General features: G+C 26.9%; 40 protein-coding genes and 1 pseudogene (1 of these 41 running past the window's edge). 33 read left to right on the plus strand and 8 right to left on the minus strand.

Features of this window, described 5'->3' with window-relative positions; genetic code table 4:
- A partial coding sequence (locus JN03_RS09655; protein WP_134076670.1) for a hypothetical protein occupies positions 1–3,078 on the minus strand: 3,078 nt, incomplete at its 3' end.
- A 366-nt stretch (positions 3,079–3,444) separates the two neighbouring features.
- Here JN03_RS09655 and mnmE point away from each other — a divergent pair.
- The 19 genes from mnmE (at position 3,445) to JN03_RS09685 (ending at position 27,673) form a co-directional block, all read left to right on the plus strand.
- Positions 3,445–4,803, plus strand: a complete 1,359-nt coding sequence (mnmE, locus tag JN03_RS02585; RefSeq protein WP_036458024.1) for a tRNA uridine-5-carboxymethylaminomethyl(34) synthesis GTPase MnmE — start codon at positions 3,445–3,447, stop codon at positions 4,801–4,803.
- Between the two features lies 1 nt (position 4,804).
- Complete coding sequence (rlmD, locus tag JN03_RS02590) at positions 4,805–6,169, plus strand: 23S rRNA (uracil(1939)-C(5))-methyltransferase RlmD (RefSeq protein ID WP_036458027.1); 1,365 nt, start codon at positions 4,805–4,807, stop codon at positions 6,167–6,169.
- 42 nt (positions 6,170–6,211) lie between these two features.
- Positions 6,212–7,282 (plus strand): signal recognition particle-docking protein FtsY, encoded by a 1,071-nt coding sequence (ftsY, locus tag JN03_RS02595; RefSeq protein WP_134076671.1) that lies wholly within the window; start codon positions 6,212–6,214, stop codon positions 7,280–7,282.
- Positions 7,272–7,514 carry a sigma-70 RNA polymerase sigma factor region 4 domain-containing protein gene (locus JN03_RS02600; RefSeq protein ID WP_036458032.1) on the plus strand — a complete coding sequence of 81 codons (243 nt, stop codon included), beginning with the start codon at positions 7,272–7,274 and terminating at the stop codon, positions 7,512–7,514. Before ftsY ends, JN03_RS02600 begins: the two co-directional genes overlap by 11 nt.
- Positions 7,515–7,648: 134 nt before the next feature.
- Positions 7,649–8,380: a UMP kinase gene (pyrH, locus tag JN03_RS02605; RefSeq protein WP_036440243.1), complete on the plus strand. Its 732-nt coding sequence runs from the start codon at positions 7,649–7,651 to the stop codon at positions 8,378–8,380.
- Positions 8,381–8,404: 24 nt separating this feature from the next.
- On the plus strand, positions 8,405–8,956 hold the full coding sequence (locus JN03_RS02610; protein ID WP_036440246.1) for a ribosome-recycling factor: 552 nt from the start codon (positions 8,405–8,407) through the stop codon (positions 8,954–8,956).
- 68 nt (positions 8,957–9,024) lie between these two features.
- The gene (locus JN03_RS09660; RefSeq protein WP_036445527.1) at positions 9,025–9,969 is read left to right on the plus strand and encodes a phosphatidate cytidylyltransferase; all 945 of its coding nucleotides are present in this window, start codon (positions 9,025–9,027) and stop codon (positions 9,967–9,969) included.
- A gap of 13 nt (positions 9,970–9,982) precedes the next feature.
- Positions 9,983–14,326: a PolC-type DNA polymerase III gene (locus tag JN03_RS09665; RefSeq protein WP_134076672.1), complete on the plus strand. Its 4,344-nt coding sequence runs from the start codon at positions 9,983–9,985 to the stop codon at positions 14,324–14,326.
- Between the two features lie 183 nt (positions 14,327–14,509).
- A complete protein-coding gene (locus JN03_RS09670) occupies positions 14,510–15,055 on the plus strand; it encodes a hypothetical protein (RefSeq protein WP_134076673.1) in 546 nt (181 codons plus the stop codon).
- A gap of 19 nt (positions 15,056–15,074) precedes the next feature.
- Positions 15,075–16,328 carry a serine hydroxymethyltransferase gene (glyA, locus tag JN03_RS02630; protein ID WP_134076674.1) on the plus strand — a complete coding sequence of 418 codons (1,254 nt, stop codon included), beginning with the start codon at positions 15,075–15,077 and terminating at the stop codon, positions 16,326–16,328.
- Between the two features lie 6 nt (positions 16,329–16,334).
- Positions 16,335–16,607, plus strand: a complete 273-nt coding sequence (locus JN03_RS02635) for a hypothetical protein (protein WP_051599086.1) — start codon at positions 16,335–16,337, stop codon at positions 16,605–16,607.
- Entirely contained in the window at positions 16,607–18,250 is a 1,644-nt protein-coding gene (locus JN03_RS02640) for a DAK2 domain-containing protein (protein ID WP_036445534.1), read from the plus strand. The genes JN03_RS02635 and JN03_RS02640 overlap by 1 nt, the downstream gene beginning before the upstream one ends.
- A 13-nt stretch (positions 18,251–18,263) precedes the next feature.
- Positions 18,264–19,280 carry a phosphate acyltransferase PlsX gene (gene plsX, locus JN03_RS02645; protein ID WP_134076675.1) on the plus strand — a complete coding sequence of 339 codons (1,017 nt, stop codon included), beginning with the start codon at positions 18,264–18,266 and terminating at the stop codon, positions 19,278–19,280.
- Between the two features lie 2 nt (positions 19,281–19,282).
- Entirely contained in the window at positions 19,283–19,963 is a 681-nt protein-coding gene (gene rnc, locus JN03_RS02650; protein ID WP_134076676.1) for a ribonuclease III, read from the plus strand.
- A gap of 35 nt (positions 19,964–19,998) precedes the next feature.
- Positions 19,999–21,360, plus strand: a complete 1,362-nt coding sequence (locus JN03_RS09675) for an AEC family transporter (protein WP_134076677.1) — start codon at positions 19,999–20,001, stop codon at positions 21,358–21,360.
- A 138-nt stretch (positions 21,361–21,498) separates the two neighbouring features.
- The gene (locus JN03_RS02660; protein ID WP_036440268.1) at positions 21,499–24,423 is read left to right on the plus strand and encodes an AAA family ATPase; all 2,925 of its coding nucleotides are present in this window, start codon (positions 21,499–21,501) and stop codon (positions 24,421–24,423) included.
- 16 nt (positions 24,424–24,439) lie between these two features.
- The gene (locus JN03_RS02665; RefSeq protein WP_036443997.1) at positions 24,440–24,769 is read left to right on the plus strand and encodes a hypothetical protein; all 330 of its coding nucleotides are present in this window, start codon (positions 24,440–24,442) and stop codon (positions 24,767–24,769) included.
- Between the two features lie 281 nt (positions 24,770–25,050).
- Positions 25,051–27,261: an SGNH/GDSL hydrolase family protein gene (locus JN03_RS09680; RefSeq protein ID WP_166666766.1), complete on the plus strand. Its 2,211-nt coding sequence runs from the start codon at positions 25,051–25,053 to the stop codon at positions 27,259–27,261.
- A 52-nt stretch (positions 27,262–27,313) separates the two neighbouring features.
- Positions 27,314–27,673, plus strand: coding sequence for a Virulence-associated protein D (locus JN03_RS09685; protein WP_036440278.1), 360 nt, complete (start codon positions 27,314–27,316; stop codon positions 27,671–27,673).
- 105 nt (positions 27,674–27,778) lie between these two features.
- Here JN03_RS09685 and JN03_RS02680 read toward each other — a convergent pair whose 3' ends face one another.
- Positions 27,779–28,612, minus strand: a complete 834-nt coding sequence (locus JN03_RS02680) for a leucine-rich repeat domain-containing protein (RefSeq protein WP_134076678.1) — start codon at positions 28,610–28,612, stop codon at positions 27,779–27,781.
- 61 nt (positions 28,613–28,673) lie between these two features.
- Here JN03_RS02680 and uvrB point away from each other — a divergent pair, with 61 nt between their 5' ends.
- Positions 28,674–30,677: an excinuclease ABC subunit UvrB gene (gene uvrB, locus JN03_RS02685; protein ID WP_134076679.1), complete on the plus strand. Its 2,004-nt coding sequence runs from the start codon at positions 28,674–28,676 to the stop codon at positions 30,675–30,677.
- 63 nt (positions 30,678–30,740) lie between these two features.
- On the opposite strand, the gene JN03_RS09690 is transcribed toward uvrB, so the two are convergent.
- Genes JN03_RS09690 through trpS form a run of 3 tightly spaced genes read right to left on the minus strand, consistent with a single transcriptional unit; the run spans position 30,741 to position 34,350 of the window.
- Complete coding sequence (locus JN03_RS09690; protein ID WP_051599088.1) at positions 30,741–31,592, minus strand: MAGa3780 family membrane protein; 852 nt, start codon at positions 31,590–31,592, stop codon at positions 30,741–30,743.
- 18 nt (positions 31,593–31,610) lie between these two features.
- On the minus strand, positions 31,611–33,353 hold the full coding sequence (gene thrS / locus JN03_RS09695) for a threonine--tRNA ligase (RefSeq protein WP_036440287.1): 1,743 nt from the start codon (positions 33,351–33,353) through the stop codon (positions 31,611–31,613).
- Position 33,354: 1 nt separating this feature from the next.
- A complete protein-coding gene (gene trpS, locus JN03_RS02700) occupies positions 33,355–34,350 on the minus strand; it encodes a tryptophan--tRNA ligase (RefSeq protein ID WP_134076680.1) in 996 nt (331 codons plus the stop codon).
- Between the two features lie 95 nt (positions 34,351–34,445).
- Here trpS and JN03_RS09700 point away from each other — a divergent pair, with 95 nt between their 5' ends.
- The 3 genes from JN03_RS09700 to JN03_RS09710 are packed head-to-tail and all read left to right on the plus strand — an operon-like array spanning position 34,446 to position 38,815.
- Positions 34,446–34,814, plus strand: coding sequence for a PTS glucose transporter subunit IIB (locus tag JN03_RS09700; RefSeq protein WP_036440293.1), 369 nt, complete (start codon positions 34,446–34,448; stop codon positions 34,812–34,814).
- The gene (locus tag JN03_RS09705; protein WP_134076681.1) at positions 34,807–37,917 is read left to right on the plus strand and encodes an AAA domain-containing protein; all 3,111 of its coding nucleotides are present in this window, start codon (positions 34,807–34,809) and stop codon (positions 37,915–37,917) included. Before JN03_RS09700 ends, JN03_RS09705 begins: the two co-directional genes overlap by 8 nt.
- A complete protein-coding gene (locus JN03_RS09710) occupies positions 37,907–38,815 on the plus strand; it encodes a hypothetical protein (protein WP_134076682.1) in 909 nt (302 codons plus the stop codon). The genes JN03_RS09705 and JN03_RS09710 overlap by 11 nt, the downstream gene beginning before the upstream one ends.
- Here the strand turns inward: JN03_RS09710 and def are convergent, their stop codons facing one another.
- Positions 38,816–39,382 carry a peptide deformylase gene (gene def / locus JN03_RS02720; protein ID WP_036440302.1) on the minus strand — a complete coding sequence of 189 codons (567 nt, stop codon included), beginning with the start codon at positions 39,380–39,382 and terminating at the stop codon, positions 38,816–38,818.
- A 62-nt stretch (positions 39,383–39,444) separates the two neighbouring features.
- Between def and JN03_RS09715 the strand changes: the two genes are divergently transcribed.
- The 9 genes and pseudogenes from JN03_RS09715 to JN03_RS09730 all read left to right on the plus strand — a co-directional run bounded on the left by JN03_RS09715 (position 39,445) and on the right by JN03_RS09730 (position 47,991).
- Positions 39,445–40,701 (plus strand): hemolysin family protein, encoded by a 1,257-nt coding sequence (locus JN03_RS09715; protein WP_036440305.1) that lies wholly within the window; start codon positions 39,445–39,447, stop codon positions 40,699–40,701.
- A gap of 196 nt (positions 40,702–40,897) precedes the next feature.
- On the plus strand, positions 40,898–41,440 hold the full coding sequence (gene rpsF / locus JN03_RS02730) for a 30S ribosomal protein S6 (RefSeq protein WP_119863707.1): 543 nt from the start codon (positions 40,898–40,900) through the stop codon (positions 41,438–41,440).
- Between the two features lie 9 nt (positions 41,441–41,449).
- A complete protein-coding gene (locus tag JN03_RS02735; protein ID WP_036440308.1) occupies positions 41,450–41,896 on the plus strand; it encodes a single-stranded DNA-binding protein in 447 nt (148 codons plus the stop codon).
- A gap of 15 nt (positions 41,897–41,911) precedes the next feature.
- Positions 41,912–42,151, plus strand: a pseudogene (gene rpsR / locus JN03_RS10035) (30S ribosomal protein S18); the annotation flags it as partial.
- 191 nt (positions 42,152–42,342) lie between these two features.
- Positions 42,343–42,945, plus strand: coding sequence for a ribosome biogenesis GTP-binding protein YihA/YsxC (gene yihA, locus JN03_RS02745; protein ID WP_241033041.1), 603 nt, complete (start codon positions 42,343–42,345; stop codon positions 42,943–42,945).
- Between the two features lie 66 nt (positions 42,946–43,011).
- Complete coding sequence (locus JN03_RS09720; RefSeq protein ID WP_134076683.1) at positions 43,012–44,967, plus strand: GGDEF domain-containing protein; 1,956 nt, start codon at positions 43,012–43,014, stop codon at positions 44,965–44,967.
- The gene (gene rplI, locus JN03_RS02755) at positions 44,948–45,382 is read left to right on the plus strand and encodes a 50S ribosomal protein L9 (RefSeq protein ID WP_036445549.1); all 435 of its coding nucleotides are present in this window, start codon (positions 44,948–44,950) and stop codon (positions 45,380–45,382) included. Before JN03_RS09720 ends, rplI begins: the two co-directional genes overlap by 20 nt.
- Before the next feature lie 19 nt (positions 45,383–45,401).
- A complete protein-coding gene (gene dnaB / locus JN03_RS09725) occupies positions 45,402–46,859 on the plus strand; it encodes a replicative DNA helicase (RefSeq protein ID WP_036445552.1) in 1,458 nt (485 codons plus the stop codon).
- On the plus strand, positions 46,843–47,991 hold the full coding sequence (locus tag JN03_RS09730; protein WP_036458043.1) for a YitT family protein: 1,149 nt from the start codon (positions 46,843–46,845) through the stop codon (positions 47,989–47,991). The genes dnaB and JN03_RS09730 overlap by 17 nt, the downstream gene beginning before the upstream one ends.
- A gap of 97 nt (positions 47,992–48,088) precedes the next feature.
- On the opposite strand, the gene JN03_RS02770 is transcribed toward JN03_RS09730, so the two are convergent.
- Entirely contained in the window at positions 48,089–49,396 is a 1,308-nt protein-coding gene (locus JN03_RS02770) for an amidohydrolase (protein ID WP_134076684.1), read from the minus strand.
- Between the two features lie 96 nt (positions 49,397–49,492).
- Complete coding sequence (locus JN03_RS02775) at positions 49,493–53,473, minus strand: lipoprotein 17-related variable surface protein (protein ID WP_134076685.1); 3,981 nt, start codon at positions 53,471–53,473, stop codon at positions 49,493–49,495.
- Positions 53,474–53,895: 422 nt separating this feature from the next.
- Between JN03_RS02775 and JN03_RS09735 the strand changes: the two genes are divergently transcribed.
- Positions 53,896–57,671: the 5' end (the start) of a PDxFFG protein gene (locus JN03_RS09735; RefSeq protein ID WP_134076686.1), read on the plus strand. Its footprint extends 5,608 nt past the window's final position; only the first 3,776 of its 9,384 coding nucleotides appear in the window; it begins with the start codon at positions 53,896–53,898; its stop codon lies beyond the right edge, outside the window.

Here is a 57,671-nt window from a genome sequence, read left to right on the forward strand (position 1 = left end):
AACTGGTTCTACTTCATTTTCAGAAACTAATTGTTCAGTTTCAAGATCTTGAATTTCTTGTGGTTCATCAAATTTGAATTCTCCTTCTAAAGATTCGCCAGTAAATTCATCAAGTAGTTCAAACTCTTCGTTAGAAACTTGTGTTTCTTCTGAAACTTCTTCTGATTCAACTTGAGTTTCAGTTTCGGTTAATTCCTCAATTTGTTCTTCTGATTCTAAATTTTCGCTTTCAGGTTGAAGGTTTTCTAAATCTTCAAGAGTTGAAAGATCAATATCTGAATCAAATTGGTTTTCAGTTTCTTGGTTAATTTCACTTACTTCTTCAATTTGTTTTTGTTCAGAAGTTTGGATTTGTTCTATAGATTCTTGAGCTTCTTCTACTTGTTCGGTTAATTGTTCTTCTTGAAGTTCAATTGATTCTTCTGGGAATTCTTCAGAAGCAGGTTCTTCAATAACTTGTTGTTGTTCTTGAGATTTTTCAAGTTGTTCTTGAAGTTGTTTAATTTTTTCTTCAAGTTCATTTATCTTGTCTGCATTTTGAGAATCATCGGTTATATATTCACCAACAGTTTCAGATTCAATATTAATCATTGTTTGCTCTGTAGGTTCAATATATTCTTCTCTTTGGTCTTCACCAAAATTAACATGTTCATGCTCATTTTTTTCTTCAAATGCTGCAATTTCAACAACATTTTCTTCTTGAACAGGTTTAGCTTCTTGAATTTCTACATCAGGGAACTCTTCTTTTTGTTCTAGACCAAATATATCATCATAAGATCCATATTCAGCAGCTACTAATACATCTAGATCTGTTTGACCCATCATATCATTATCTACATCAAATGAACTATAATCACATTCAGTTCCGACATCATCTAAATTTCCACCATCAAGTTGAGAATCTATTAATTCAAGAGGTGTGTCATATGCTGGTGTTAATTCAGTTGTATATTCAAAGGGAATATTGTTAATAACTTCTCTTTTTACACCCAAATCAAAATCACCATTTTCAACAAATACATCTTCATAAATTTCATCAACAGGATCTTCTATAGGATAACCAAGCGATAATATTTCAGTATCAATGTCATCTTTATATTTTAAGTTTGCTATAGCAGCATAAGGATCATCAGTTGGTAATTCTAATTCACCAGTAACGGTAGGATCATCAAATGAAGTAATATCATCAAATTGTAGATTGGTATCTAAATCAAATTCACTTGTTAGTGCATCGTCAGGATCTAAGAAAATATTGTCCTGCTCAAACCCATCATTAAAATTGTTGTCGTCTTCTAATAGGAATTTCAAGGGACTTTCCTCTGCTTTCTTCACTTCAATTATTTCTGCATTAATGCAGTCTTCTTTCTTATCTAATTTTTCAAATTCTTGACTTAATTGGTTATTATCAAAAGGATTTGGAATTTGTGGTTCTGATTCGCCAAAATCATAATCATCAACACCCATACCAAAACCATCTAGATCTAGGCTTGGTTCTTCAATTAATAGATTATCGGGTTCATCAAAAATAATTTCGTCTTGTATATCTGAAGTTTCTTGTGCTTTTTGAATATCAATATCATCAATAGTTATTTCTTTTGTATATTTCATCCTCTTAGCATCGCTAATAATGTTTTGACTTAGAATAGCATCTTGTTCGTTTTGTGCAATCAAAGAAACCGCTCTATTTACAAGTTCGTCAGCAACTTGGTTTCTTACCGGATTTCCTAAGTCATTATTTTTTTGCTTTGAAAATACAATATAGTTGTTTTCAACAACATATTCATAAGCAAACATTTCTTTAATAACATTTCCTTTACCAAGAACACATACACGTCCGTAGTAAATGTAAGCTCATGAAATAATGGTGAATGTTATTGCTCATATTGAACCAATTAACAACATTACTCATGCTTGTTTGAATTTAGCAAAATTCTTAATTGCATTCATTGCAATATCAATAACACCACCATTACCCAACAATGATGTTTCTATAGTAGTACCTAATTTTGAAGTAATTATAGCAATTACTCAAGCGGCAGTAGAAGGTGCTATTGCTCCCACCATTAAAAATACAAATGGTGAAATAAAGAAGATAGAAAGTAGTAATGCATCATATTTACCTAATAAAGTTGATAACAAAATCAAAGTTATATAGAAAGAAAACGCAAATCTTCTATTTCCTTTTTTTGCCGAAAAAATCAACATTATAGCCATAGCGGGTAAAATGAATAATGCTAACAATACCCTATCATATTCTGTAACAGCTCCACCATATAATGAAGATGTATATTTTGTTAGACTTAATGGGAACATCGATCCATTAATTAATGCGGTTAGAAAATTATTTAAATTGATATTTTTATTTAAATTAATTATTGAATCTTTACTTGCATACAATCCTTGACCTAATAAGAAAATTATATGTAGATGTAGAAATCCTATAACTATTGAAAACACTAATGCAATCAATATTCCTAAGAAAGTAGCATTTGTTAGTGTTGAGGTTTTCTTTGTTATTTTAGATAATGCTAGAGCATTTAAATAACCAACCAAAAAACCTACAAACATATTTGAGTTTAAAAATATAAGTGGATTTGTAGTTAATCCCGAAATTTTAACTATCAATCCTTTTTCTGCAGCATCAACAGGAATTGTTCTATTTTGTAAAAATAAAGATAAATGATAATTATTCCCTGTTTGTGCTATTAAAACACTTTGAACCGCTAAAAAAGCTATTCATCCAATAAATGCAGTTAACGCACCTACTGTCCTATTCGGACTAAATGTTGCTGCGACGGATATAGAAGCTATCATCGGAACAAAGTTCATTAACTTTTCAAAAACTTCTTTAGCAATCAAAATATTTTTAGCTAAAGCATTGTTTTGCAGGTTTTTTACTACTATGTAGTTTGTGTATACGCTTTCTAAAACCCCTGAAATAATAGAAAGAAAGGCAAGTATAGCAATAGGAATAACCATTGCTCTAAAAATGTCCCCAACCTTTCTTCTAAATCAAGGAATTTTATTCATTCGGTTTTCATATTTCTGTCTTCGACTTAACTCAACTGTTTCAGACATTATTTCTCCTTGTTTTGTTTTGTGAATTTTTTTGTATTTTTGCTATTTTTATGATTTTTTTACTCAAAAAAACAATAAAAAACTTCAGATTTAACAAAAATATAAAAAATTATATACTAATTTTCCAAAATTTTGCTTTATTTAAGAAGAAATTAGCTCCCATATCAATAATTTAATAGCAGAAAGAAATTAGTAAGTTATTGACAATTATTTTTCACAAAATTTCCCTTTCTAGAAGGTCAATTTTACGATATAGACAAAATAAACGAACTTTATATTTATTTATATGTAAAAACAAACTAAAATAAATTTTTATGTTTTTTGTTATTTGATCATTTAAAGTAAATATTAATTATAATAATTAATATGAAACAAAACAAATATTTAGACACTATCACAGCTATAGCATCAGGAAATATAAACCAAGCAATATCAATAATCCGTATATGTGGTAGTAATTCACTTGAAATAATAAAGAAAATATTTAATGGTAAAACAGGAAACAACAAAACTATAACTTATGGAAAAATAGTTAATCCTAAAACTAATGAAACAATAGATGAAGTATTGGTGAATTGATTCATAGGAACGGATAATTTTGTTGGTGAAGATACAATAGAAATTAATGCTCACGGGGGTATTTTAGTTACTAATAAGATTCTTAACCTCATATTAGAAAATGGCGCTAGAATGGCTGAAAATGGTGAATTTAGCCGTAGAGCGTTACTTAATGGAAAAATATCTCTTGATAAAGCAGAAGCTATCAATAACTTAATACATGCAAAAACAAACTATCAAACTCAGATTGCTATTTCAGAATTCAATAACAATGAAACATACAAATATATAGAGGTTTTGGAAAAAGAACTTCTTGATATTATTTCAAAATGTGAGATAAATATTGACTATTCAGAATACAACGATATTGAGGTAATTGATAGAAATAAGATAAAAGAATTTGTTTTTGATTATGCCCAAAAAATAAAAGTTTTGATGGATAAAAGTATAGATATAAATAAAGTTTATACAGGAATTAATATAGTCATTATTGGTCGCCCCAATGTTGGTAAGTCTTCTTTGTTTAACTTACTTATAGAAGAAGATAAAGCTATTGTAACTGATATAGAAGGCACTACAAGAGATGCTATTGATGGTGAGTTTGTTTTAAGTGGTTTTTTGTTTAGAGTAATTGATACTGCTGGAATAAGAGAAACTACCGATGTGGTTGAAAGTATTGGTATTAAGAAATCTTTTGAAAAATTGGAAAAAGCAGATATTGTAATTCATTTGTTCGATGATAAAACAGCTGAGTTTATTAAAAAAGATAAAGCAAAGATAGAAAAATTATGCAAAGGTAAGCAATATATTTCTGTATTAAATAAGATTGATAAATTTTCAAAAAAAGACTTATATAAAGATAATATTTGAATTTCTGTAAAAAACAAAAATATATATGAATTAAAAAATGCTTTGCTAAAAAACATTAATAATATAAATTTTGAAAGTAACCAATACTTTTTAAATAGTAGAAAATTAGGTCAATTAATAATATGTTATAATAGTTTAATCAATGCTCTCGAAGGAATTAAAAATAACTTAGATATTGATGTCTTAATATTAGATTTAAGAGAAGCTTGATATAAGTTAAGAGAAATATTGAATAAAGATTTTTCTAATGAAGCTTTATTAGATAACATATTTAAAAAATTCTGTTTAGGTAAATAGTATGAAAATAATAGAAGTTGACAAAATAATAACTAATGTTGAAGCTACTGAGTTTAGCTACGAAGGTTATGGGGTTGCTAGGATAGAAAAATTTCCTATTTTAATTGATGGGTTATTAAAAGGTGAAATTGCTGATATAAAAATAACTTCTGTTTTTTCAAAATATGCCTTTGCAAAAGTTATTTTTCAACACAAGAAAGTTCCGGAAAGAATTGAAGTTAAGAATAATAATCTAAATGAATCAGGCAACGCACCACTTTTAGTAATGAAGTATGATTCACAATTAGAATTTAAAACATCTATTATTAAAAGTTTATTTAAAAGAGAATTAAATTATACATACGATGGTGTTTGCTTGGAATCCCCAAACGAACTACACTATAGAAACAAAGCTACTGTTCATGTTATTAAAAACGAAAGTAGAAAAACACTTTTTGATATTGGATACTTTGAAAGAAATTCACATAAAGTAGTAGAACAAACGGCTTTTGATTTGGTTGACAAAGAACTTGAAAAATTGATGTTAAAAGTTATCTCGATTATCAAAGACAATGTTTTGTTATTAAAAGAGTTTCTTACAAATATATTTTCTATAACTTTTAAGTATAGTAAAAAATCTAAAGAGTATTTAATTATTTTTAATGGTATAAAATTTATTGAGTTTCCTCTTAATTTATTCTCTAAATTAAAAAATGACTTTGAGATAAATGTAATTTACAATTTATTTAATAAAAAAGAAACAAAAATTATTGAAACAAAAATCCTTCAAGGTAAGCAAGCGATTATATATGGTTTATCTAAACAAAAATATTTAGTTGATGCAAATTCGTTTTTTCAAATAAATGAAAAACAAATAGAAAGAATTTATACAACCATTCAAAAACAATTAAATTTATTAGGAAATGAATTGATAGTTGATGCTTATGCTGGTGTTGGATCTATTGGTATTTCACTTGCTAAGAAAGCGAAGAAAATAGTTTCTGTTGAATCAAACAAAAGTGCATCATTTTGTGCAATTGAAAATGCTAAGTTAAATTACTTAAATAATGTTGAATGTGTCGAAATGGATACTGAATGATTTTTCGAAGATCCAAGAACTAAGTTAGCACCAATTGATATTATTATTTTTGATCCACCAAGATCGGGATTGAGTAATTTTGTTATAAAAAATACCATAGAACATAAGATAAGAAAAATTGTTTATTTAAGTTGTAATCCAAGAACTATGGTTAGAGACATTAAAGAATTTAATAACAAAGGATATCAAATTGATTTCTTGCAAGCATACGATATGTTTCCACAAACACCACATATCGAAACGCTTTGCATATTATCGAAAAACGACTTCAATAAAGCTAAAAATTAAAAATATTTTTAGTTTTTTATTGAAAAAAATAAGGAGAAAAATATGGGGTTTTGAAGCAGGTTAAAAGAAAAATTATTTGGAACAGAAGAAGAAAGACAACAAAAAAAATTAGATAAGCAACGCAAAAAAGAAGAGAAAAAATTATTAAAACTAAATTTCAAAAAAGAAAAAAAAGAAAAAGTAGTTAGTAAATACGTTGAGGGTTTATCTAGATCAAACAAATCTTTTATCGAATCTATAAAAGCGATTCAAAATAAATACAATAAGATAGATGACGAGTTATTTGAAGAATTAGAAGACTTATTAGTTATGTCTGACATTTCTTATAATTTGGTTGAAATTATTATTGATGAATGTAAAAAAGAAGTTAAAAATGAAAATATTTCCGACCCTAAACTTATTAGTGAAATAATAGCTGATAAACTATTTGCTATTTATGCATCAAATTCTGTTATAGATTCTTCTTTGAATATATATGATGGGAGATTAAACATCATATTAGTAATAGGTGTTAATGGTAGTGGTAAAACTACATCGATATCAAAAATTGCTCATAAATTAGTTTCTGAAAACAAAAAAGTATTAATTGCTGCAGCAGATACATTTAGAGCAGCTGCTGTTGAGCAACTTGAAATATGAAGTAAAAGAGTAAATGCTGACATTGTAAAACCACTACAGAATGAAATAGATCCTGCTGCTGTTGTTTATAGAGCTTTAGAAAAAGCAACTGAAGATAACTATGATGTATTAATAATTGATACTGCTGGTAGATTGCAAAATAAAGTTAATTTGATGCATGAACTTGCTAAAATTAATAAGATAATTAAAAATAAAATCCCAGAAGCTCCGCATGAGACATTACTTGTTATGGATGCAAGTACTGGTCAAAACGGAATTAGTCAAGCTAAAGAATTCAAAGAATTTGTTGATCTAACTGGGATTATATTAACTAAAATGGATGGAACTTCTAAAGGTGGTGTTGCTTTGACCATCAAAGATCAATTAGGTTTAATTATTAAATTTATTGGTTTTGGTGAGAAGGTTGATGACCTTATGGAATTTGAATTAGATGCTTACATTTATGGATTGATGAAAGGATTTAATGAACAATAAAAAAAATCAAGAAATAGAAGAATTTGTTCATTTGGTAGATTTATATTCCAAATATAAAGAATTCCTCCCCACATCCCAAAAGCAAGTTTTATATTTAAAATTATATGAAGATTTAAATTTCACCGAAATATCAGAAGAACTTGCGATGTCTCGTGCTGGTGCGTTTGATGCTTATAAAAAAGGCATAAATAAACTAATTGAAATATCAAAAAAACTCTTAAATAAAGAGTAAAAATGAATTTAAAAAAACAATAAGATTTTTTTCCAAAACTAAACAAAAATCTTATTGTTTTTTAAATTCTAAAATTATTGTAAAATATTAACAAATATTTATAAACATAAAAAAAAGAAGTGTTGGTGGCAACTATGGAATATAAAAGAGTACTGATAAAACTATCAGGTGAAGGATTGGCCAATAAACAAAAAAAATTGGCAATTGATAATGAATTGGTACAAAAATTTGCCAGTCAATTAAAGAAAATAATAGATAAGGGAATTGAAATTGCAATCGTTATTGGTGGTGGAAACTTTTGAAGAGGTACTAGTGCTGAAAAAAATGGTATACCTCGTGTAAGAGCTGACTACATCGGAATGCTTGCAACCACAATGAATGCGCTTGCTCTACAATCTGGGTTTGAAAATAGCAAAATAAAATGTAGAGTTTTAAATAGTCTTTCAATGGATGGAAAAGTTTGTGAAGAATATATTAATGAAAAAGCCTTAAAATATTTAAGTAATGGTGAAATTGTAATATTTGCAGGCGGAACCGGAAGACCATTCTTTACAACTGATACAGCTGCAACATTATTTGCAAGCGAAATAAAAGCTAATGCAATTTTAATGGGTAAAAACAAAGTTGATGGCGTTTATGATTCTGATCCAAAAATTAATAAAGATGCAAGAAAATTTAATAAAATTACATACGACGAAATTTTAAGAAGAAATTTAAAGATATTAGATCAAACAGCAGCATCGATGGCTAGAGATAATAATATCGATATAATTGTGTTTGATATATCTTCAGAAGATTCGTTACTTAGAGTAATAGAAAACAAAATACCTTGTACAATCATCAGCAATGAAATAGAAAAAAAATAAAAAAAAGAAGATTAAGGAATTACTATGGAACTACAAATTTATCTAGAAGAACTTAAAGAACTTGCTATGAAAATTATTGATAACTACCAAATGCAAATTACTAAAGTTGCTATTGGTAGAGCAAATCCTGCTTTAATTAGCAAAATTAAAGTTAATTACTATGATTCAATACTTGCGATTGATGAACTTTCATCAATTCAAGTTGCAAGTGCTCTACAACTTATAGTAAAACCATTTGATTTGGGTTCAATTAAAATTATTGAAAAAGCAATTACCGAATACAACTTAGGGGTTTCTATTTCAAACGAGGGACATCAACTAAGAATTTCTTATCCACAACTTACAACAGAAAAAAGACATGAACTTGTTAAAAAATTAAATGTATATACCGAACAAGCTAAAGTTAACATTCGTCAAGCTAGACAAGAAATCAATAAAAAAATAAAAAGTAATGAAGAATTATCAGAAGATTTGAAAAAACATTTTCTAGATAGTATTCAAAAAGAAATAGAAAACTATATAGTTAAAATTGAAAAAATAGCCAACGAAAAAGAAAGCGATTTATTAACAATATAAATTGCTTTTTTTTATTTTTAAAAAACAAAAAAAATTAATTTTTTATATTACTATTAATTTATAGTAATATGCAAAATTTAAAGAAAAGATTAAAGTCAGTTGCTTTTATGCTGCTTGTAACAATACCAATTGTTCTTGTTACTTATTTTTTAAATAATCAATATGGAAAAATAATTGGTGCGGTTTCTTATTTAATTCTTTCCCTTTATGCAGTGTATGAAACTATACAACATAACAAACAAAATTTAATAACTAATTTTACAATCACCTCTTTAACGCTTGTTATTTGATTTCTGCCGCAAAGTATCTATCAAACAGATGAATTTATATTCTCAACAAAAAGATACGTTATTAGCGAGATTATTGAAATTTCACGTACTGCTTTACTTTACAATCAAGATGTTTTATTTTCACTTCTGATTCCTATTTTGATAATTTCAGTATTTGTGTTTTTATTGATGATTTCAGATTTTAGAAAATATGAAACTAAAAACAAGTTTTTACTAAATTATTTAATAACGATATTTTCAACTATTTTTATCCCGTTTTTCTTTAAATTACTTTATATTTTCAATGTTACTTTCATTTATGGATTTTTAACCTTTTTATTGATACCTATGTCGGTAGATACCACTGGTTATTTTGGTGGTATGCTACTTGGAAGAAAAATTATTAAAAGAAATTTTTGTAAAATAAGTCCTAAAAAAACGTGAGAAGGTGCAATAGTTTCTTATATATTTGGAGCGTTACTATCTTTATTTTTACTCTATTCAGGACAAATGTTTAATGTTTCTAAAATTCTATTCTTTACAAATTGAAAACAAATTTTAATTGCTGTTTTATTACTTCCTATTATTTCAATAATAGGTGATTTGTTTTTCTCGTGAATAAAACGTAAATATGAAATTAAAGACTTTTCAAACTTAATGCCCGGTCATGGCGGTGTAATGGATAGGTTTGATTCTATATCATTTGTAAGTGTATCTATATTTATGATTTTATTCATAAAATAATGAAAGGTAAGTTATGCAAGAAGATAATAATAAAGACATCAAATTAACAAAAGAAGAAAGTAATTTTTTAAAGTTATGTTCTAAGGTTGGGTTTAATCCAAACCAGAATTTTTATGGTGTTAAATTATTAGCTATTGAGAAAAAGAAAATAAATAATAAAAATATTTTAAATTTCAAATTTAATGCAATTTCAACCATTCCTATGGATGATTTTAAAAAATTTAAAATGCATTTGAAAGAAACGTTTTCTGAAAAAACCCAATCAAAAATTGTTATTACCTTTACGTTTGACACACCTATAACAGACATAGATTTACTATGTAAATATTTAAAAAAATATATTAATTACAATCAAATAAAATTAAACGCTAGACAAATAGGTTTTCTTGACCCAGACAATTTAAAAATTGAAAATAATATAGCAATAATTACCATTCATAGCAAAAAAGATGAAGAATATTTAAATTCTAAAAAAGACTTATTAAAAGACTTATTTCAAAAAGTTGGACATAATGATATTGAGTTTAAATTTGTACTAGATCAAATAAATGAAGAAGTTATATATAACAAAATAATAAACATTGTAAATAATATAGACTTCACCAAAAAAGAAGAAGAAGTAAAAGAACATTCAAGTAAAAGAGAAGGATGAAAATCTAATTCTAAATTTACTCCTTGTAGCATACATGATGCTTTAAGTTTGAATTATAAAAATGTAATCGTAAAAGGTGAAATATATAGAATAGAACAAAAAGCTAGAAGAGATAAAGAAAATGCATATATATGTGATTTATATTTGTCAGATTATGAAGAAATAATAAAAGTTACTTATTTTGTTAATTCTAATAGTTTACCCGAATATAAAATAGGTGATACAGTTGAAGTTAGGGGTGTGATTAATAATGACCCAAAATTTGGAATTAGTCTTAAACCAAAGGATTTTCCAAGAAAAATAGAAGACATTGTTAAACTAAGTGAAGACAAAGAAAAAGTAAAAAGAATAGAACTTGCGGCTAGATCTAATATGTCAAGTCAAGACGGTATTAGTACAATTTCTCAATATCTAAAAGCAATTAAAAAATATGGACATAAAGCAATTGCATTAACTGATTTAGATAATGTTCAAAACTATCCTGAATTCTATAAACAAATGAAAAAAGAGAAAAATTTAAAACCTATTTATGGTGCAACTTTTTCTTCTATAACAACAAATAATGATATTTTTTATGGCTACAAAGATTTCAAATTAAATGACGAATCTTATTTGGTATTCGATATAGAAACTACTGGGCTTAGTGCTAGATTTAATGAAATAATTGAATTTGGTGGAGTTATTGTAAGAAATGGAGTTATTGAAGATAATATCCAATTTTTCTTAAAACCTAGTAAACCAATTCCTGCATCTATTACTAAACTTACAAATATTACTGATGAACTTGTTGCAGAAAAAGGGCTTTCTCAAGAAGAAGGGATTAAGAAGATTTATGATCTATTAAAAAACAATATTGCAATAGCCCATAATGCAAAATTTGACGTTAATGTATGTAAACAACAATTTATTAAACACGGACTTGATGCTAAACATATTATTGCAATGGATACGCTTGCAATTTCTTGATTCTTATTTCCTTTAGATAAAAAACACAATCTTCAAAGTGTTGCTAAAAAAACAAATGTTTATTACGATAAATTTGCAGCCCATAGAGCAAATTATGATGCTGAAATTTTAGCTAATGTTTGAATTTTGTTTATTCAAAAATTAAAGAAAGATATGAATATAACAACTTCAAAAGAATTGTTGAAATTAGATTCAAAAAATATATTTGGTAGAAAATTTTCTTATGAAGCCAGAATGCTCGCTAAGAATCAAAATGGAGTTAAGAAATTATTTAAATATATTTCGCAAAGTCTAACTTCAAACTATAATAATGGACCTAAATTTTATTTGGATAGATGAAAACCAGATTCTGATTTATTACTTGGTTCAAGTACTAATTCGTCATTGTTATGAGATGAAGTTATTACAGGTACTGATGAAAATATATTAAAAGTATTATCTTATTTTGATTATATTGAACTGCCCCCTATATCTTCATTTAATTACTTATATGAAGATGACTGGATAACTCGCGAAGAAATAGAATGGGCTTACATAGATTTAATTAATAAAGCAAAAAAACTTAATAAGATATGTGTTGCAACTTCCGATTCAAGATATGTTTATGATTGACAAAAACTTATATATAACATTTATATAAATACTCCATTACTTGGTGGTGGTGTTCACTGATTAAAAAAATATCAAGACATTACAGAAACTTCATTTAAATTATTAACTACAGAAGAAATGAAAAATGAGTTTTTATTTTTAAATGATGCTAATTTAATAAATGAAATAGTAGTTGAAAATACTCATAAAATAGCAGATATGGTTGAAAGTAATTTGGAAATTATTAAAAACAAATTATTTATTCCTATATTTGATAATTCAGATAAAAATTTAAAAAGCTTAGTTTATGAAAACGCAACTAAAAGATATGGCGAAAATATTGATGTCAAAATTAAAGAAAGAATTGATAAAGAATTAAATTCAATTATTAAATATGGATATTCTGTAATTTATTGAATTAGTCATAAGCTTGTTAAGAAAAGTAATGAAGATGGATATTTGGTTGGAAGTCGTGGAAGTGTTGGATCTTCTATTGTTGCTAACCTTGCCAATATAACAGAGGTAAATCCATTAGAACCTCACTATTTATGTGAGAACTGTAAATATTTAGAATGATGCAATGATAAATTATCGGGTTATGACCTTGATTTAAAAAATTGTCCTAAGTGTGGAAAGTTAATGAAAAATGATGGGAATAATATTCCATTTGAAACTTTCTTAGGCTTTGAAGCTAACAAAGTTCCTGATATAGATTTAAACTTTAGTGGTATTTATCAGCCAACAATTCATAACTATGTTAGAGAATTGTTTGGAGAAAGTCATACACTAAGAGCTGGAACCATATCAACAGTAGCATCAAAAACAGCATATGGTTTTTGTAAAAAATATTTTGAAGAGAAAAAACAAAATAATACTTACACACAGGAATTTTTGGACTTTTTAAGTACTAAAACCGAAGGGGTAAAAAGAACTACCGGACAACACCCTGGAGGAATAATAATTATCCCTAAAGAATATGATGTTGAAGACTTTACTCCTATTAACTATCCTGCAAATGATATTTATAGTCAATGAAAAACAACACACTTTGATTTTGAATCTATTCATGATAATGTTCTTAAATTAGACTTGTTGGGTCATGATGATCCTACAGCTATTAAGATGTTAGAAGAACTAACAAATACTGATGCTAAAAAAATTCCATTCCAAGATGAAAAAGTTATCAAGTTATTTAGTTCGACAAGTTCGATGGGTATAAAACCTGAACAAATATCAAACGAGATTACTGGTGTATTTGGAATTCCTGAATTTGGTACTAAGTTTGTACGTAAGATGTTAGAAGTTGCAAAGCCCCAATCATTTAACGATCTTATATTACTTTCGGGTCTTAGTCATGGTACAGGTGTGTGAAGTGGTAATGCTGAAGAATTAATTAAATCTGGTAAATCATTAGAAAATTGCATTTGTTGTCGTGATGACATTATGAAAAATTTAATTGATAAAGGTATTGATAAATTAAATGCCTTTCAAATAATGGAAGATGTTAGAAAAGGAAAAGGACTAACTGCCGATCAAGAAAATCTTTTGAAAAATAAAAATATTCCTTCATGATATATTTCCTCATTAAAGAAAATTGAATATATGTTTCCTAAGGCTCATGCTACTGCATATGTTATTATGGCTTGAAGAATTGCTTGATATAAAATTCACCATCCACTTGAATTTTATGCATCATATTTTTCTAACAAAAATGAAGATATATTTATAAAAATTTTAGCTAGTGGTAAAAATGTTATTACTCATAAGCTAAATGAATTAAAAGGAAAAATAGATTCGAAAGATACTTCAATAACACAAAAAGAAAACTTGTTTATTCCTATACTTGAAATTTCACAAGAACTTTATGCTCGTGGATTTAAGATTGAAAATGTTAATTTAGAAAAATCTAAATCTATTGAATGAGTTATCGATAAAGAGAATAAATCATTAATTCCTCCATTTGTTTGTGTTGAAGGACTTGGGGAGATTGCTGCAAATTCTATTTGCAAAGCCCGTAATGAAGGTATGTTTTTATCAGTTGAAGATCTAAAAGAAAGAACTAAATTGAATTCTAGAAACATAACTTTTTTAAGAGAATTAGGTGTTTTAGATAATTTAGATGAAACTAATGAAGTTAGTTTGTGATAAAAATTTTGTCAATAATAAAATTATTTAATTTTTAAAAAATTACTTTATATAAGGGAAATATTAAAAAAATATTTTTCTATTTTTTTACTTGAGAAACTTAAAAATATAATTTTTAAAAAACAATATATAATTTTTATATTTATTAAAAATATATATAAATCTTAATTTCAACAAAAGGTTAATATGTCTGCCAACAAAAAATGAAAAAATAAAAAAATAAATTTTGATAACTATAAAAGCAGTGATGAAAAAAATGAAAAAGTAAAATTTCAATTGTCTGATAATTGAAAGATTGCACTTATTGCATTATTTTTAATCGCAATTCCTTCGTTTTTAATGTTCTTGTTGCTTGGTGGTGATGGATGATTAATTCCTGCAACAAAGTCTTACATATTAAATAACAAAAGATGAAGTATGTTACTACCAATTGCACTTGCAGTTGCAATTATTCAAATATCAGTATTGTTACTTTTGGTTCTTAAATTTAAAGTATTAAAAACTTCATCACTTCAATTCTTAATTCCTATTGCATTAGCTATGAACACATTTTTAGTTAGCTCAGGAGTAGAACTAGGCAAATGATATATTAGAGTTTTACCTGCTGTTGGATTTGGATTTATGTTCTTCCCAATAATGATGATTAATAAAGAAATTCTTAAAAAGAAAATTAATAAATCAAAAGCAATTGAAGAAAAAAAAGAAGCTTTTAATAAGTCTTTATTAGATTAATTTAATTTAGGAGAAAAAAATGTATAAGAAAATTCCTCTAAAAGATAATGAAATTGCTGAATTAATTGAACTTGAAAATATTAGGCAGGAAGAACATATTGAATTAATTGCTTCTGAAAATTATGTATCTGAAGATGTTTTGAAAGCTACTGGAAGCTGCTTAACTAATAAATATGGTGAAGGTTATCCGGGCAAGAGATATTATGGTGGATGTAGCAATGTTGATAAAATAGAATCAATTGCTCAAGAAAGAGCTAAAAAACTTTTTGGTATGAATTATGCTAATGTTCAACCTTATTCAGGAAGTGTTGCGAACGCCGCAATTTTTATGGCTCTTTTAGAACAAGGGGACAAAGTACTAGGTTTAGAGCTTAGCTCAGGCGGTCATTTATCTCATGGGTATAAATTATCCTTTAGTGGAAAATTCTACGATTCTGCTTTTTATAAGGTTTCTGATAATGGAATTTTAGATTATGATGAGATTGAAAAAATCGCAATTCAAGAAAAACCTAAGATGATAATTTGTGGATATTCAGCATATTCACAAATTGTAGATTTTGCTAGATTTAGACAAATTGCTGATAAAGTAGGTGCTTATTTATTTGCTGATATCTCACACATTTCTGGATTAATAATTGCGGGATTTCATCCTTCACCTGCTCCTTATGCTGATGTTGTTATGACTACAACTCATAAAACATTACGAGGAACTCGTGGAGCAATTATTCTTACAAATGATGAAGTAATAGCTAATAAAATAAACCGCGCAGTTTTCCCGGGATATCAAGGTGGTCCATTGTTTCATCAAATAGCTGGAAAAGCAGTTTCGTTTTACGAAGCATTACAACCTGAATTTGTCGAATATCAAAAACAAGTATTAGTAAACTCACAAGTTTTTTGTCAAACATTTTTAAATAAAGGTGCTTGTGTAGTTTCGGGTTTAACACAAAATCATTTATTTATAATAGACGTTAAAAAGACTTATGGAATTACTGGAAAATTAGCTGAAGAAATTTTAGGTAAATTAAATATAACAGCTAATAAAAATACTATTCCAAATGATACCGAAAGTCCTTTTGTTTCAAGTGGGATAAGATTAGGAACTGCCGCTATGACTTCAAGGGGATTTAAAGAAGAAGAATTCATTATCATAGCAAATTTAATTGATAAGGCTTTACGCGAAAAAGATAATGAAAGTTTGTTAAATGTTATTAAAAAAGAAATTGCAAAACTAGCACATTCATTTCCAATAAAGAAAGTTTATATTGAGTAGGTGGATATGAACTTAAAAGAATTAAATGAATATGTAATAACATTAGCCAAAACAGTTCCGGGAATATATGAAATAAATTATTGTAGCGGTTTAGAAACTATTGTTTTGAAATCAGAAAAAGCAAATAATGCAATAGATATAAAAATGGAATTGTTTCTTATAGAAAATAGTTTTTCAAAAATTATAGTAGAAGAATTATTTGAAATAATTAACTACCAATTACAACAAAAAAATATAGTAATAGACATTTTCGATATTTATATAAAAGGGATTAAATAATGAAACGTATTGATGGTAAAGATTGAGGAAAAGCAATTATTTCCGCAGCAAACAATTTATATAACAAAAAAGATGTAATTAATGCATTAAATATTTTCCCTGTGCCAGATGGAGATACTGGTCTTAATATGACAATGACTATTACTGCAGCTAAAGACGCATTAGAAAATGTTTCTAATAATGATATTTATGAAATTGCAAAAACTGTTTCTCAAAATATGTTGCTTGGTGCAAGAGGAAATTCAGGGGTTATATTAAGTCAAATTTTTAAAGGATTTAGTGATAGTTTTTCAGGAAAAACCTCAATAGATTCAAATGATTTACGTGAAGCTTTTGCCTCAGCCACAACTATTGCTTATAAAGCAGTATTAAAACCAGTTGAAGGAACCATTCTAACAGTTATTAGAGAAACTTCTGAAAATCTAAATAAAATCGAATGTGATAATTTGAGTATTACAGAAATGTTTGAGCATATCACTAAATTTGCAAGACAAAGTTGTGATAACACGCCTAATTTACTTCCTATATTAAAAGAAGTTGGGGTTACTGATTCTGGCGGTGAAGGGCTTTATACCATTCTTAATGGAATGTATTCATATTTCTTGGGAACTCCAATTGAAATAAATAAAGATGATGCAAAAGAAACAATTAATAAATTTATTTCTGATAGCGAAGTATTCAATGGAGAATTTGGTTATTGTACTGAATTCATAGTTGAAATAGATAATATTGCAGAATTTGATAAAGATTATGTTGTTAAGAAACTAGAGAAAAAAGGTAATTCATTAGTTGTGGTCAATGATGAAAATATTTTAAAAGTTCATATCCATACACAAAGACCAGGTAGTATATTAAACTTTGGAAATAAATTTGGTCAATTTGTAAAAGTTAAAATTGAAAATATGACTTTGCAAGCTAATGAAAGTAAAAGTATTTCAAATAACTTGAATAATAATAAAAACAATAATGGTAAATCAAAACAAAAAGAATTTGGAATTATTTCTTGTAATACAGGCAAGGGAATTATTGACATTCTAAAGAATGATTATTCTGTTGATTATATTATAGAAGGTGGTCAAACTAATAATCCATCTATAAAAGATATTGTGTATGCAATTGAAAATGTGAATGCTAAAACTATATTTTTCTTTCCTAACAATTCAAACATAATTCTTTCAGCTCAGCAAGCTTCAAAAATTCAAAAAAATAAAAAGATAATAATAATACCTACGAAAAGCGAAGCTCAAATTCTTCCAATATTAACTAATTTTAGTTCAGAAAATACCAAAGAAGAAAATCATGAATTATTTAAATTTTCTTTAAAGAATACAAGTTATGCTGAAATAGTTAAAGCTGTTAAAGATGCAAAACTTTATGGTAAAAAAGTTAAACGCAATTCATTTATGTCATTAGTTAATGGTAAACTAATTGAAAGTGATAAAACAGATAATGGTGCTGCTATTATGGCTATAAATGAAATGATTACAGATGAAACTCAAGTAGTAACTATTATTTATGGGCAAGAAACATCAGAAGCTTCTACAAAAGAATTGCAAAATTATATCGAAGCAACTTATGATGTTGAAGTTCAAATTGTTAATGGTGGTCAAAAAATATATTCTTACTTTATTTCAGCTGAATAGATAAAGAGGACTTATGAACAAAAAAATTATATTTGATGTTATGAATAGTGATAATGGTGAAATATGTGCTATTCAAGCCGCGAATAAATTTGCTAAGGAATTTCCTAATTATACCTTGGTACTAGTAGGAAATCAAGAAACAATAAATAATAATATAGATAAAAAATTGAAGAATTTAGAAGTGGTTAATTCTTCAAAGGTTGTCAAAAAAGCAACAACAAATATTAGAGAACTCCTTAGAGAAGAAAGCTCAATGTTGACATCTTTTGAAGAGTTAAACAAAGGTGCAGATGCTATATTAAGTAGTGGTGATAGCGGTGCCTTTACAATAATTTCTTCTTTAAAAATAAAAAGACTAGATGGTATTGAAAGACCTGCCTTTATGCCTATTATTCCAAGCGCAAATCCAGAAAAGAATTTTTTACTTTTGGATGCTGGCGCAAATGTTGAAATAAAATCAACTAATATTGTTGAATGAGCCGAATTAGCTAATGTTGTCTTTAAAAACTTATTTTCAAAAAATGATTTTGTTAAAGTCGGAATTTTAAATATTGGTACTGAAAATTATAAAGGAATTTCAGCTATTAAAGAAGCAAACGAATTAATAATTAGTGCAAAAAATTTAGATTATGAATATTTAGGTTTTGTGGAACCAAATAATGTTATTAATGGTGAATCAGATGTGGTTCTAGCAGATGGTTATGCTGGAAATATATTTTTAAAAACATATGAAAGTGCAACTAAATCAATGGCAAGTATTTTCAAGAAAGCTTTTATGAAAAACTTGAAAACTAAGATAGGTGCATTACTTCTAAGAAAAGAATTAAATAAAATAAAAACAAGATATGACTATAGAAACATCGGTGGCGCTTTTATAATAGGTCTTGAAAAAATAATTGTTAAAGCTCATGGAAGTAGTGATGAAGTTGCTTTTTATGGTGCGCTTAACCAAATAAGATTTGGCTTAGAAAATAATTTGATTGATAAAATAAAAGAAAAATTAAATAATCTTAAAAAAGAAGATGAATAATTATGGATACTAAATTTAGAGAAAGAATAAAAAAACTTCTTATAGATTTAAACATTTATGATGAGAATATAAATATTGATACTTTTTGCAGAGCATTAACTCATAGCACTTATGCTAACGAGCATAAAAACGTTAAAGATTTTCAATATTTAGAATTTCTAGGAGATTCAATTCTACAATTTCTAGTTTCAAAAGAAATTTATAGATTATATCCTGAATATAAAGAAGGTAGAGCTACACAACATAGAAGTTATGCTGTAAATAATAAAACACTTTCGGAAGTATCGGAAAAAATTGGACTTTCTGAAAATATTCTATTTTCAAAAAATGCTTTTCTTAATGGTAAAAATGAAAAAATTAATTCTGATTTTTTTGAAGCATTTACAGCTGCTATTTATCTAGAAAAAGGGTTGGATTTTACGGATAAATTTATAAAAAAACATTTAAAAGATTATTTACTAAATGAAAAAATAGAAAAAGATCCTAAAACAACTTTCCAAGAATTAATTCAATTGAATGGAAGTTGTAAAATAATTTATAAAACAGATTTTTTGGAAGAATTAGGTAAATTTCAAAGTGCTATAATTGTTGATAACAAAAAATATGGAATAGGCTTTGGAAAAACAAAAAAAGAAGCCAAAGAAAATGCTGCTAAAAATGCATTGAAAAGTTTAAATGTTTAAACACAATATTTATTTAGAAAGGAGGATGGCGAATAATGAAAAGTAATCCATTAGATTTATTTAAAGGTGTTATTACACATACTGGTATTTGAGGAACAATAATAGCAACATTAGTGATTACAATACTTGGGTTTGTATTATTCAAAACTAAGTTTATAAATGAATCTTTTGTCAGCAATCTTGAAAAAGTAGTTATAAATATTTTGCTTCCTTTTCTAGCTTTTTATTCATTTTTAAATGATGCTGGAAAACGAGATATTAAAACTTATGGAATAGTATTTGGCGCTAGTGCATTTTATTATTTCTTCTTAACCGCAATTGCCATATTATGAGTTAAATTATTACCAAAAGCACTACCTCAAAAAGTTAAAATTCGTGCAGAAAAAGAATATGAAATATATGTAGAAAATTATCAATTAGAAACAGGAAAAGTACTTGAACAAAGTAATTTTTTAGAATTTCTACAAAAGAAACATCTTGTTAATTGATTAATGTGTATTTATGGTTCGAATATTTTATTTGCTACACCTGTAATTATGGCTTTATACCCAACAGGATCACAACTTGGAGCATTAAGTATTTGAAATATTTTGTACTATATTGGAGGTTTTGGGCTTTCATTTTCACTTCTATCAGGGATAAGATTTACTAAAAAAGAATTTAAATTTACTATGAAAAAAGCATTTTTAAATGCTTCATTTATTGTGGTTATGATTTCGATTCTTTTATGATCTACACAATACATTCCTGGTGCAGGTTCAACTGTGAAAGATCTTTCAGTGCTTGAAAAATTTAATTATGAATATGTAAATGAAAATAGGCAAACTATTGTTAAAGAATTAGTTGCTATTAAAAAAGCAACTTTTGGCCCTAATTTCTCAACTCTATATGGTATAAGAGTTGATGATGTAATTAAATGATTTACTCAAGATAGTATCACAAAAAATTATGTGGCTTATAATGGTCAACCTACAGGTTGATACAACTTATCAGTTACAATGCCTTATTTTTTCAAACCTATTCAAATGTTGACTAATTTAGTTAGTCCTTTAATTTGAATAGTAATTGGTACAAGTCTTGCAAAATCAAACCTAAAGGAAGTATTTTCAAAAGGTAGAAATTGATTGTTCTTAGTGTTCAAAATGATATTAATTCCTTTATTTATTATGGCAATTATAGTTCCACTTGTGGCTACAAACGTACTAGATAAATCAATTGCAGCCCTATTAATTATGACTGGTTCAGTTCCTCCGGGAACTACAATTGTAATCTATTCTCAACACTTAAAAGTACATGAAAAATATACCGCACAAGTAAGTAGCTTATCAACAATTTCTAGTTTTATTTTCATTCCTATGTGGCTTGCGATTGGCACAATTGTTGTGAACTCGATTTAAACTTGCCCAAAGTCAAATAGCAAAAAATTGTTAAATTTATTATAAAATTTATATTTATATTAAACAATGTTAATGTAAATATATTTTTTTTACTTTTAATTTAATAAAAAAACAATCATTATTTACAAAAAGGAATATATGAAACTAATACAGGTAGAGGCTCACGGATTTAAGTCTTTTGCTGATAAAGTAGCGCTTAAATTTGATGGTGGAGTAGTTGCTATTATTGGTCCTAACGGGTCAGGTAAGTCTAATATCAACGATGCTATTAGGTGAGTTCTAGGAGAATCAAGTTCAAAAGCTCTACGTGGTGATAATATGGAAGATGTTATCTTTGCAGGTTCTAAAACTGAAAAAGAAATGGACCGTGCTGAAGTAACACTTACTTTTGATAATAGAGACCACGCAGTTTCAGTACCACATGATTTCTTTACTATCTCAAGAGTATTGCATCGTGGAAAAGGTGAAAATGAATATTTCATCAATGGTGAACCCGCAAGACTAAGAGATGTAAAAGAAATTGCAATGGAAAGTGGTATTTCAAAATCATCACTTGCTATTATTAGCCAAGGTACAATAAGCGATATAGCTGAAGCAACTCCTGAAAGAAGACGGGAAATTTTTGAAGAAGCTTCTGGTACTTCGATGTATCGTTATAGAAAAATTGAAGCTAAAAGAAAATTAGATCGTACTGAAGAAGCACTTTCTCAAATTAGTGTTTTAGTACTTGAACTTGAAAAACAATTAAAACCATTGCAACGTCAAGCTGAAAAAGCAAAAGTTTATAAAGAGAAAATGGAACAATTAAAAGAAGTTGAAGTTGTTCTTTTGGTTCATGACTTAATGCATTATTCAGACAGACTTACCATTTTAGAAGATGAGGCTAGAGATTTTAGTCTAGCGAAAGAAGACTTACAAACCCGTTTAAATTCATATCTATCAGCTTTGAATCAAAAAACTGAAATTATTAATAGTATTGAATCAACAATTCAAGACATCCAAAAGAAACTTGATGAAACTAATGCAGAAATTTCTAATTTAGAAATTAGAAGTGCTAAAGAAGCAAAACAAAGAGAAATGGTTCTAAGTGGTGCTATTAAAGTATCTAATGAAGATAAAAAAGAAACTTTAAAAGAAGTACTTAGTGAACTAAATGAAAAAATTATTGCTTACAAAAAATTCTTAAAAGATAAAGCTGATGAACTAAAAGCTTTTGAAGATAAAACTATAAAATTAAGTACTGACATCAATGAACTTAATCGTTTGTATCATATAGAAGTTGAAAAATTAAATAAAGTAAAAAGTAAAATAGATGTTATCAAAGATGTAAGGGATAATCGTACATCCCTTGCTAAAGGTACCAAAAACATTGTAGAAAACGCTCATTTGTTCAAAGGGTATAAATCCCTTGTTAGTCAATTAATTGAGGTTGAGCCAAAATTTGCAAAAGCTATTGAAACCATTTTGGCTAATGCAACACAACATATTGTAGTTGATACTCCTGAAACTGCAGTTGCTGCAATTAACTTCTTGAAACAAAATAATGGTGGTCGCGCTACCTTTATACCACTTTCATCAATTCAACCAAAACTGCTACCTGAACAACATATTGTAGTTGCTCAAGTGCAAAATGGATTTTTAGGTGTAGCTTCTGAACTTGTGAATACAGCTAAAGAATACGACACCTTGAAGAAGTTTTTATTAGGTAACACATTAGTTTGTGACACCATTGATAATGCTAACAAACTTTCAAAACTACTTGAAAAAAGATACATGATAGTGACACTTGATGGTGACGTCATAAGAGCTGGCGGTGTAATGTCTGGTGGCCAAGCAACTCAATCAATTTCAATTTTTGGAATTGAAGACCAATTAAAACAATTAGAAGATCTTCTTGAACCATTAGAAACTAATATTGCAGTTTTAAAAGAACAAATTTTAAAACTTGAACATGAAAAACAAACTCAAATTACTTTGAGTACAAACTTCTCGCTTGAAAAAGCTAACTATGAAAATAAGCTTTCTGAAGCTTTATCAGAATTTGATGACCTTTCTATTAAATACCAACAACTTACCAACGAAGAACTTGAATTAGAATCAAAGGTTGACTTTGGTAAATCAATTGCTGCTTTAATAGTAGAAAGAAGTAATTTATCAGCTAACTATAAAACTCAAAGTGAAATTTTAAAAAGTTCAAGAGATCAATTTTACGATCTTACTTTCAAGAAAAATGAAGCTGATGTAGCATTAAAAGAACTTCTTGAAGAAAATGGTAAGAAAATTGCTGAAAAAGTTCGTGCTGAATCAATTATTGAAAATGCAAAAAGAAGACTTTCAGAACAATATGGATTGTTATTTGAAACTGCAAAACAATTCTACAAACCAGAACTTGATTTTGATGTAGCTAGAAAACTAGTGGACAATTTAAAACAAGACATAAGAGAATTGGGCCATATTAACCTTGAAGCTATTGAACAATATGAAGTAGTTCAAGAAAGATATACACAAGTCAAGACACAAGAAGACCAAATAGTAGCCGCTAAAAATACAATTGAAGAAGCTATTAATGAAATGGACAAAATCATTGTTGAACGTATAACTCAAACAGTTGAACTAGTAAATGGTGAATTTAAGTTTGTATTTGCAAAAATGTTTGGTGGGGGTATGGCTGAAATTAGATATACTGACCCTGATAACTTATTAGATAGTGGAATTGATGTTATAGCTCAACCTCCTGGAAAAGCAATTAAAAACTTGAAACTATTTTCAGGTGGTGAAAAAGCACTTATTGCTATTTCACTTCTATTTGCTATACTAAAAGCAAAACCATTACCATTATGTATCTTAGATGAAGTCGAGGCCGCACTTGATGAAGCTAATGTTATTAGGTTTGCAGAATTCTTACAAAATCTAAAAAAAGAAACTCAATTTATTGTTATTACACACCGTCAAGGAACAATGGAAAGAGTTGATAAGCTTTATGGTGCAACAATGCAAAAACGTGGAGTTACCACATTCTTTGGGGTTAATTTAGCCGAAGCAAAAAGCTTAATCAATGATTAAGAAGAGGTAGTTTAAAATGAATAAAAGTAAAAAAATATTTATTGGATTAGGACTATCAGTGGTTACTATACCACTTTTTGCTTTTTCACTAGTATCTTGTGAATCGAATCTTAGAATAAAATTAAACTCACGTTTGAAGAAAAATAAGTCGCTAAGAGGCAAAGTAGAAACAAAAACTGGTATCAATAATTTTCCAACTTTTGAAAAAGATATCCGTGATGAACTTGCTAATCGTTTAGCTACTACAAGTGATAAAACTGAAAGAAAAAATATTTTCAACGACATAATAAAAAAAGTTGATGAATCAAATCAAAATTTAACATTAATGAAAGAAAGTATAGATTAGTTAAAATTAAATGATTGAGAATAATAATTTACAATTAAAATCAATTAAAAAACTAGCTATAGCAGAACTTACTATTTACTTAGCAAATTCTGCATTCTTTACATTTATTTATAATAATAGTTATCACTAAAACAGTTTTAGTATTTTTCTAAAACTGATTTTTAATTTTGTATCAGCCAAAAAGTGCTTTTCGAAATAAAAAATAATTCAACAAACTAGAACAACAAAAATACATTTGTTTAAATAAATAGACAAAAACTCAAACAACAATTAATATTAAAATGAAGAAAATTTTAGGTGGTTATAATATGGATGAAAAATTAAATTTATTAGTTATTGGCGATTCTATCGGACAAGGATATAATAGCAAAGTAGGGTGTGGAACAGCTGGTAGTAAAAAAAGCAATGACAGTTTTTACCAAGGATATAGTTATGGAGATTACCTTATTGAATATATCCGTGAATTTTTAGTTAGCAAGCAAACTGGAAATCTTAATATTAATGAGATATGAAATTCAATTAATTATAATAACTTGTCATTAATTGGAGCAGTTATTAAAGATTACGATTCATTATTAAATTTAACTTATAATGAAGATTTTTTTTCACTTTTAAATATCAATAAAAAATTACACAATATGGCTAATATCAAATTTGATGAAAGCATTTATTGATACAAAGATTTTCAAAAAAATAATTTAAAAGAAGCTTATAAAAATTACTGTATTTATTTACAGGCAGAAATTAAAAAAGCTACTTGTATTTTATTTTCACTTGGAGGAAATGAATTCCAAGGATCATTTCCTTTTAATAGTTTTAGGAAACTTGTTCTAGAAACTAATGTTTATAAGCAAAAGAAAATCTATGATAGTTTTATGGAAGAAATAGACAAACTTCTAGCTAAAACTGAAAAAGAATATGTTGATTTTATTTTGAAGGTAAAGAAATTTAATCCAACAGCAAATATGTTATTAGTCAATTACATAATTCCATTTTTACCATTTTTAACTTCATATCAAAATTATTTATCTAAATCAAATCCAATTATCTTCAAAGATATTGTTTATGTAGTTCTTGATAAATTTAATTCATTTATGCAAAGAGTATCGAGCCAAACTAATACTGATTTTGTTGATGTTTATGATAAAAAAGTTTGAATTAAAAATATGTCAACTTTATATGAAAATATTGTTGATACGCATCCAACAGAAAAAGGTTATCGTGAAATAGCAAGAAAAATTTTCTTGAAATTAATTTCTAATAATTATCTTTACTTTTTAAGACCAGGAAGATGACTTACCAAAATTAAATATGGTAAAGAGATATTTTTAGTTGATGAAACTAAATCAAACATAATTACCACTATTAAAAAATTTGAATTTCCCCTTCATAAAAGCAATAAAATAATTAATGCATTTAGATGTTGAAATGAAGAAACTAAACAAGTTAATAATCCCTATTTTGAATTAATTACACACGAATTTCCTAAACTTATAGAAAAAGATAATGAAAAAAATAATGGTTCAAAAGAAGAAATAAATTATTCAAACCTTTATAGTTATACATTTGAAAATATATTATATTCAGTAAAATTCTTACCAAAAGATTCGAAATTATTTGAATATATAAAATCACTTTTGGTAAACAAAGAAACAATGAAAAGCTTTTTAACATCAGTGTTAAATAGTGATCATATTGAAAGCATAATACTTGCTATTGAAAAAATAGATTTCAAGAAAGAAAAATTTTCTTGAATCAAAATAATTGAAAAAGTTTTCAAAAATAATGAACAAAACCTTTATTCTTTATTTACTGAAATTTTCACTAAAAACCCACTTTTTGTTAAAACAATAAAGGAATTGTTTGCTTTATTTATTACTGATTTAAAAGCAAATAAACCTATTAAATTACATAATTGAGTAGCAAATGATATTTTCTATAAACTTTCATTTGAAATAGGTTTCAAAGAAATATTTATCAAACTTATTAATGAATTTTGAAAACATTTAATTAATTTAAGAAATTATCAAACATTTTTTGAATTTATAAAAAGTTTTATTATAGCCAATAGAGGATTGGTACAAGATTTTGTTTCTAAAATATTAGATTATCTATTATCATATTCTGAAAAAGAAAAAGACAATGTATCTAAATTTATATTAGACATATTAAAAATATCTGAACACACGATGACTTATAAAGAATGAAATCGTGTTGATAAGATTATTAACTTATTAATATCCAATTTGAATGATATGAAGTTTAGAGAAAACTTTATTGATATACTTATTAATGCATTCACTAAAATTGATATTTGAAAAGAAGTTGATTTTACGAAAACAACAATTAAGAAAAAATATGCTAAATTAATAGTTAAGCTATTTTTCAAAAAAATAATTAAAAAACCATTTTCAAAAGAAAATCGAAAAATTTATAAATTGTTGTTTAGTTTATGAAGATTAAAAGTTGTTAACTTTATTAAAACTCACTAGTAATAAATCAAAAAAACAAATTAAATTTTTAATTTAATTAAAGGAGAAAAAAATGTACGGTATAGTTTTTTATTTAAATAAAGCAATATTAAAAGCTAATTATGGTGAAAATCACCACGATGCATATGAAGAAATAAGAGATATCCTAAGACATTATGGATTTCATTGGCTTTCAAATAGTTTCTATTTCTCACGTTCATTAAATAGTATTGTTCAAATTTATCAGGCTGTTAAAGCATTGAAAGAAATTCCTTGATTTGTAATTTCATTAGTTTCATTTCATGTGTTTAGAATGGAAGATATGTCAGACTTTACTGAATATTTAAAGAACACAAAGAAACGTACAGAAATGGATGAAGAAGAATTTGAAACCGATATTGAAGAAGGAAAAAAGAAAAATAAGAGAAAATAAAATCTCACGTTATTATCAAAAATAAAAAATCAAGCCAACTTATCTACTTGATTTTTTATTATGAAAATTTAAATTATTGCTTATATATAGGAAAGAATTAAAAAATTATTCTATTGTAATTAATGAAGCCAAATAGCTATTTCCTTTAATTTTATATTTGTATTCTTCTTTTAATTTTTCATTCAATATTTTTAATGTTAATTTTGGTGAACCTTCATTGTTTACTTTTTCATTTTCGTTAGCAAAAATAAAATTGGTATGTAAGGATGTTAAACTATTAGGTAATGTCAAATTTGAAATTTTGTTTCCCATCAAAGCACCTTCTTTGATTTCAACAACATTTTTCAAATCTATAGTTGTAATTTTATTTGAAGAGAAAGTTCCTTCACTTAAAACTAGCACTTTATCATTTAATGTAACATTTGCTATTTCATTATTTGAAAATGCTTGTCTTCCAAATTTTATTTCTTTTACATCTGCTTTACTTGTAGGAAATATGATAGTTTTGATTTTGTTATTTGAAAAAGCATTATCATCTATTTTTGCTAATGAACTATTTGCAATAAATTCTATTTCTTCCATTTCTAAATTAGAAAATGCTGCTTTACCAATATATTCAATAGTACTTGGCAGTATTAGTTTTTTAATTACCGGATTTTTTGGATTGATTCCAGCAATACTTTTTCCTGAGTTTTGAAGAATATTTCTTATAGTTTCGCCATCAAAAGAACCGCTTTTAATATGTGTAACATACGTTTTGCTTAGGTCCAATGTTTGCGTCTTAGCATCAAAATTTTCTTCTAAATATTTAGTTGAAAAACTATTGGGAGTTTCTTTATTGCAACCGCAAGATAAAGTTAAAGCGGGTGCCGCAGCTGAAATTATTGAAGCAGCACTAGTGTATAAAATTATTTTTTTAACATTTTTTTTGTTTAACATAATGTATAAAATTTTAACACATTTTAATATATACAAAGATTTTATGTTTTAGAATTATATTATGAAAATTGAACAAAGAAAATTCATTCTACATTCATCATTTAAGCCTTCTGGTGATCAACCAGAAGCAATTGATGAACTTGTTTCTGGGCTTGAAGAAAATAAAGAACATCAAGTTTTATTGGGTGTAACTGGTTCTGGTAAAACTTTTACATTAGCAAATGTAATATCAAGAGTTAATCGTCCGGCATTAATTATTAGTCATAATAAGACGCTTGCTAGTCAATTATATTCTGAACTCAAAGAACTATTTCCGGAAAATAGAGTTGAATACTTTGTTTCATATTTTGACTATTATAAGCCAGAAGCTTATATTCCAAAAAGTGATTTGTTCATAGAAAAAACTTCGAGAAATAACAAAGTTTTAGAAGCGATGCGGATGAGTGCAATAAATGCCTTGAGCATCCGTTCTGATACTATTGTAGTTTCTTCTGTTGCTGCAATATATGGTGAGTATAATCCTACTGAATATCGCAATAATTTTATGCCTATTGAAATAGGACAAAAAATACCAAGAAAAAATTTCCTGTCAGAGTTAATTAAAATTGGATATTCAAGAAATAAAATGAATATTGATAGAGGAGAGTTTGATGTTAAAGGAGATGTTTATGAAATAGCTCCCGGATATACAAATGACTATAATTTACGTGTTGAAACATTTGATGATGAAATAGAAGCAATTTCTCAAATTAATCCTATAACAAAAGAGAAAATTAAAAATTTCAATTCAATAACTATATTTCCTGCAACAACTTATACTGTGAATCCAAATATGATGGAAAATGTTATTTCACAAATTGAGAATGATCTAAAAGAACGTATAGAATTTTTTGAAAAAAATAATAAATTATTAGAAGCTCAAAGAATAAAAGATAGAGTACTAAACGATATTGATTCTATTAAAGAATTTGGTTATGTTAATGGAATTGAAAATTATGCTAGATATTTAGATGGTAGAAAACCAGGTGAAAGACCTTATACTCTATTTGATTATTTACCATCAAATGCAATTATTTTTATTGATGAAAGTCACTTAATGATTCCACAATTAAATGGAATGCATAATGGAGATCGTTCTAGAAAAACCACATTGGTTGAATATGGTTTTAGACTTCCATCTGCACTAGATAATAGACCTTTAAAATTTGAAGAATTTGAAAACTTTACTTTTCCTAAAATTTATTTATCAGCTACTCCTGGAGATTATGAAATAAATAAAACTAATGGTGAAATAACAACTCAATATATTAGACCAACAGGATTATTGGATCCTATAATTGAAATTAGACCAAAGAGTAATCAAATTCAAGATATTTATGACAATATAAAATCTCAAATTGCAAAAAATGAAAGAACACTTATACTTACAACTACTAAAAAATATGCCGAGGAACTTGCGCTTTATTTAAAAGAACAAAAAATTAAATGTGCCTATATTCATGATCAATTTAAAACATTTGAAAGAAATGAAATTATTAAATCTTTGCGAATGGGAAAATATGATGTAGTTATTGGAATTAATTTACTAAGGGAAGGTCTTGATATCCCTGAAGTAAGTTTGATATGTGTGCTTAATGCAGATACCAATGGATTTATGCGTGATAAAAGAAGTTTAATTCAAATAGTTGGACGTGCTTCGAGAAATGATCATGGTAAGGTATTGTTTTATGCTGATATATTAACAGATTCGATGCGTGAATGTATAGAAGACAATATAAACAAAAGAACCATTCAAAATGAATATAACATCAAAAATAATATCGTGCCCAAAACTATTCAAAAACCAATTCCTCAATCAATTCAATCTTCTTTTGTGATTGATGATATAGCTGAATATTTTGATAAACAAAGAAATACTGTTAACCTAAAAAATAATAAAGTTTATGTTCAAAAATTGATTGAACAAATGAATAAATATTCAAATGAAAATAAATTTGAAGAAGCTATTTTAGTAAGAGATCATCTATTAGAAATTGGTGTTGATATTGAAGAATTAAAGAAATAAGAAAATTAAAAATTGCCTATAATAAAGACAATTTTTAATTTTTTGAATATATTAATTTGTAGCTTAAACTTGTGGGATTTCTTGTGCAGTTTCTTTTGGTTGCAGTTTTAAAATATTAATTCTATATACACCTTTTCAGAATCATGCAAGCCCTGGTGTTAAGAAACCACCAATAATAAACATAAATATGTCTAATAATATTACAATCCCTAATTTGCCACCTTTGTAAAATAGTGGTTGTTTGAAGTTTAGGAATTTATAAACTACAATGTTGTATTTTGTATATACATCAACAGTTTTATCTAAATTAGGATTTAATTCTTTTATTGGATCTGCAATAAAGAACATTGTGAATGCATATAGGAAGTAAGATAAAACCATTATATTTGTCATTCAAATTTGATATGTTTTTAAAGTTATAGATTTTCTTGCAAATCCAAGAAGTATAAATCCAATAGCTGGATTAATTGCATGTAATATAAAACTTGGTATTGCTCTTTCTAAGTGGTTTCATGTTCCGTTTTTCAATGAAAAGTAGAAAATAAGTGTTCAATAAATTAAGAATGTTATTGTTATATTTACTACTGCAAAAAAGAAAAAAGATTGTGCTTTTTGTTTATCAGGATTTAATCCGTATACTATCATCGAAATAGCTAAGACCATATTACTTATCATAGTAAAGGTTGATAATTGGCTAAACATCATAGCTATAGCATTTGGAAAGAATTCATTGTTTTTAGTACCTTTTCCAATTAATTGATCAGCACCAGAACTTTTTAATTGGTCAATAGTTTTCTCGATTCCATATATTTTGAAATAGTGGATAAGGATTGAAATATTTAGAATTAACATAAATATTCCTACAAAAAATATTGCCTTATGTAATTTTGAAAGCGATAAAAATTTCTTGTTCATAATTGTTCTTTTCAAAAATTAAAATGTTATTTTTTTATTTTGTAAAAGTAGTTTTTTGAAAAATTCCTCCTTTGTATAAATAGTTGTTTTTTCACTACCAAACTCTCTTATTGCAAGTGATTTGTTTTCTATTTCTGACTTACCAACAATAATTAAATATTTAGTTTTTAAAATTTGGGCATCACGTATTTTTTTATTCATACGTTCATTTCTAGTGTCAAGTGTTACATTAACATCCATATTTAAAAGTTCTTTATATAACTCTTCACAGTATTTATTTTGTTCATCTGTTATTGGGATAATGCATACTTGACGAGGACTTAATCAATAAGGCAAATTACCTTTGGTTTGTTCAATGATAGTAGCTATAAATCTTTCATATGTTCCAATTAAACCACGGTGAATAAGTACGGGAGTTTGTTGTTGTTCATTATCATCTACATAATGCATTTCAAATTTATTAGGTAGTAAAAAGTCGAGTTGCAACGTAGACATAGTAATTATTTTACCAAGAGCTGTTTTTACTTGAAAATCAATTTTAGGTCCATAAAATGCTGCTTCACCTTTGAACTCGGTATATTTGATTTTTAATTCTTTTAAAACTTTTCTTAAATCATTTTCGGCATGTTCTCACATTTGATCATTTTGGAAAAACTTTTCTTTGTTGTCTTCATCTCTTAGTGAGAGTGAAATGTGATCGATTTCAATATCAAAGTCTTTTAGAGCCGTTATTATCATTTGATATAAATGCTTGAACTCATCTTTAATTTGATCAGGTCTTACAAAAACATGCCCTTCGGTTAGATCCATTGCTCTAACTCTTTCAAGTCCAGATAATGCACCTGATTTTTCATATCTATATAATCTAGATTGTTCAGAGTATCTAATGGGTAATTCTTTATAAGAACGTCTTGTTGAATTGAAAAGCATTATATGATGAGGGCAAGTCATTGGTCTAGCGATCAAATTTTCATTGTCCATTTTAATTTCGTTGAACATAGTATCTTTATAGTGACTTAAATGTCCGCTGATTTCATAAAGTTTTCTTTCGCCAAAGTGAGGTGTCATAACTTCTATAAAACCAAATTTCTTGTCAAGCCTTAAAACATAGTCACGAATAGCATTGTGAATTTTCATTCCATCTTCTAATCAAATTGGGAAACCTTGACCACATAATTGATTGAAAGTAAATAGATTTAAATCCTTACCTATTTTTCTATGATCGCGTTCTTTTCTTTCTTGAAGTAATTGCAAGTATTCATCTAATTCTTCTTTTGTTTCTCATGCAGTACCATAGATTCTTGTTAACATTTTATTTTTAGAATCACCTTTTCAATAAGCGCCAGCAAGAGATAATAATTTAAAATGTTTTATGTTTTTTGTGTTTTGGGTATGTCCGCCAGAACATAAATCAACAAAAATATTTTTTTGTGTTTTAGGTTCTACAAAACCAAAAAAAGTTATTTTTTTTCCTTCGTTTATAAAACTTTCATGAAGCTCTTTTTTGTAAGGCTGATTTTCAAAATCATATTTATAATTTTTGATTTCTTTTATTTCATAACCTTGTTCAGCCAGCTTATGCATTGTTTTTTCAATTTTTAATAAGTCGCTTTCCAAAAGCGGTTTTTCAAAATCAAAATCATAATAAAAACCTTCATCTATTGTAGGTCCAATTGCTAATTTTGTGTTTGGATATAACTTTAATATCGCAGTTGCTAATAGATGGCTTGCTGAGTGATTAAGTTCTTTATTTAATTTCATTTTATATACCCATCGCCTTTCTTAATTTATCTAAATTTACTTTTGCTATTTCTTTTGCTTTTTCAGCGCCTTTTGCACTTAACATAGGAACTGATTTAATTGCCTTATTATATTTTTCTTGAATTTGTATTAGGAAGTTTTTGACTAATTCAGCTACAGCTGTTTTTAGTTCAAAATAATTTTTATCTTTAAAATTGTTTTCTGATTCTTCTAATGAAATATTTTTTAAAGATGCATAGATTGTTAATAAATTTTTAATTCCAGGTTTTCCATCAGATAGATAGATTTTGTTTTCTGAGTCTGTAACTGATTTCATTATTTTTTTATATGCGGTTTCAGGGTTATCTAATAAATATATAGAAGCATTTTCCGCAGGATCAGATTTAGACATTTTCTTTGTAGGTTCTACAAGAGACATTATCTTTGCACCTATTTCAGGAATTAATGGTTCTGTTAAATTGAAGTTTGTTTTATATTTATTGTTAAGTCTTGAAGCTATGTTTCTTGTAAGTTCGATGTGTTGCTTTTGATCAATACCAACAGGTGATATATGAGCATCATATAGAATAATGTCGCCTGCCATAAGTGTTGGATATATTAATAGTCCTGTTGGTATTGTATCCATTCCGTTTGGTGATTTTATTTTTTGTGATTTGTCCTTAAATTGTGTCATACGTGAAAGTTCACCAATTGTTGTGTTTGTTAAAATTAGTCAATTCATATATGTGTGTTCACTTACATCTGATTGAAAAAATAGTGTTGCTTTTTCAGGATCGATCCCACAAGCAATATATAAAGCAAAAATATTTTTTCGATTTTCTTCAAGAACTTTTGGATCTATTGGGAGGGTCATAGCATGTAAATCAGCTATAAAAATATAGCTATTATATTTGTCTTGGAGTTTAACCATATTTTTAATAGCGCCAATGTAGTTTGCAATTGTTAGCTTTCCGGTAGCTGTAATTCCACTTATTAAAATCTTCTTTCTCTCATCCATCTTTATTAACCTTTTTTTATTTTCAATAATGAAATATTTAAATTATTATTATAATATTATTATTATTAAAACTTATCAAATTGTTGGAGTGATGTATGACAAAAAAGCAAAGATTTTTATATATTTTTTTAATTATTATTACTTTTGGATTTATATTAATTCATTGAAAAAAATATAGACAAAGAGAAGAAAAACAAAGTTTATCTATATCCACTAAATTAAATTTTAAGTATGAAGATTTGATTTCTGCATTAGGCGGAATACAAAATATTACTAGTGTAAATTCAACACAAAAAGTTTTAAAAATTAGTTACAAAAATAAACAAGAAATCAATTTTGATAAGTTAAAAGCAATTAAAGATATTTCTGGAATTTCACTTACACAAAACACTATTTCAATAATTATAGGTAATGCTGCAATTTATCTAAAAGATAAGATTCAAAAGGATTTAGCAAATGAATAATAAGGGTAAATATCAGAACTTACTAAATAATTTATTGAACATAGATCCGTTTGATAGTTCATTATATTGTAGAGTTAATAATGAAAACTTTTTTGATGTTTATGAATATTTTGGCGAAAAAATAGCAGCTAATGTTTTAAACAACTTTTCATTAAATATTCTTCTTTCAGACAATAAAAAAAGACAAATGATTCAAAAGTTAAGAAATGCTTCTTATTCAGATGAAATAATAAGAATATATAATGAAAATGGAATTAAGTTAAATGAAAACCTTTTCGATAGCAAAAACTTTGATGATGTAAAACAAGGGCTTTTGATTGATATGGAAGTTGAACAGCAAAAGTCAATTGTAATGTGAAAAAAAATAATTAACAAAGCAAATGATATAAATGCTGAAACAAACATTTGACCATTACATATTGGGTTTTTTATATTATCAGTAGAAACTGATAAAAAAGTAATTCATGCTCCATTATTTTTCAAAGAAGTTAATATTGAAATAAAAAATTCATTAGCTTATATGTATTCTAATTCAGACATTAAGATAAATGAAAAATTAATCACTTTCTTGAATCAAGAAGGTTTTGCTATTAATATTAATGATTTTGATTTTTCTAATTTAACAATAAATTCTATTTTTAACTATTTCAAAAAGGCTTGATCTTCACTTTATGAAATCCCAGAAACTCTTTTGTCAGAAGTAGAAAAGCAAAATCAGAATACTATTAAAAATAGATCAATTAGATTTTCTACTGGAATGATTTTGGGCTTTTTTAATGTATCATCCGGATACTTATGAAATCAATTAAAGATGATAATTGATAATGATGAATTTGAAGATATTATAAATCCCGATTTCAATAAAATTAAATATAAAGAAAAGGTGGACAAAATAATTTTTGATAACTTATTTAAGTTATATAAAATTCAAAACACTAACTTCTCACAAGATTGTGCAACAGTATCGGCACTCTATCAAGACACTATTATATGAGGCCCTCCAGGAACGGGGAAGTCTCAAACTATTAGTAATTTAATTGTTAATATTATAGCTAGAGGATATACTGCATTAGTTGTATCACAAAAAAAAGCTGCACTTGATGTTTTGAAAAATAGGTTAAAAAAACTTTCAATATTTTGTTTATTTGCACTTAATGATAAATCTTTAAAAAACGAAACCTTTTATAAACCCTTAAAAGAATTTATTTATCTACTAGAAAACTTTAAACCAACCGAAAAAGAAGAACCTCTATCTATTTGAAGCAAAAAAGAAGAAGAGTATATTGCAAGGTTGCAAAAGATTTTAAAGGTTAAAAATATTGATCAAAATCTAGAATTTTATTTCAATATAAATAAAGAATTTATAACCGAAGACAACATTGTGCTTATCAAGAAATTGAACAAAAATATTAAGTATAATACTACTGAATTAGATGATATAAATAATTTAAAAAAACACTTATATAAAGCTAATTTTCAAAAAAATTATAATATATTAAAACCATATCCAAAACAACTAAAAGATGCATTAGAAATACTTATAGAAAATCAACAATTGCTTCAACTGGATCTTGATATATTGGTTAAAAATATTGAAAAAATTGATATTGATTCTTTAAAAAAAATAATTAACTTTTTTGAATCAGAATCTTTCAAAACAGAACTATTTATAAATGATGATTTAAAAATAGCAAGAATGATTTTATCTAAAACTATTGATAAAATGAATGATTTCACTAATGAACAAAAGAAACAATATACCTCATTCGCTATGGCTATTAGAACAGCTCATTTACGTCCTTTTAAGTTCTTCCAAAAATACAAGGAAATGATTAAATTATTATTCCCTATAATCATTACAACCCCTGATGTTGATTTGTCAATTTGGAAAAAAGGTGAGTTTGATTATGCTATTCTGGATGAAAGCAGTCAAATATTTATCGAAAAAGGAATTCCTATTTTATACCTTGCTAAAAGACATATTTTGGCTGGCGATAGCAAACAAATGCAACCTACTAGATGATTTTCATCTTCATATAGTGCAGAAGAGGAAGAAGATTTTGCAAGTATTGAATCATTATTAGATTATGCAACTGCACGTGGTATGTATTCGGTTTTACTTGATAAAAATTACCGTTCTAAAAAAGCAGCGTTGATGACGTTTAATTCTAAAAATTTCTATGATTCTAAATTGGATGTTATAGATGAAAATTTTGAAAAGAACAAATTAAATGATGCTATTGAAGTTGTTGAAGCTAATGGTGTTTGAGATAATAGTTGTAATAAAGAAGAAGCGGCTATTATGCTTTCTAAGATAAAAGAAAATCTTGGCAAGTATGAAAAAATCATTGCATTAGTTTTCAACTCGAAACAACAAGATTATTTATTGAGTTTAATATTTAATGAAGAAGAACAAATCGAAGAAGCTATCAATAATGAAACACTTCAAATAAAAAATATTGAAAATATCCAAGGTGATGAAGCTGATTTAATAATTATGTCTGTTGTATATGATCACAAAACATCATTGCATGGAACTTATGTTGCTAGAAAAGGCGGCAAAAATGCATTGAATGTTGCTATATCTAGAGCTAAAGAAAAATTGATAGTTATCAAATCAATTAATTATAAAGACATTGAAATCAATGATAAATCATCAAGTGATTTAATTTTATTTAGAGAGTGATTAAGGTTCTTAGATTTAAATCCTGAACAAAAAAATAAGTATCTTTTAATACCGAATAAAAATGTAAAAGAAGCTACTGAAGAAATAGCAGTTTATACTGGTGATTTATATGAAGAATTAACCAATCTAATTAAAGATGGTTTACCTGAAAGATATAAATTATTAACCAACTATACAATCGGAACTAAAGAAATAGATTTTTGTATTTATGACAAAGAATTAGATAATGTTAAATTAGGGATAATTATTGATAATTTAAGTTATCAAACTGAGTATAAGGATTATCTATTATTTAAGGATACTATTAAGTTTTTAATATCTAAGAAATATCCAATAATTGTTTTATCTAAGTTGAATTTCAGCCTTATAATGAAAAAGATTTCGCTATTTTTAAAGGAATTGAATAATGAACAATAACGAAAAAAATAGATATGATGAACTAATGGAAACCACTCCGGAAGATCAGTTAAAATATAAAAATATTGGTAAAAAAAATGAAAGAAAAAAATTAGTAAAAAAGATTCTTTTCTTTTCACTTTCAGCGGTTGGTATTGCAACTGTTTTTGGATTGGCATTTGGAATTAAAAAACCATTAAATGATCTTCATGTTTGAAAAAATACAGCCAATTTAATTAGCGAAGATGATATTGATAAATATATATCTTATAAGAAAAATTTAAACGAAAAACAAACAACGTTAGATTTTATAAAAGAGCTTATAACAAGCGATAATTTAGAAAATTCGCCATCATTAAAAGCTATTGATTTTAAATTGATTACAAATGATTATGAACTTAAAATAGTTAATGTTATTGAAAATATATTATCTAATTCAGTTGTGTTTGATTGTCTTTTGATTAGCAAATTAAATAAGAAAATAAATTTAGTTCTTCCTAATATCATTATCAGTGGATTTAAAAAACAAGAAAGAGTCCCACTAAATGTTAAAGAGTTAGAAGAACACAAAAAAATATATGATCTTTTAGACAAACAACCAATTTCCTTCAAAGACACCAAAGAGAAATTAAAAGAAAAAATTATTCAGGTAAATTCGATAAAAAATATTTTTGAACGTACTAAAAAATTTAGAGATATTTTTTATAATGGATTTCCTTCGGGTAATGTTCCTGCATTTGTTGTTTATGATGTTTCATTTGATGAAACTAAAAATTTATTTATCTATGAATTTGAACCTATGATTTTCACTGGAACAAGAGATAAACATAATGGTAAAAAATTTAACCATTTTAAATATGTTTCAAAAAATGAAAAAATAACTTTCCAAAAAGAATTGAAAACAGAAATAGTATCTTAATTATTCTAAAACTTCAGTATTTTCCGGTAAATTTCAAGGATCAGATTTATTGATTCTATCTATAAATAATTTACCTTGTAAATGATCATATTCGTGTTGAGCAACTATTGCTGGATAACCAATAAGGTCATATGTTTTTACTTTCTTTTCAAAATATGAATAAGCTTCAATAATCACTCTTGTATATCTAGGGACATAACCTTCTTGATTTTTTCAATCGTCATCAACGCTCAAACAGCCCTCACCTTCACCCAAAGTGATTTTGGTTTTTGAATGAGAAATTAGTTTAGCGTTAATTAAAGCATCATCAAAAATGATGTTATCTTCACTATCTTTTATATATATATAGAATATCCTTTTTGGAATCCCATATTGAATAGCAGCTACACCAACTGCAGGTCTAAATTTTGTTTCTTCTTCTTGACTATCTCTTACGTGATAAATCATTTTTTCAATAAGTTCAACATCTTCTTCTATTAAAGGAATAGGAACTTCTTTGGATACTTCACGTAATATCTTGTCTGGAAGGGTAACTAAATTTACACTTTCAAAATCAAATTTGTACATATAGTAATATAATATATTAAAAACAATATACATTATTGAAATTTATTTGGAGATTTATTTTAATGCCCACACACCCGTGATACCTGTATTTTGGATTATTTGCAGGACTATTAATATTGTTAATCTTTAGTGCGATATTTTCATCAACTGAAACCGCATATACCTCTATAAGCAAGGCAAAAATTGAAAATTTGATCGAGCAAAAAAAGATAGGTGCAAAGCTAATTAAAAAGCAACATCAGTTTTTTAATAGAACTTTAGGAACTATATTAATTGCTAATAATTTAGTAAATATTTTAGCCTCAGTTTTATTTTCATATATGCTTGCAAAACTCTTTAATATAGCCGAAAATGTTCAAATTATTATATCAACTGCAGTAATGACACCTATTATTGTTTTCTTTTCTGAAATAATACCTAAGTTAGTAGGTAAAGCTAAACCCCTTGCAGTTATAAAAAGCTTTTATTGATTTATTGAAATGTTATATTGATTATTCTTTCCAATAACATTTCCAATTAGTAAAATTGGCAAAAAGATTTATATCACCAATACAGAAGAAGATGTTAAGAACTTGCTTGAAGTTGCAAATCAAGAAGGTGTACTGGAATTAGGTGAATCATCTATGGCTAAAAACGCATTAGATTTAGATTCAACAAAAGTATCACAACACTATGTAAAAATTAAAAATGTTGATTATATAGATTGAAAAACTTCGATGCATGATGCACTTGAAAAATTTAGAGAAACTAATTATTCAAGAATACCTGTTGAAAAAGATAATAATTTAATTGGTATTCTCCATCTAAAAGATATTTTCTTTTTACAAAAAGGAAATATTATGAACTTCATAAAATCAGTTCCTTCAGTATCGGCTAATTCAATATTATCGGTTGCACTTGAAAAAATGAGACAAGCTCGTGCACAAATGGCATTCGTGGTGAATAATAATAACTCAGATAAGATTATTGGAATTATCACCATAGAAGATATTCTTGAAGAAATTGTTGGTGAAATTTACGATGAATTTGATGATGATGAACAGATTTATGAAATTAGTTTAGAAAGATGTAGAGCTAAAGGTTCTACTAAAATGAAGACAATTTGGAAACAATTAGAATTCGATGAACTATTTGATTTCAAATTGTTAGATGAAGAAGAATCGGATACTTTATCGGATTGACTAACAAACAAATTAAATCATCAACTAAGGGTAAATTCAAAATTTACATATAATGAAAAAATTGATTTTAAATTAATAGAAATTAAGACAGTTAAAAATAAAAAAATGGAAATATTTGAAATTGAATGAGGAAAGTAGAAAAATCTTTTATCTACTTTTTTTATTAATTTATTTAAATTTATTATAAAATAAAAAAGTTATATATTGATGTATTCTTATTATTCATAACAACAATAATATAATCTCATTTACTATAACAAAAATTATTTTAAAGGAGATAAAACTCCTTGGCTATACAAATTCTCAAATAGCCCAAAAGTCCAGAAGGAGAACAATGTCTAATTACGAAATTTTTATTCTGACTAAGTCTGATATGCCAGAAGAAAATTTAAAGAAAATTTTAACTACAACATTAAAATTGTCTGACATTAAATTGGAAAAATTAGAAAGAACTGAGTTATCTTATCCAATTAAAAAACAAACTCACGGAAATTATTATTTAACTTTGGTAAAAATTGGTTCAGAACACATTTCTGAATTAGTTCGTAAGTTAAATATCAACAAACAAATCTTAAGATATTTGGTTATAAATAGAGATACCGAAAAAGGTACAAAACCTAGACGTAGAACAAATAAATACGTTGAAAAGGTTAATAAAATGAAAAATGCTGCTTTTCAAAAAAATAACCAACAACAACAAAGACCAACACAACCTAGCCAAAATACAAATCCAGAAGTTAAGACACATAAACCTGTAGAAGAATCAACAACCAAACCATCAGAAGTTAAAGAAACTAAAAAAGAAGTTAAAACTGAAGAAAAAGTTGACAAGAAAAAGACAACAAAGACTATGAAAATAGAAAAAGAACAAAAGTAGGAAATCATTATGAACAAAGTACTATTAATCGGTCGTTTATCGGCTAAACCATTCGCAGGTAAAACAAATTCAAATATTGAATATTCAAGATTCACATTAGTAGTTCCAAGACAATTTCAATTATCAAACGATAATCCTGATTATATTCCATGTATTGCTTGAAGAAACAATGCTGAATTCATTAACAAATATTTAGATAAAGGTTCATTGGTTCACATTGAAGGAACATTTCAATCAAATAGAATTACTAACAGTGAAGGAAATTCAATTAACAATTACTCAGTAAGTGTTGATAGAATTGAAACTTTAGAATCAAGAGCAACTGCGGAAAACAGAAGAAGAAATAGTAAAGAATTTAACATCCCATCAGAAGAAGAAACACAAAAATATTCATCAAATTCAAACAATACTGAATCTGAAACATCTGCTTCTGAACTAATTTGAGATGAAGACTAATAGGAGAAGTATCTAATGGCAAGAGTTGTACCTAAAAAACTTTTTGTTCGTAGACGTCCATGTCAATTTTGTCTAAATAAACTTATTCCTGGTGATTATGTTGATTACAAAGAACAAAGTCTTTTCTATAAATTAATTAATATGCATGGAAGAATTTTATCTTCTCGTATTACTGGAACTTGTGCAAGACATCAACGTGCTGTTGCATTAGCAGTAAAAAGAGCAAGATATATGGCTATTATTCCTTACATTGGTCCATTACCTAAAAGAGTTTTACCAGCTGATGCAGCAAAAGATGGTAAACCATCAACACCAAATACTTTTGAATCAAAAAAAGAAACTAAAGTAGCAGCAAAAACTTCAGAAGAAGTTAAAACTACTAAGAAAACTGAAACTACCCAAAAAGTAGTTAAAGAAAAAAAATCAAAAGAATAATCTTATAAATAATGGCAATTACACAATTGTCATTTTTTATTACTTATAATTATTTAATTATGTGAAAGTTTTTAAAAGGTTCAACAAGCCAAAATAGTTGATATTCTCATAGCGGGAAAGAACTTGTTTTCTGAGGGCGTTCTAATGTTGGAAAGTCTTCTTTGATTAATGCTATTTCAGGTGATAAGATTTCTAGAACCTCACAAAAACCCGGCAAAACTCGTGAAATAAATTACTTTGAAACAAATAACGGCAAAATCATTGTTGACCTGCCGGGATATGGATATGCCAACGTTTCAAAAAAAATGCAAGATAAAATTAGCGGATTAATTGACCACTACTTTACATTCTCTCAAAATGAAAAAGAAGTTTTACTCTTGCTGGATGCAAAAATTGGTGTCACTGCAATTGATAAAGAAATGATAAATTACTTGATGTCTAAAAATCTAGTTGTGCATTTTGTTTTTACAAAACTAGATAAAGCAAAGCAAGAAGAAATATATGCTTCAAGAAAGCAAATTAATGAAATTTCAGAAAATATAAATATTTTCTTTGTTTCAAATACAACCAAAAAAGGTATCAACACACTCAAAGAATTTTTAAATATATACTAGTCTTAAATTGTATGCTCCTTTTAATATGTTTTAAAAAGCAAAAATTCCAATATAATATTAAATAATATGAACAAGAAAACAAAATTAAAATTAATACTACTATTAATATTTTTATTTGTTGTTCCAACAATCTTTTTCTTCACTACTTTCTTTTGGATTCAAAGCGAGAAATGAAAAATAATTGTCGGTGTATTTTATGCATTATGACTTATAGGAATTGGAATATCTTCGCTATTCTACATAAAGAATTTAAATAAATATAATTACAAAATCATCGAAGGTGTAAATTTTTACATAGAAAATGAGATTTCAAAATATGGTATGGGTTCTATACTATTCTTGGATAATGGAAGAATCATATGAATTTCAGATTTTATTCAAAATCGTTTTACTCGTAAGATTATTGGTAAGAACATCAAAGATGTTTTTAAAATTGATTTTCTAAAAGAAACAAATGATTTTGAATATGAATATGATAACTTCAAATATGAAATCCATGTGCTATATGAAAAAAATATGTTGATATTCAAAGATATTACAATTCGTAGCAATATCATAAATGACTATAAAGATCAACGTGTTGTATTTGGTGAAATTAATATAGATAACATTAACTTGTTTCAATCAAACTATTCAGCTGATGAAGTATTCAAAATTTATTCTCTTGTAATTAATATCCTTGAAAATTTATCTAAAAAATATGACTTTGTTTATCGTCAATATGAAAATGGAAAATTTTTCATTATTACTAACTTCCAAACCCTTCAATTATTTGAACAAGAGGAATTTAGTTTCTTCACTGAAGAAAATTTTGTATATGATGAACAAAAAAGTGTATCAATATCAGCCGGCTTTGCTTATGGAATACTTGAGTACAATGTTCTTGGTGCGTTAGCAAAAGAAGCGCTATTGCAATCTCAAACTCGTGGGGGTAATCAAATTACCGTACTTACTAAAGACAGCAAACCAAAACACTATGGATCACATTCTGAAATTAGTATCAATATTTCAAGAACCAATGTTAAATTAATTGCTCAAATTCTAATTGACAAAATTTCATCTGATCAAATTAAAAATGTTGTTATTTATGGACACAAAAATGCTGACCTTGATGCAATAGGTTCGGCTTATGCAATTTATACCCTTGCAAAATCATTTGGTAAAGAAGCCTATATTCAAAATAACATTTTTGATGACACTGGAAAACGTCAAGTTGATAAACTATTTGCTAACACTCCTGATGTTTTTGTTACACCGAAATTTGCTCAAACTATTACAAATGAAAACACACTTGTTATTCTAACTGACGTTTGTGACGAAGAAAGAATTGAAAATAAAAAAGCATTTAAAGGTGCATTGAAAAACAACATCATTGTTATAGACCACCATAGAATCTTAACAATGCCTACATATGCATATATCAACAATATTTACATCGACTCAACTGCATCATCTGCTTCTGAAATAATTACTGAAATAATTGCTTTAACTAACAATAAAGATCGTTTGACACTAACTGCAACTCAACTTTTATTAGATGGAATTTATTTGGATACAAATAATCTAAAAAAACATACTTCTTCAAAAACATTTTATGCATGTTCATTGTTGGAACAATGAGGAGCTAGTGTAGAAAAATCAACTGCTTGTTTAAAAATAAGTGAAGAAATAGATATTAAAGTTAAAAAACTTATTGAAAACTTGCAAGAAGTAAAACCTGGATATTTCCTTTCTTATGCTGATATTGAAGTTTCAAATGACATTATTGCAATAGCTTCAGAAGAAATTTTGAAGATTGAAGGACGTAAAGCTTCATTTGTTGTAGGCAAGTTAGAAAAAACAAATATTTACAAATTATCAGCTCGGGGTTATAATACAAATGTACAAATCATTGCAGAAGCGGTAAATGGTGGTGGACACTTTTCTTCATCAGCTGCTGAAAGTACTGAAGAAATTGAAGTATTTGTAGACAATATTAAACAAGCTATAGTGAGTGTGAAAAATGAAAATAATAATAATTAAGCCATTTCAAAACTACAAAGTAAATGAAATTGTTGAAGTTACAGATGGATATGCAAAAAACTTTTTGATAAAAAAAGGCTACGCCCATCCTCTTAATAATATGACAATGAATAGCCTTGAACGTGTAAAACAAAAACTAGATTTACAACTCCAAGAAGAAATAGACCGTGCTAACGAAACAAAAAATAAGATAGAAAATCTTACATTAAACTTTGGTTTAAAGACAAACGGTTTCATAGTTCATGGTTCAATTACAAACACCGCAATACTAAAAGAACTGAACAAACACGGCGTTCAAATTCAAAAAAAATGTATTTTGGCTGATGCAATTAACACACTTGGAATGCATGAAGTGAAGATAAAATTACACGAAAAAGTACTTGCAACACTAAAAGTTAAAGTCGAAGAATTATAAAAAGAAAAGGTATAAAACAATGTTTGATAAAGAAAGGGAAGAAGTTATAGCTAACATTGAAACGTCGCTTCTAGGCGTTTTAATTCGTTATCCTACGGCCTATCAAGAAATAGCGGAAGTTTTAAAAAGCGAAATGTTTCACTTTAAAGCTAACCAAAAACTTTATGAAACTATAGCAGAAGTTCAACTTTCTTCCGAAGAATTTGACATTACAATTTTGCTTGATTACATCAACAAAAACAAACTCTCTTCTGAAATTTCTTTTGTGGGTATGGCTCCAATAGATTATCTACCATGACTTGCTAAAAATGCAGGTTATTATGCTGAACTCAACAACTATGTCAAAAAAATTATTGACCAATACAAAGTCGACAAAGTTCTAAATTTAATCGAAAGTACCAAAACCACAATCCAAAATAAACCATTTGAAATCAAAGATTTAATTAATGATTTACAACTTCAACTAATCAACATTGACGTTTCTGAAATTAATACGACATATACCACACTTTACAATGAAGCCAATGATGTTGTTAATAAGATTATGGCACAAGATGATGCTACCGATGATGTTGGACTTAAATTTGGTTACCGTGAACTTGACAACATCTTACTAGGTGCTAACCCTGGAGATTTAATAATCTTAGCGGCTCGTCCTTCTATGGGTAAAACCGCATTTGCCTTAAATATTGCTTCTAACGTAGTTAAAGAAAGCAATTCAAAAGGTGATAGAGTGGGAAATAATGTTTTATTCTTCTCACTTGAAATGTCTACCAATCAACTTGTAACTCGTATTCTTTCAATTCAATCAGCTATTCCAATTTTTAGATTACGTACAAAAACGCTATCTAAAAAAGACTGGTCTGAACTACGTTGAGTTAAAGATTCTATGGAACATCAAAAACTTTATTTCAATGATAAATCATCACTTACCATTTCGGATATTTCAACACTTGCAAAACGTTTTGCCCAAAATAACCGCGTTGATCTAGTAATTATTGACTACCTTCAATTAATAGGAACCTCTTCAAAAGCCTACAATGAAAACCGTCAATTAGAAGTAAGTAAGATATCAAGGTCATTAAAGCAACTTGCTCGTGAATTAAAATGCCCTGTACTAGCACTAAGCCAACTAAGTCGGAACGTTGAAAAACGTGAAGATAAAATGCCTATTCTAAGTGACTTACGTGAATCAGGAACAATCGAACAAGATGCTGATATTGTTATGTTCTTGCATAGAAAAGACTACTATCAACACAAAAAATCAGCTTCTATGACAGATGATTCAAAAGGTGATGATATTGAAGGTAAACAAGCAAATGATGATATTTCACTTACAAATGTTATTGTAGCCAAAAACCGTCATGGTGCTACTGGACAAATAGTGTTAGCATTTGAATCTAAGACCAACAAATTCTATTACGAAAACTTTATTAAAAATACAGTGAAGGGAGAAGACGGTGATAAAAACTACTAAAACAAAGAAAAAAATGACACCTGAAGAGAAGAAACTTTATAGAAAACAAGAACTAGAAAGAATTAATCCTTATAAGTTAAATATTTTCAATATTTGAAAAAAATTTCCTAAGAAAATAATGTGAATGTTTGTAAGTGCTTTTTTATATAACATTGCCATTGCGGTGTTTTTATCAAAAGCAGCTACAATTGCCAGTGGTACTTCATCGTTTGCTCAATTAATAACATTCTTAGCACCTTCAACTAGTGCATATTATGGTCTTTTCTATGTGGCGGTTAATGTGCCATTAATGATTGGGTTTTACTGGAAGAACCCGAGATTATTTATGATACTCACTTATTATTGAATGTTCTTCCAAGTAATTATTCAATTAATATTTGCTGATTATAATGGGAATAATCCAATTCCACGTTTAATTTCTGAGTACATTTCAATTTATAAGCCTAATGGTAAAGGTTCGTGATGAGATCCATTTGGAACTGATATTAGAATTCCAGGTAATGAAAATGCCAAAGGTGCAGTTTGAGATGGCAGCACCTGACCTGTATTAGTTTATGTAGCAATTGGTGGGCTTTTAGAAGGATTAGGATCAGCTATTGCTTGAAAACAAAGAGGTTGCATTGGTGGTACATCGGTTATTTCTAATTACATCGCTTATAAATACAAAAAACCAGTTGGTAATATGTTCTTGTTAATAGCACTTTTCTTTTCAGGATTTTCAACAATTGTTATTGGTTCGCTAGAAGCAGCAGGTCAAATTGCAAAACGTGAATGACGTGGTGAACAATTTTTAGTTAGAATGTTTGGTACATTTGTTTATCTAATTATTTTTACATTAATAGTTAACAAAATGTTTCCTAAGTACAAAAAAGTTAAGATTGAAATCTTTTCAAATAAAACCGAATGGGTATGTGAACACTTTAAAAAAATTGGTTATATTCACGCATTCAATATCTTCTATGGAATTAGTGGGTATAAGCATAATGAACTTGCTAAAATTGAAACCATTGCTTTATATTTAGAAAAAGATTTAATCTTTGAAGAAATTGCCAAAGTAGATCCCAATGCTTGAATATGTACTTCAAATATCCATGATCTCAATGGTCACTTTGACACCTCTTATATTGATTAATAAACTAACTTTCAAATTAATAATTAAAAACACTAAAAAATCTAGGCAATTATTCAAAAAAAATTTTGCCTAGATTTTTTTCTTTACTTTGAAAAACTTAATTCTTTATTTTTTTAGATTCTAATTTAGTAAATATCTTTCTCATTATTTCATTGCATTTTTGCTTGATATCTTCAATATCAAGATAAACAAATTTTTTGTTTTCATAAATTACCTTACCATCAATTATTGTGGTTAATACATCGCTACCATTAGTTGAATAAATAAGAGAAGCCACTGGGTCAATATTAGGTGTATGAGTAATATTGTGAAGATCCATAATAATTAAATCAGCAAGATATCCTTCTTGGATTTTACCCAACTCATTTTCAAGTTGCATTGCCTTAGCACCATTATCTAACACCATTTTTAATGTAGTTTTAGCATCCATTGCTTTTGGATTATAAGTTGTACCTTTTGAAAGAAGAGATGCAAATTTCATTTCTTCAAACATATCAAGAGTGTTATTTGAAGCGACTCCATCTGTACCTAATGATACGCAAATACCTTCATCCAGATTTTGGGCAAGTGGCATAATACCACTTGCAAGTTTTAGATTAGATACTGGATTATGTACCACACACACATTATATTTTTTAGCAATTTCTTTTTCTTTTTCAGATAGTCAATCACAGTGCGCCGCAATCAAGTGATGTTTTGTAAAACCTAATGAATGTACAAATTCAAGCGGAGGCAATTTATATTTTTTAATTGAATTGTCAATTTCAGTTTTACTTTCATTTAGATGCATATTTATAGCTAAATCTAATTTATCAGCAAGTTTTAAAGCTTTTAACAAATCTTCTTTTTCATTGGTATAAACCGAATGTGGTCCAAGTGCAGTTTTAATTAAACCATTTTCTTTGTTATGCCATTTATTATATAAATCTTCTGCTTCTTGTAAACGCTGGTCTATATTATTGCTATTTAATCCACGTGTTATTATTCCACGCATTTTGGCTTTTTGTAAGGCTCTAGCAGTATCGTCCATAAAAAAGTACATATCAATAAAAGAAGTAGTTCCAGTCGAAATCATTTCAGCCATTGATAGCAGCGAAGAATAATAAACATCTTCAGGTTCTAGTTCATCTTCAATAGGAAAAATATATTTATATAGTCAATCTTCTAGATTAGTGTCACTACCATAGTTTCTAAAAACGCCCATTCCTGTGTGAGTGTGAGCATTAATAAGTCCTGGCATAACTAAATTATTTTTAGCATCAATAATTTTGCTAACTTTTAAATTTTGTTCTTCTTTACCTACATAAAAAATCCTATTTTCTTTTATGTAAATTAGTGCATTTTCAAGCACATCAAAATTTTTATTATTAGTTAATATAGTGGCGTTTTTAATTAATAGATTCATATTTTTCTCCTAGATACTAAAAATATTTTAAAGTAAATAAAAATAAAAAAAGCAAAGATGAGAAACTTTGCCTTTTGCGATTTTTTCTCTATATCTTTAGATATAGTAAGTTATTTTATATATTTTAGAAGATATTTCTTTTTTACTAAAATTGCACAATCTAAATTCTAATTCTACTTTATCATCAGATTTTTTGACTTCAATTTCTGGGTTAGAAGTTCTTTTACTTTTAGCTGGTTTATCTTTGTTAACGAATGTTATTTTTGTATCTCAATTTTTAATTTCTAATAATTTTTCACCATCGTTAAGTTCGGTAGAAAAAGCATTCATTTTGTAGTCATAATAAATTTTGTCATTTTGAAGTAGAGTGACTCAATTTTCATCTTGTTGTTCAAATTCAATATTAGTTGTATTAATAGCAAATGAATCATTGTATTTTCAATTTTTTTGAAGAATGGCATCTTTGTTTGAGGCAGTTTCAACAACTTCAAAATATGCTTTTTTCAATATACCAGTAAGAACTTTATATTCCTTGTGAGTATTTCTAGGTTCTGCTTTTTCTTTTAAAGTTATTACTAAAACAGGTTCAGATTCATCTGAATAAACTAGTTCAACTATAGCCAATTCAGCGCCTTTTTCATCTAGATATTTAATAAATTGTTCATTATTTTCAGTTTTAGTTTTAATTTGTTTAGTTAAATCAGAAAATTTCTTTTTATATTCACTGATTCTTAGATTAGGATCAGCGCCTTCTAGTTCTAATTCTTTGCCTTCTAATAATTTTAGAAGTGGACTTATTTTAAAACCAGAAATAATACCAGTAGGGACAGTTCCTTCGCCTCATTCGGTTTTAATTCCAAAGTATAATAATAAACTGCCTAGGTCTGCATGCGAATCATCTATTTTGGCAATCTTGATTTCGTATTCACAACCATATTTTTCTAATATAGTTTTAGCTTGTACTTCAGTCGAATTTTTTGTAAATTTAAATTTTTCTAGTTTTTGTTCATTGTTTAAAGTATTAAATTCGCTTGCAAATAATTTTGCATACATATTTTCTTTATTTTTAACATCTAAAACTCCCAATTCGCTTACTATTTCATCAATACTAATAACCTTGAATTGAATTTCAGAAGTTATAGTTTTCTTAACTGTACCATCATCTTGATCCTCTAGTTCTAATTGTAAGATACCAATACCATCTTTTAATTTTGCTGTCGGAACTATTTTAACAGAAGTTAATTTAACTTTTGCATCAGTTAATTTTTGTTTGAATGTAGCATTATCTGAAATTTTGTCAGATATTAATTGAGCTTCTAAGTTAGAAGAATGTTGTTGTCTATATTCATAGAAATTTATATCTGATTGAGAGCCTGATAATTTGATTTTTCCAGTTTCATTTATAAAGTTACTTAACTTATTTGCTTTAAAACCTGCAATATCAAAACTTTTTGTTTTTTCTTCGCCTTTATAAAAAGTTATTGTTAGTACACCGGTTGTAGAATCACCCGGTTTTTCTTCTAATTCAGCATTAGTAATAATTGTTTGATTTGAAGTTAGAAATTCTGCAAGACTTAGACTATTAATTGTTCCGGTTATTTTTTCTTGTAGAGTGAATTTAAATTCTTTTTTATAGCTATCAACAGTATGAGTTGCTTTATCTTCTAGATCAACAGCAGTAATTTTCTCTAAAACTTTATCTAGTGATAAATTAACTTTAAATCCTGCAATAATGTATTCTTTTTGATATTCTGCTGCAAATTGGTTTGACTTAAAAACAAGAGTTAATTTTACAGTTCCTTCTTCTTCACTTTCTTGATTTAGATAGAATGTTTTAATTTCAATTCCATTTGCTTTTAAGAAAGAAAGATATTCAGGAGTGGCACAAATTTCTTCAAAAGGCTCTGATTCATATTGAATAACATATTCATAAGGTAATGATGAGCCTTTATTGTTTAAGTCAATTGAACCCGCTTTTTCAATAACTTGTTCGAATGTTAATGCTTTAAATTTATTAGCTGGAGTAAATTCCTTTGTTATAAATTCATTTGTTTCGTTGTCTTTTAAAGTTATTTTTAGAGCATATGATCCATCTTCATATTTGAAGGCACTGATTTCAACTACTTCTAGTGAATAGTTTTTAGCTGCAATTTCATTTTTAATGGTTTCTGCATTTTTGCTTTCAACTTTAATTTTTGTTTTCAAATCAGCATTTGTTTTCTTATATTCAATGATGTCACTTGATTCTGCACCATCAAGTTGAATATTTTCTAAACTATCAAATAAATCAGCTAATTTATTTTCCTTGAAAGCATTTGTTAATGTATATTCTTTTTCCTTTGTTTCAGAAATTTTTGTAAACTTAACTTTTAACTTGGCATCTTTTGAATTGCCTTTTACTTTTTCAAGTATCACAGTAGCTATAATTGCATAAGCAGTTAATTCTTCTTTGGTATTTATATTATTTGAAGATTTTAATTTTTCAACTAATTTATCACCATTAAGTTCTAAATACTTTTCTAATGTAAGTTCAGTTGAGCCTTCTAAAGATAATTCTCCTAAACTATTTGCAACTTCTTCAAGTGTTTTCTTTTGTTTGAAGCCAGTGATGGTATATTCTTTACTTTCTTCTTTGCCATCTTTACTGAATTTTATCGATAATTTTCCAGAAGCGCCATCAATTTCACTAAGTGAAATTTCTGTATTAATAGTATAACTATTTAAATATTCATTGATAGTAATGTTTTCTCCAAAATTATCAGTTGAAGTTAATTTTGAAAATAAATCTGAGAATGTTAATCTATATCCGTCTAATGAATATTTTTCTTTATCTTTTAAATCAATGCTTGTGATTTTTGGAAGAACTTGTTCAAGTGGGAGATCTTTTAATAATCCTTGGATTTGATATTCTTTTTGTTTAGATTCATTTGTAACTACATTTTTAAAAGTTAAGATAACTTTTGCAGTTCCTGCAAGTTTATCTATAGTTTCAAATTTGATTTCTATTTGAACATCAATTATTTCATTTAAAAACTCAGTTGTAGTTTTTCCGGGAATACCACTAAAAACTAAGTTATCAACTTTAATTGATTTTTTATAACTTTCAGTAGTGTTTTTGTTTTTATCATTTAAATCCAAATCACCAAGTTGAGCAATAACATCATCAACTTTTACAAGATATTTCCTAAATTTAATTGCATAAGTTTTTGTTAGGCTATTATTAGATTTGAAAGAAAAAGTAAGTTTTAAACTAGCAGTTCCTTCATTTTTGTTAACGTCGGCAAGTTCGGCTTTAGTAATTGTAATTTCATTTTTAGTTAAATAAGTAGTAACATTGTTTTGCTTATCAGAGGTTAATGATTTCTTTAAATTTTCTTCAGTATTATCATATTTATGAGCGTACTGATTTTCAGAATCTTTTATACCTATTAAACCAAGTGAGTTAATTAATTGGTCTTCTTGATACTGGATTTGTTGTTGAAAACCTAAAATTTCATATTTTTTTTCAAAAAATTGATCACCTAATGAATAAGAAATAGTAAGTTCGGCAATACCAGCATTATCATCTTTAATTTTTAAAATAGGAGTTAATGAAACTTTAAATTCAGCAAAATATTCATTTGCCTTTTTACCTTCGAGTGAAGGTAAAATAATTTTTTCTTTTAGTTTTTGTGAGTGTTTTGTAATGAAATTACTTACAGTAGATGTTGATTTATCTAGTAAATCAACATCGCCTACTTTATTTACAATTGCTTCTAATTTTTTCTTAAAGCCACTTAAATTAAGTTTAAATGTTTTATCGGTTTTGCCATTTTTAGTAGGCAGTAATGTTAAAGTGGCAATTCCTTTTGTATCATCAAAATCTAGTTTTTGAATTGTATATTTAACAGTAGTTTTAGAGCTTATTTCAATATTTTTTTCAACATCAGATGCAAAAAAATTCTCTTTATTTTGATTGTTCTTGAATTTTATTTTTATGTCTTCTTCATAGTTAATTTTTTTGCATGAAACACTTAGTGGAATTAAGGTTCCTGGAATAGCAAAACTAGTTAACAATAACAATTTTTTGGGTCGCATATAATTTTCCTTTTAAATTGCTGATTTGGTTATATATAAAATTTTAATTTAAATTTACGCAAAATATTTTTTTATGAAAAAGCAGGGAAATTAAAAGCGATTTTTAAGCTAGTTTTTTTATGTAAAAAAACAAAAAATTTTAGATAAAAAATAGGTTTTTTTGACCTCGAAAAAGCTGTTTTTTTGCTTATTTTTACATCAAAAAAACACTAATTTTCATAAGAAAATAGGCTAAAAATTATATTTTTTTAAAATGAATCTAACATTCACAGAAGTTGATAATACTTAAATCACTTTGTTTTGAAGTATAATTAATAGTTATTAATTATACAAGTGTAGTTTTTTTCATATTTTATAATCAAAAATTTACTATTTTGAAATATTTTGTTTTGTAAAAAAATACAAAACTACCAGGAGAAATAATGAAATCAAAAAAGAAGTTTAACTTCAAAACGAAGGTATGACATAAATATGCCATATCACTCGGGTCATTGATACTAGCAACAACTGTAACTTTAAGTTCAATTTATGCATATTCAAAATGTTCACCAGATAGATTAGGAAGAAAAAATCCTGCCGATCCTTACTATCTACGAAATAAATTTGTTCAAACAAAAGATGCCAAAATATATTTCGTAACTAGTGATAAAGATAAAAAAATCGCTGATATTGATATTGCTAAAAATACAGCAACTTGAATAGACGAAAAAAATCCAAAGAAAACCAACACTAAATCCGTTGAAGAATACATTAAACATTATTATGATCTAAACAAAAGATATCCAGTTCTAAACATAAGATATGGTTCATTTGACTTTTTCAATGAATATCTTGAAGCAGTGTCTGCAAAAGATTTCTTTGATTTTACTAAATGATTTATGTTTAATGTTTCATGAGGACCTGAAATTGTTACTCTAAAAGAGTTTTCAATTGTAAAAGGTGTTGAAATGAAGGGGAATAGTATTACCCTTGGATCGCACTCAGATTTGAACAAAGAATATATGACCATTAAATTCTACCCTGATGCATTTTTTGGTACCTTGGCAGTATATTCGGAATTAAGTGGACGTGGAAATGCAAATGATGCACTTGTATATAAATTAAATGAAAAACTTCTGACAAATGAAGAAATTGAAAAGTTATTAAAAAATACTCCTGGTTATAATGTTTTTGCAAATATGTCAGATGAATCTGTTACTGAATATACATTCAGAAATATAACTGATATTCGTAGTTTGATAGGCACAAAAGTTTTTGCTATCAAAAAACCAAACTGAGATAGTGCATTAAAAGAAAGTTCGCTTCTTTCTTTTGAAAAATCCAGATACTATGTACCTCAAGATTATTTAATGCTTGTAGGTGGTAAAACAAAAGATGAAGCTAAAAAAGAATTAGCTAAACAAATTAAAAAATATGAATCTAGCGACAAACATAATCTTTTAAAGAATTTAAAAGATGATTCACTTGAAGAAAAAATAGTTTCAAATGTAACACTTGAAAAAAATACCACTGATGGAACATATGCTGATTATTATTTAAGAATTTGATTTGCTGATGGAAGTTTTTATAATTTATTTGAAACTCTTCAAAAAACCAAGCTTTTAGTTAAACTTGCCGATCAAGAAAAAGAACTTGATCTTGATAACATAATGAACCTTCATTCAGCTATAAGACATGCTAAAGAAAAATATGAAAAGGAAGTTCTTAGAGCAAATCAGTCAATTTCTGTACTAAGAGAAAAAATAACTAGCTTAGAATCTGATATAAAATCAGAAAATGAAGATTATGCATTAAACAAAAAAGATCTCGAAGCTTCAAAAACTGCTAAAGAACAAGAAATTGCTTCATTAGAAGCTCAATCGCCAACTGATCCCGCTGCAATAAATAAAGCTAAAGCCGAACTTGAAGAAATTAAAAAAGAATTGGCAAAACTTGAAACTACACACATCAATAACCTAAATAAGTTAAATACTAAGTTAAAAACTTATCGTGATGAACTTTCTGATTTAATCCAATTCTTGGATATAAAAGTTGAAGAATATACAGCACTAGTTTCATCTAACATCGAAACTGGAACTAATAATGATGATAAATCACTTTTTGTTACTAAAGTTTTTGAAATAGCAAAAAATTTACAACACAAATTTGTTGAATCATTTAATAAGAAATTAAAGATCTCATTAAAGATTGAAGAAAAAGATATACTTGAACAAAACAGTGTTTTAATAGTTTATAACAATGATTTAGCTTATCAAGTAAACCAAATAATTACAACTGAAACCTTGAAAGAAACTGCACAAGGTAGTTTCTTGAATTGAAGAGATTTCTATAACTTAAAAAACTTCTTGTATGATAAAAAAGAAAAATCAGACAATGAATTTTATGTATACTCACCATTTTTCAAATCAATAGTTCAACAATGAAATGATAAAAACCCAGGTGCTAAAGTTAAATTTGAATATCAAACTTTACTAACTGAACTGAAAGCATTGAAAGAACAAGATGCTACGTTAGAACAACAAATTGAGACTATTGATGCTGAAACAAAATCAATTCAATATAAAAACATTGGAAAAATCTACCTTGAACTTCTAGAAGCATTTACTCCTAGTGGAGAATTAAAAATTGATGGATTTATAGTTCCAGGAACTAAAACAAATAAGTTTCCATTAGGTACTATTGAAAAATGAAAAGAATTCTGTATTAAGAATTTTGATGTACTTCCTGAATATCTTCAATTGGTTAAAGGTAAATGAGATTCATTTTATAGTCAAAGAAAAACTTTTATTGAAACTAATAAAGCCTTATATGATGAAATTGTTGCTTTAGAAAAACAAGAAAAAGAATTGATGCAACAATACCCTAATTGATCTAGTGATTGAACTATTTATAATACATATATAAAACCCATAAGAGAACAAAAAAACCAGAAGATTAATTTGTGAAAACTTAAATCTAGTGAATCAGGTTATGTATCTTACGAACAAGTTGCTGCACATTTAGAATTTGAGAGTTCTCTAACAAATTCAATAACTTGAGCAAACGAACACAAAGCAAAAGAAGAAAATTATTATGCTTTGCAAAAACAAAGAAATGAAGTTGAACTAAAAATTCATTTACTTCAATTCAAAATGAATTTCTTCTTAAATTCAATTGATAAGAAGGATGGTAAGTTAACTGACTTATATTTGGAGTTCCTTCAGAAATATGAAGAATTGAAATCAGAAATGCAAACTGCTATTTCTGATTATCAAGATAAAGTTAAAGAATACTTTTCTAAAAAACATAAATTTGTTTTAGAACTAACAAACATTGATGAAACCAAATATGAAAAAATAGTTGGTATTTTAGATCTTGATGCAGAAAAACTTGAACTTTCAAAACAATTAGTTCCGAAAGTAGCAGAGAAAAAACAATTACTTGAAGCAATTGAAAAATTGAATAAAGAAATTCGTGAAATTAAAATCAATAAATATAAAGAAAAATTCAATGAATATAAAACAATGATGGGAAATGGGAAGTCTCATCTTGAAGGAATAACCAGCGAAACTAAAAAAGAATTAAAGAATTTAAAAGAACAATTAGCAAAAAACAAAAAGAAAATTGTTGAAAATGAAGAAAATTTAAAAACCGAAACTGATTCTAGTTTAAAAGAATATTTAGAATTTGAAAATTCTAAATTAACTGAGCAAAGTCAAAAACTTCTTCAATTACAAGATAAGTTAACTAAAATTAATAAAAATTCAAAATTCATCACCGAAACATATGAATCAGTTATTGAAGATGAAGATGATATAGATGAATTAGTTTTACAATCTATTGAAGGCATTTTTGAAAAAGCAAATGCTTTAAAAGAACAATTGGATGAAGCAAAAATTTTTCTAGAACAATACCAGAATACCTTAACTACATTTGTAACTGAATGTCAAACTAAATCTAGCCAAATTGGACTATCACCAGAAATTAAAGCAAAATATGAAGCTTTAAAAGGTGAATTTGAAACACAAAAAACTAAAGCTGGTAATTTAAAAACCACTCTTGAAAGTAAACAAAATAGTTTTTATAGTACTGAATATCAAGCACAGAACACTGTCTATACAGAACTACAATCAAATACTGAAATAGTAAATAAAACCCAAGAAATAACTACAAAAAAACAACAATTAAATAATCTTCAATCAGAAATCCAAGATGCTCT

It is taken from the genome of Metamycoplasma hyosynoviae (assembly GCF_004365165.1).
GTDB classification, from domain to species: Bacteria; Bacillota_I; Bacilli_A; order Mycoplasmatales; family Metamycoplasmataceae; genus Metamycoplasma; species Metamycoplasma hyosynoviae.